The sequence below is a fragment of the Ruegeria sp. HKCCA0370 genome (assembly GCF_013033705.1).
GTDB lineage: Bacteria > Pseudomonadota > Alphaproteobacteria > Rhodobacterales > Rhodobacteraceae > Ruegeria.
In genome coordinates this window covers 1-57671 of sequence record NZ_WQEP01000012.1, presented here as the reverse complement: position 1 = coordinate 57671, position 57671 = coordinate 1, and the positions used below count along the sequence as shown (strand labels likewise).

Below are 57671 nucleotides of genomic sequence, written 5' to 3'. Positions count from 1 at the left end.
GATTTCCCGCCTTTCAGGGGGTTTAGGTGCCGTCATATAAGCCAGACCACTTCAAGTGCCCTGCCCTGCGAGACGAGCCACTCAATGAACTCGTATTCGCTGGGCTGAAAACAGCAGCAAGATCAATCAGGAGCTTGAGTGGATTGGCATGAGCAGAAGGTCAGTATGTGGAGATCCGGATTTGGATTCACTTTGCCGCAAATCGTCATACATCTGATCAAGCGCTTCAAGAGAACGATGAGCCAAGCGTCCCGGGCCGGAGGCACCAAGGTCGATGATCTGCACGTCGTCGCGTAACGCGAGCGCGTCCCGCAGCATTTTGTAGCCACCTGAACGCTCAAGACCATAGGGCCAAAACTCCAGCACAACCGGACAACGCATTCTGGTCAGGCTCTGTGCACAGCTCAGCACGTGACCTTCATGCCCCTGCGTGTCGACCCAGATCAGGTCTGGCCCGTTTTCGGGCAGCAGGCCGTCTTGTACCAGGCTGTCAAAGGTACGAACCGGCACATCCTGAAGGTTCCAGTCACCTTCGTCATGCAGGTTTGCGGCTGTGTCGTCGGAAACACGCAGACGGTGATCTCCGAAATTGGACGGAGAAAGTTCCATCTGCATCGTTCCGTTCCGGTTCGACACAGCCATCTGATGGCAGGTTACTTTATGCTCTACGTCATGCAGCAGCGCGTTCGCGCGCAAAAGGCGAAAATTTTGCGGATCAGGTTCGAAGGCAATAACCCGGTCAAAGCCGCGTCGCGCCGCATGCATCGAATGGGATCCGATATTCGCGCCGATATCCACGAAACATGATGTTGCAACATCATGTCCGTTTTCCCTGAGCATTTGAATCACATCGTCGATGGCCTGTTCCTGGAAACGGCCTTCCTGACGCATAGACCAGCCAATTACGGCATCACTGCGGTGCGTGATCCAATACCCTCCCGCCGCGCCACGGGATATGACAAGATCCGAGCTCTGCACGAAGGGCTCGAATGGTGCAGAGATGTCTGTGCCTTCCGAAAGAGAGGATGTCTCGTTGCTGGCCACTGTTGCCGGTTCAGGCGACGCGCCGGGATGTTGGCTCGCAGGCCAGGGCAACATCAGATAATCCGGGCTGTTCATCCACTGCCGGAACGGGTGCTTCGGGGATCCGTCGCTCTCAAGAATCCAGTTTCGAAACACCCCACGCGGTTTCCCATTGGTGTGAAACAGTACCCTCCGCAAAGCACGTATTGGACGTCCGTTTGAGGGTCGGAACAGCAGGCGTTCCAGAATGTTGCGCTCAGATTGCATTCACAGTGCCTTCAGTTCTTTTTTGCAGTTCATCGGTTTTGCCGCGCACCGCTGATACTTTCGCACTCAGCGGCACATCTTCATCCAGTCCTTTTGCCCACTGCAACGACAGCCTTGTCTTGGATGGCCAACGCCCGGTGAATATCCGCGCCCGGCCTCATTTGACTCAGGGTGGTATCACGGATCACGTATTCAGCATCCATTGCAGCGTCTCTTCCAGCTTGTGGCGAACGCCCACCGGGATCAGACTTTCCAGATGTGTTGGATCGCCCATCAGAATTTTTATTTCCTGAGCACGCGCAAAAGCAGGGTTGGACACCACTTCGATCTCATGGCCGGTGATGGTCCGGCACATATCCAAGATCTCTCCCAGCGCCGTTGCCTTGCCCGAGCAGACATTCACGGTTTCACCCCGAGGCGCGGTTTCAAGCAGCAACCTGTATATCCGCGCCACGTCGCGCACATCCGAAAAATCCCGCGCGACGTCCAGATTACCCAGCTCCAGCTGCGGCTTCTTTTGACGAAAATGTGAAACGATCTTCGGTACGAGGAATTTGGGGTCCTGCCCGTTGCCCGTATAATTGAATGGCCGCGCGATCACGATAGGAAGGCGGTCGTCAAACAGCCGGGCCATGTGCTCCATGGCAAGTTTTGAAACCGCGTAATCATTAACCGGCGCCGGACGAGTGATTTCCCGGATGGACGCCTCTGTGGCGTTGCCATAGATATTTGCGCTGCTGGCCAGAACAACGGCCTTGCTTCCGTGCCCGGTGTTGGCCAGCGTTTCAAGCAAGCACCGCGTCCCCATCAGGTTGACCTGATAGAAGCTCTCTGCTGTCCCATGCGCCACAAAAGCGACCCCCGCCAAATGCAGCACTGCGTCCGGCGCAACATTGGTGATAACCCGCTCAAGGCTGCGAGCATCGGTTAAATCCGCTTCCAGGTAATTGGGATCGGGTTCAGGGGCCGGATGAGCCCCAGTCCCCCAAACATCCCATCCCGCCCTTGCAAGCTCTTTCGCGGCGTAGCGTCCGGTAAACCCGTGGCGTCCGGTAATCAAAACTCGGAGCGCAGACATCAGAAGGACACGCCCTTCTCGTTACGCGCCAAATCTGCCTCAACCATCATCTGGCAAAGGTCCTCCAGGGACGTCGAGGCTTCCCAGCCAAGCTCTTGTTTTGCCTTGCTTGCGTCACCAATCAACAAATCCACTTCGGCAGGCCGGTAGAATTTGGGGCTGATCTGCACGAGAACACGGTTGCTTTCGGCGTCGACGGCCACTTCCTTCTCGCCCTCGCCTTCGAAACGCAGCTCGATTCCCGCACTCTTGAATGCCATGGAGACAAAATCCCGTACGGTCTCGGTACGACCGGTTGCCAGCACAAACGTGTCGGGTTCATCGGCTTGCAGCATACGCCACATGCCGTCCACGTAATCCCGGGCAAAACCCCAGTCGCGTTTCGCGTCGAGATTGCCCAGCTCAAGGCAGTCAAGCTGGCCCAATTTGATTTTGGCGACTGCGTCGGTGATCTTGCGGGTCACAAATTCCAACCCCCGCAGAGGGCTCTCGTGGTTGAAGAGAATGCCCGAGCTGCCAAAGATACCATAGCTTTCGCGGTAGTTTATCGTCATCCAGTGCGCATAAAGCTTGGCAACACCATACGGGCTGCGCGGCCAGAACGGGGTCGTCTCGCGCTGTGGCACTTCCTGAACCTTGCCGAACATTTCGGAAGTGGACGCCTGATAGAACCGGATCTTGGGGTTCACAATCCTGATGGCTTCGAGCAGATGCAGGGCACCGATGCCGGTAATCTGCGCCGTCGTGTGCGGTTGTTCGAACGAAACGCCCACAAAACTTTGAGCGGCCAAGTTATAGATTTCGTCCGGCTCTACCTGCTGAATAAGCCGGATCATCGTCCCCATGTCCGTCAGATCAAGCTCGGACAGAACCAAATTGGGGTGATTGCGAATTCCCAGATCTTCAATGCGCCAAAAATTCGTGGAAACAACCCGGCGAAAGGTGCCAACGACCTTGTATCCTTTGTCCAGCAACAGCTGTGCGAGATAAGCACCATCCTGCCCGGTGATACCTGTAACGATCGCAGTTTTTGTCACTCCTAATCCCTTTCTGTTTTGTCGATTGCCCATCGGATGAGACACCTCGACATGAGCAATACTCTTTTTTGTCAACTTCGCCATGTCTACATGGCCGCTGCGGTGTGATTTCGCTTAACTCCCGTTGCGGAACAAGCGACCTTCAAAATTTTGCATCGGAGGGGAACCGTTCTGAGCCGGACTTTGAACCGGGGGGCGAACTTTTCGATCAAGGGCTGACCGGCTCAAACGCCTGAAACTCTCCAATATGCGTTGAATTATCTGGGTGCGTACATAGCCTGCCCCATATCCTGAGCCACATCAGACCAGCTGCGCAGATCCGCGACTTTGATTTTGTCTTCCAGGGTTGCCCGGTGAGAGGGATCATTGAGCCTCAGGACAGCTTCGGCAATGCTTTTGACACTCATTGCATCACAATATTCAACCAGATCCATTCCAACTTCGACAAGCGAGCTGTTCTCGGCGACAACTGCGGACTTTCCGTAAGCCAACGCCTCGCCCACAGGCAGGCCCCAACCTTCGTAGACACTGGGCATCAATACAAACTGGCAATTCTTGTAGAGAACGTGAAGCTCTTCGTCCGTTGGGCCCTTAACTTCGCTGACATAACCGTACACATCGCCCGTCCCCTTCATCAGAAGATCAAACTCTGTCGTCACCCAGCCCCTGCGACCGGCAAATATCAGCTTTGGCAGGTCCGTATGACCCTGATCAACCAGATATTTCCATGCCATCGCCGTGCGCCAGATATTCTTGCGCAGTTCCACCGTGCCAACACAAAGGGCGTAGGGTTCACCAACAATTTTCCGCAAATGGGCATTGAGGTGGCGAGCATCTTCAAGCTGAGGGTATGCGTCAAACGAAATCCGGGAAGACACGGGGCCTTGCTGATGCACCTCGTTCTCTGCGGGTTCGGTTTTGGACAGTCCCGCCTGCGCCAAAGGAACAGTCGTTGCGGTGTGCTGAATGTCATGCGCCTGAAAAAAGCGTAAAAGATCGCGCCGGGTGGCTTCGGAAATCGTCATGTAGCGGCTCGTATATTCCCGAGAGGTCAAAAGCCAGTCATAGAATATGTAAGGCATGCTTCCAGCTGTAAGCTGTGGCGCTTCGATTGGGATCAGATCGTAGACAAGCGTGTGTACTTCCATCCCATGCTCTTTGGCCATTTTGAACCCCTGGCTCTGATGCGCCTGCCAGCTGCTGTCCAGAAGCACAAGATGATCACCCTTTGCTGCCACTTCGAATAGAGCCTGCTCTGTTCGGCGAGATCCCGACGTGCTTTTGGGGGCTTTCCCCCATCGGACTGCACGCCACATTTTCGATGTCATGTCCTTTTTGCGAAACGGCGCCTCGCTCCGCAGCAAGCTCATCACATCTAACCTGGTGCGGTGATAATAATACTTCACAGGGCTGCGCCGGTATCTGTCCAGAACCGGAAGATTGGACCGCGCCGCTTTCCTAGGATGGAAGAGTTGCCGCAATTTCGCCGGTGAAGCGAGTGTATCGCGCCCTATTTCTTCGAGAAGCACACAGCGCTGTGTCCCGGAACGCGGCTCGCACCAACTCAGGTAGATAAGTTTCGGGTCGCTGAGTTTGGTGAATTCCGTGATCAATTCCACCATGACACGTTGAATGCCAGAGTAGCGGTCAACTTTTTTGATGTAATTGATCAAGCCGGAAATATCGAAAAAAACCTTGTTGCCATCTGTGTTAAACGTAGGGGTATTCATTTTTACTCTCCATGCATTCACGCAGATGAATTGGTTTCTTCTTTTCGGATAGTTTTGCAGCTTTTCCAAGGTGTGCCGGGTGCAATAAACTAACGCGATCTTGTCCTGAGCTTCGGAATTCATATTGCCGAGGTGGTGGTTCGGGTCGCCGCATATGGGGGCCAGAGCATCCGCCCCGGGCGGTTTCAGTAACCCAGTTTTTGCAACACCCCGCGCAAGTCCACGGCAACGTCCGTCCAGGTGCGAAGCTGCGGTTTATGTGCGGTAATGCGCGTGCGCAGTTGTTCGGTGAAATCCGGGTCCGTCAGCAACCTTGTGATGTGATCTGCAAGCTGATCGGCCCGATCCGGGTCGAAATAAACGCCAAGGTCTCCGCACACTTCTTTCAGAGCGGCCGCGGTAGAGCAGAGCGCTGGCGTGCCGAACCACAACGCTTCGCCTGCGGGCAAACCCCAACCTTCCATTCGGCTGGGCATGATAAGCGCCAGTGCATTTTGATATAGATTTACCAAATCCGTCTGGTTGGGGTTTTCGCGAAAAACCACATGATCGCGGATTGTGCTGCATTCATCCGATTGCAGATAGGCCGTGGTCTTGTGGCGCAACGCCCCGGCCAGAACCAGCGTGGGAACGTCTTTTCCATCCCGTTTCAGAATGCGCATCGCCTCGAAGACCACATCCAGGTTCTTACGGCCCAGCATTGATCCAACGGTCAGAATATAGGGCTGCTCAGGGGCGTCCTGCTCAGCCTGTTCGGTTCCTTCCGGACATTCATGCACAAGAGGCACAGCAAAGGTTTCTGGCGCTTCAGGCAGGATATCTTTTTGGGAAAAATCCAGAATCTCCTGCCGCGTGAACTCGGAATTGGCCAACAAGGCTTTGGACCGCGAAACCAGCAGTTGGTTGTCCCCGATGAAGTTGCGCGGAAAGCTTGCCAGCCGGTGTTCAAAATCGTGCAAGGGGATCATGTCATGCAGCATGGGAATGATGTCGCAAGACACGCCCTTGCGATCCAGTGCGCACAGAATCTCGACGATCAGCTTGGGTCGCCCGCAGCTCACTAGGGTTTTGCCGGACATGTCTATGGGCGTCATGCCCGGTGCGATCGCTTCCCAGGCCTTGCGGTTTCTGCGCATGACCAGCGGCCGGACAGCTGCAAGCGCCAGATCCCGCAACACGGATTTGGTATAGTGGTGACTGCGCACACGCACTTGCCGGATTCCGCTGGGAACGTTCAGGTCCACCCCGCCATCTGCCCGCAGACTTGGGAAGATTTCAAACAGCTCATCATGACCTTGTGAGAAAACGGCGAACCTGACGGCGGTGCCCTGTTTTTTCAGTTCTGCGCCAATCTCGGCAACGACCCTGGCAATCCCGTAGTAGCGCAGCTTACCGGTTGAGGCCAAAAGAACCTCAGTCAGGTCATAGACAACCTGCTGCTTTTCGGCTGCATTAAGCTCTTTCACCATTCCCGTTTCCGTTCGATCATCCGTTCAGTTGAGGCTGTCTTCCCGGAGCGTTCTAGACCCGGGAATAAACGTCCTCATAGCGGATGATGTCATCTTCGCCCAGATAGCTTCCGGTTTGCACCTCGATCAGAACCATTGGCACTTTGCCGGGGTTTTCCATGCGGTGCACAGCGCCAAGCGGGATGTATACAGACTGATTTTCGGTGACCAGTTTGACGTCGCCGTCGACCGTGACCTTCGCAGTGCCCTCGACCACGATCCAGTGTTCGGAACGGTGGTGATGGCTTTGCAGGGACAGGGCCGCGCCGGGGTGGACATGGATGCGTTTGACCTGGAAGCGTCCACCAATAACCAGACTTTCATACCAGCCCCACGGACGGAAATCCTTGGGAAATATAGTGGCCTGGTTTGCGCCCTTGGCCTTAAGCGCTTCGACGGCTTTCTTCACGTCCTGCGCGCGGGATTTATCCGCCACCAGAACCGCGTCAGGCATTGCCACGGTGATGACGTCCTTCAGGCCGATACCCACCACTTCCAGATTGCCCGCCTCTGAACGCAAAAGCGTGTCGCTGCAGTCAATAGCCGTAACGCTGCCCGCCGCCACAACCCCGTTTTCATCGGGGCCCGCTTCACGCCAGACCGAGTCCCAATCACCCAAATCAGACCAGCCAGCGGAAAACGGCACGACGCTCAGGTTGTCGGCTTTCTCCATCACGGCATAGTCGATCGAGATATCTTCGACCTGCCCCCAGGCCTCAGGGTCCAGCCGCAGGAAACCAAGATCCGTCGTGGCTGCCTCGCAAGCTGCCTTGACCGGGGCCATCAGCGCCGGCGCGTGGGTTTCAAAGGCGGCGATGACATCATTGGCCCGGAACAGAAAGATACCGCCATTCCACAGATGTTTGCCATCGGCCAACATCGCCGTTGCCGTATCCACATCCGGTTTCTCGACAAAACTGTCGAGCTTGACGGGCGCGGTGCCGTCAGGCGCCCCCGCCAGCTTGAGATACCCATATCCGGTCTCAGGGCGGTCCGGCATGATTCCAAAGGTCACCAATTGCCCGGCCTGGGCCGCGGGCACGCCTGCGGCCACAGCGGCGCGGAACGCATCTGCATCAGGCACGACATGATCGGATGGTGCGACCAGCAACAGGGCCTCGGGGTCGGATGCCGCCACATGCAGGGCCGCAGCCAGAACCGCAGGCGCGGTATTGCGCCCTTCCGGTTCGATCAGAATCGCACCTGGATCAATACCCGCTGCCAGCAACTGTTCAGTCACGATGAACCGGAAATCAGACGCGGTCACCACCAAGGGCACGCCATACCCCTCTCCGGACAGGCGCCGGGCCGAGGCCTGAAACAGGGTCTCTTCCCCGGTAATGGCGGCGAACTGTTTTGGATAGGATTTCCGGGACAGCGGCCAAAGGCGGGTGCCGGAACCGCCGCAGAGAAGAACAGGAGTGATGGACACGATCAAACAACCTTTGCCAGTAAATTGAGGTTTCTACTCTCAACTTAACACCGGTTTTTCAAGACGCTTCTTTTGTTACGGGGCCGGTTTTCGGCAAAAAAATGATCACCGCGGGTTCCAAAGGTGCGGTCGCCACAAGCCGACCACCCCGGGAAGGCCTGATCAAATCGATTACAGACTCAGCACCGTTGATCTGATACTGTGCGAAGCTGAGCCATTTTGAAACATGGCCACCATATGGCAGGTGCGCAGTACGTCAAAGGCATCCCCGACAATAGATACGTCGAAAGGGTGAGTGAATGTACGAAGCGATTGGCCAGTCTGCTGGCGAAGATATTATTGAAAGAAATGCAACAGCCGTAACCGACAAGGTTCTTCTCGTCACAGGTGGGGCGACGGTTGGCGGCAGCATGGTGGATAGCAATAGCACCATCGTCGATGCGCTTGGCCGGCAATTGGGCATCATGCGCACATCATCGGCCATCTGGCAGGATGTGGCGCTGAAGGCGGTCAGCGCCGAAATGCTGCTGGCCCGTGCCCTGTTCAGACGGAAATCTAAATTCAAGAAGGCGCCTTACCGCGCCGCAGTCGAGCGGTATTTTTCATCTCAATCCTATGTCAGCGCGCCTGAACTGACCGAAGTCGTGCTTGCAGGCGATCTGCGCAAGGAAGGGATTGCTTTTGAAGCGACCACTTTTGCCGGGCTTGCTGATGCCGAAACACGCAACCGACTTCTGGGTGAATGCAAATGCGTCTTTGTTTCAAGCACATTGATGCGAGATATGAGCGAGCTCATACCGCTGGTTAAGATGCTGAAACAACCGCATAACAAGGTTGTTGTCGGGGGTGCCCTGGTTTCACTTTTGCATGATGACTGGACACATGTTCCGGGTGCCGATCTTGTCGCCATCGGCTATGGGGAAATGCTTGTTCCCGTATTGGCACGCTGGATCAAAAGCGGCTATCGCGACATTGAACCCCCTGAAAACGGTCGCGTTGTGGAACGTCTGGGCAATACGCTGGTCTACAGCGGCAGCCCATCCGGAAAAAGCCTCGACTGGCTGCCCACTCCGGACTGGAAACTGGCCGAGGCATATCACGGCCGCAGTTTCGAGATGATCAATTATGAATCCGTCCGCGGCTGCCCCTATCGGTGTTCTTTCTGCAATTTCCCCTTCCTGTTCGAAGACACCATGTTCCGGGTCAAATCCGCCCGCAAGATTTTCGACGACTGGATGATCTACGCCAAGGGAGGAGCAAAGATCATCAATTGCATGGACAGCCTGTTCACCATCCCGCCCAAGCGCCTCAAGGAACTGTGCGAGCTGTTGATCGAAGCAGGCAGCCCGGTCGGCTGGACCTGCTATGCGCGCGCGGGTGATCTTGCCAAACCGGGCACCGCAGCGCTGATGAAAGCGGCAGGCTGCCAGCTGGTGCATATCGGATACGAGACCGGCGATCAGGGCGTTTTGGACAACATGAACAAGAAATCCGATGTCGGGCACAATGTTCAGGCGCTGATCAATTGCCGCGAAGCGGGGCTGACAACGGCCATTACATTGATTGTCGGTTTCCCGGGCGAGACAAAAGCCAGCCTGCGCGAAACACTGAAACGTTTGAAAGAAGCGCCGCCGGACCTGTTCTTTGGCGGAGGCTTCAACACCCGCATGGTGTCCATGCCCGTACTGCAACCCGATCAACGGCGACGTTTCGGGCTTGTCACACAGCTCGATCATCTGTCCTCTGCGCCTTACTGGAAGCATGACACCATGTCCTGCCGAGACGTGCCCAGCGGGTTGCGCTGGCTCAACCGCAGCTTGATAGAAGAGAAAGTCGCGCTGGAAGGCAGCCTCTTTTATGAGGGGCTTTTGGGATATGATGCTTCTGACCGCGACGACCTGCTTGATTTTCAGGCCGATCTTGTGGCGACGCTGGGACCGTTGAAATACGGGTTCGATCTGGCCCAACAGGTTCTTCGCGGAATTCTGCATTTCGATGTCTGGCGCAAGCTCCGGCACATAACCCCGGAAACCGAGATGCGAACCCCTCAGATAGATCGTACTCCCGAGCAAATTGAGCAAGCTGGCTGAGTGGGCCAAACCACTTCGACGGTGTTGTCACATTAACTGGATGTGAAAGATAAGAAACAGTCCCCCTCATTCCCGCGCACTGTCTATTCGCAGTATTTCTCAGGGGACCTGCAAACCGCGCCAGAAAGGAAAAAGATCAGAAACCCAGACTCTTCCATATTTCTCCTTCGACGACCGAGGAGTTTCGTGTAGCCTTGGTGTGTTATTGTATCAAGTTCAGGCACATATTCTCAATCGGAAGTTGCTGTTTCGCCGTTTGTTCATAGTGCCTGCCTATTAGCGAGGAGACGTTGCGCATGGGTGTTGGCCAGAACATAGCCGCAGAGAATGCGAACTGGACCTTTGGGGGCAATGTTCCCGATACTTTTGTAGATCACATCAAATTATCCGTACCTCTTTACGAAATGGGTCATGGCCTGATCTGTCAGGTTTCGGATTTTTTCGTCCGCAATGACAGCCTGTGCTATGAAATCGGCACATCGACCGGGGAATTGATCCGCAAGCTTGCCGAACATAATGTCGGCAAGCCGGATGCGCGCTGGATCGGCATCGATGTCGAACCCGAAATGGTGAAGGTTGCCGAAGCGCATTGTGCGGATGTCCCGAACATTTCCATTCTGCATGACGACGCCCGTCATATGGAGATGGAAAAGGCGGACATGATCGTCAGTTATTATACAATGCAGTTCGTCCCACCGCGGTACCGGCAGGAACTGTTCACCAAGATCTACAACACCCTGAACTGGGGCGGTGCGTTTGTCATGTTCGAAAAAGTCCGGGGGCCGGATGCGCGGTTCCAGGATCTTGTGACTCAGCTCTACAACGAATTCAAAATTAGTAACGGATTCTCAAGCGAGGAAATCGTCGAAAAGGCGCGCAGCCTGAAAAGCGTGCTGGAGCCGTTTTCCACCCAGGGCAATCTGGATCTGCTGGGCCGGGCCGGTTTCAAGGATGTGATGAGTATTCAGAAGTATATTTGTTTTGAAGGTTTTCTTGCTATCAAATGATTGCTTAACGCCATGCCGGCAGAGACCGGAGTGGGGCGCCACTTTTTATGGCCGATTGACGGAGGCTGCTGGGAACGCTGATGAACGCGTCTGATTTTGATCTCAGTGAAATGGCGTTGGAGGACGGGCTGAAGGCGATAATTGCTTATTTTCAGCACACCGTACTTATGGCGAAACAGGCTGCAGAACGGATATGACTGTGTCGGTTCCTTCAGATAAACCATCTTGGAGGGTCAGGGCATTCCTCCTGCTGATTGCGGCGCTGCTGGTCTGTCTGTCCGTATTTCTGATCAATGGCGGGCCGCTTTATTACTTCGACACCGGCAGTTATATCCGGCAGGGAAATGTGGCCCTGAGCAGCTTCCTGCCACCGGCAGCTGAAAGTGCTGCAGTAGGTATAACCCACTCTGCCGATGACGATAATACCGCAACCGGATCGCGGTCGCTGATCTATGGCCTCATCATGGCCGCGTTTGTTCGGGTCGATGCCCTGTCCACCCTTCCGGTATTGCATCTGGCTGCTACGCTGCTGGCTGTCTGGATGCTGGCGCGAACGGCTGGCCGGTCTCTGGGCGGTATGCAGAACACAATCACGATGACTGCGGTGCCTTTGTTGTTGGCGGCCAGTACCTCTTTGCCGTTTTATATTGCCTACATGATGCCGGATATTTTTGCCCCGGTGTTGCTGATCGTGATTGCCTTGCTGACGGCTTTTGGGCGGATAATGCAGACCTGGGAACTTTTGTTGATATCCGCTCTGGCCCTGTTCAGCGCCCTTCTGCACCCGTCTCATCTGGCGGTTGCGGCGTTAATGATACCCTTTGTCGCTTTGGCCGCGCTCTGGGGGAAAAGACCACGGCGCTGGCGCGCGACAATCTTGATGATGATGGTTCTGGCGCTGGCACTGGCCGAGCGCAAGGCCTTTCAGGTCACCGTGGAAATCGCCACCAACAAAGAGGTCGTCTATACGCCGCATATCACTGCGCGGCTCATCGTTGACGGGCCGGGCATGGATTATCTGGACGAGGTCTGTCCGAATGCCGAAGTGCCCACCTGCGCACTACACGAAGCGCTGTCGTGGTCAGATGATCCCTACAGGCTGACACCCTCCCATATCATTTTCGAACGCTCCCCCAACCTGGGTTCATTCCGGCTCATGTCACCCGAAGATCAGAAACGGGTTGCCCTGTCCCAACGGGAATTCGCCAAGGCGGTTTTCCTGTCCCGGCCTCTTTCCACCTCGTTGGCACTGGCCCGGAACGGCTATCAGCAGGTATTGCGCTATAGCATTGCCATGACGATCCCAACGGATGTGGAGCTGGAAAACGCCCGCTGGTTGGCCAGAATGGAAGATATCCGGCCCGATATGTTCCAAGGCGGTTCATTGTCTCAGGACAGGGACTGGATAGAAACGGCCGATATCGTGCACGGCGTGATCTATGCCGTCTCTTTTGCCTTTATCGTTTTCATTCTGCTGCGGCCGGGTAGTGTGTCGCGTGACATGAAGCTGTTTGCGCTGTTCATCCTGATCGGAATAGCGGTCAACGCTCTGGTCTGCGGAGGAGTATCACAACCCGCGGATCGTTACGGCGCGCGCGTGATGTGGTTGTTGCCCTTTACAGCCGCCTTTCTTTTCCTTGTTCAGCGCTCAGGCGCTTCGCGTATCATTGCCGGAGATCCTTCGTGAGTTCAGATCACCCCCTTTCCATCAGCGTGGTCATGCCGGCCTACAATGCCGAACATCTGCTGCCGCGCGTTTTGCCGCCATTGATTGAAATGCTGAATACCGGTCAGGTGCAGCAGGTTCTGGTGGTGGATGACCAATCCCCCGACGGCACCGCGGCGCTGGCACGGGAAATGGGCGCAACCGTGTTGACCACGCCCGTCAATGGCGGCCCCGGAGCGGCCCGCAACCTGGCCGCCCAGCAGGCCACGGGCGATATCCTGTGGTTCGTGGATTCCGATGTCATCGCCTGGCCGGACGGCCCGGATCACATTCGCCGGGCGATGTCCGAAGACAATGTGGGCGCCGTGTTCGGATCCTATGATGACGCCCCGGACGGGCAGGCCTGGTTTTCACGCTACAAGAACCTTCTGCACCGCTATCACCATCAACGCGCCCGCCGCGAGGCGCGCACCTTCTGGGCCGGGTGTGGCGCCATCCGGCGCGACGTGTTTCTTGAAGTTGGTGGCTTTGATGTCAAAACCTATGAGGTGCCTTCGATCGAGGATATCGAACTGGGTTACCGGATCGCGGCCACCGGCAGACGTATCCTGGTCGAGCCGCTTTTGCAGGGCAAACATCTGAAGGTCTGGACCATCCGCAACAGCCTGAGCACGGATATCTTCTGCCGCGCCTTGCCCTGGGCCCGGCTGATGATCTCGCGCGAGGGGTTGACCGATGACTTGAACACCTCGATGGCCGAGCGGGCACGGGCCGCAATCGCCGGGCTGTTGCTGCTGTCGCTTCTGGCCCTGCCGTTCTGGCCGGGAAGCTGGCCTTTGCCTTTTGTGTTACTGGCCGCGGCCTTTGTCGCCAATCTGGATCTGGTGCGCGCCATGTCCGGGCATGGCGGGCCGTGGTTTGCGTTCAAATGTCTGCTCTACCACCAGGTCTATTACGTCTATTCGGCCACCATCTATGTCTGGTGCCTGTTCGAATATCACATGCTGGGGCAAAAGCAGAAACTGCGCGTCACGCGAAACTGACAGATCGCGTGACATGGTTGATTAATCGGGCCGGGATCAGAACTGCTTGGCAGGCAGCTGCTCGAACGGCAATTTCTCGATCTGATCGAAACGCGGATTGCTTTCGTGCACATAGAACGAGTCGTAAAGCGAATTGCGCACGAAATGATAGCCGTTGGCAAACAGCAGTTCGTTGAGCTCCGGCGTCGGGCGTTCGATTGTCATCGCCAGGAAGCGGTACTTGTCGAAAGGGAAGTTGCGCAAAATCCGTGTCTCTGACCCTTCGACATCCAGGCTGAAATAGTCGATGTCCTTGGGCGCGTTATAGCGGTCGAACACCTCATCCAGAGGCACAGCTTCTACCGTGACAACTTTGCCTTTCTCACGGAACCTAGCCAGCTTCGCGGCACGGCGCTCGGTCATGTTATCGGCTTCATCCACCAGCAGGCTGCTGCGCTGGCCGTCGATCATGAATTCCAGCTGGCCGGGCTCGGGGTCGACCGCCAGCGGGACTGGTGTGGCTGAACGATGATGCCAGTTGATGATCTTGTTGTAATTGACGGGGTTGGGCTCGATCAACAATCCGGTCCAGCCATAATGCTTTTCCAGAGCAAAGGTGTTGGAATCTGAAAACCCGTCCGCAGCACCCAGTTCGACAAAAAAACCATTGCGCTTGCCGTTATAGACTTCGTTGATCACCCACATATCCTGCCCGCGGTCCGAGACCTGTTTGGGCAGGTAACCAAGATTGTTCATGGCAAACCGACGGCTGAAATTCCGAGTGCTGACCACGCCGATATAAGCGAAATAGGCTGGCTTCTGGAGGAGCGGATAGGCTTCAACCAACTTGGTGAGATTCTGCTTCATAAAGTTCTCCACTTAACCGCCCGCTCTTGGCTTTTCGGGCAAAAACATTGTTGCATAGACATCGGCTATCTTAACCCTGCAATTTTCGCGATATCCCACACCGGGTACAGCGTTCCGCGCGTTCCACGTCCGAAAATTGTGTCAAATGGCACGTGATAGACACGCGCAATGCTGATCGGAACGTCGGTGTTTCCAAGGTCGCTTTCGTAAGCTGCCCGATCACGCGCCACCAGGATCCGATCTTCGACCACTTCGCCGATCATGATCTCTCCGTCTTGCAAAGGTTCGGATGCGGGGCGGACGAAATAATCCGCGACGGTGTTGTCCGGTGCCGGCATCCCAGCATGCACATAAACTGACAGCTCACCGGCCATATAGCGGTTTTCAAGCTCGGCCTGTGTCCAGATCGGCGGGAAGGCTTTCTCGAGCAGTGCCTGCACGACGCGCATCTCGTCCAGATCGGGGAACGGGGCGGCCTCGGTCTCAATGACAATGCGATGTCCCAAGTCCCGCGTCTGTGTAAAGGGGCGTAGTGTTTCCGGCCAGCTGATCCATGCGCTGACCGCCACCCCGGCCAAAGCACAGACCAACGCCGGTGCAGGTGCGGCCTGAACCGGGCGCAGGCGCCAGAAAATGATCAACGGAATGACTGCGGCGGGCGCAAAATGATGCGGCAGGATGCGATAGGCCTGAATATAGAAAAACAAAACATAGGCAATAACAGTCAGGGTCAGGGCTTTGGACAGTTTGTCCTGCCACCGCCACGCCAGCAGAGCCAGACCAGGCAATATTCCACAGGGCAGCAGCCAGAACAGGATTCGTCCGGTGTCAAAGATCGTGACGTACCGCAGGCGGCGCAGGATGCTGCCTGTGTTGAACTCACTGGACACATTTGTCAGTCCCGACGACCGCAGCCCCATTTCAAGCAGCGATGCCAGGGCCACGACGCCAACGGCGATCACCCCTCCTGTGATCACCTGCCGGAACGGCAAGGGCCGTGTCAGCAGGAAATAGGAGATCAGAAAGAAGCCAATCAGCAGAATACCGTTCGGCGCGGTCAGCAACGCCAGCGTGGACACAACCGCCATCCAGCCGAACTTCCGTTCGGTAAAGAACAGGATATAGCCCAGCACCCCCGACAGGATCATCGGCTCGCGCGTCATCGGCAGGGCGATATCGGCAAAATACGGATTGTAAGACGGATTGAATGCCATCACGAAGGAAAACAGCAGCAGGGCAGCCCCAAGCCCAAGAACAGAGCGCACATCAGTGCGCCCGTCCGGCGACGCGCGTACAAACCCCAGAATGACCCCAAACAGGATCGACAGGCCAGGCAGATAGGCCAGGCGAATGGAAACTTCATAGGGTCCAAAGAACCGCACAAACCCGGTTTGAAGAAAGGTCTCTGTCATCATTTTCGGGGTTGGATATCCTCCGATTGCACCGGAGTCCGGAGGCCAGAATGGCAGACCTCTGGTTATGAACAACATTGCGTTCAGAAAGCTGTGCGCGCCGTCATCGTTCAGCGCCTCCCAATAGAATTTCGGAGACATCAGCAACAGGACGGCCAGAGGCAGCAGGACCATGCCTGCTATATCCCAGCCTCTGCCCTGAAACACCTTGGGCTCGGAACGGGCCGGAAACAGGTAAAGGCCCATCAGGCAGAGCAGCAGGATCAGCACGATGAAGGCCGTCCCCGTTATCTGAACACCGCTGACAGCCTGAACCAATGCCGCCATGGCAGGGACACCAAACAGGGACAACGTAAATCCCTTGAGCAGCCAATGTTCAAACCGATCTCCGGACGTACGAATTCCCCATGCCAAAATCATGCCCGGGGCCAGAAAAAACGCCGAAGCCGACAAGGCGATCAAGGGAACCCAGATGTAAAGAAACAACGCATCATCCGCCACGAAGTAAGGGGATGCCCCGTCCGCCAACGCGGCTTTTGCAGATATTGTTGCCGCAATATCCTGCCCGGCCAGCAAAAGACCGGCCAACACAATCAGAAACAAAGAAAGGCGCAATATCATCACGTCTTGAATAAACTCGTTAAAACAAGGCAAGCGAAGGTTAACCGGCGAAAGATATCCTGTTTTCTCACCTAATGTCGCTTCATTTGACCAACCAATTCACTGATAACATGTAAGCCTTATCACCCTGCCAGTTTTTTGCCGATCGGGAGAATCGCGCGCATTATGCGACATCAATGCAGCAAATTTTCTCGTATTGATGATCCAACGTGAACAGAAAATGTTCAGGCTTCTATCTTCCCCGGAAGCATGACCGATACTCGGGCTCCTCCCAAAGGTGATGTCCCGATATTGACCGCGCCGCCATAAAGCTCGGCGATATCCTGTACAATCAAAAGCCCCAGACCATGCTCCTCGGTCTCTTCCTGATCACCTCTCTGAACGGGCGCTCCCTGTTTTGCCTTATCCGCTTCCATGCCGGGACCATCATCCTCAATACTCAGAGTGATCATGCCCGGTTCGGGTGCCGTCACGGATATGCGCACATGGCTCTTGGCCCAGAGACAGGCGTTTTCAAGCAGATTGCCCAGGATCTCCTGAATGTCGGCCTCCTCGCCCCAAAAGGTGGTTCCGGCGTCTATGGCGTTTTCGATATGCGGCATCCTGTTTCGGAGTGTGATGCCAAGTGCAAACGATACATCTTCGGCGCAGGCATGCACCGGAGAGGATTTTCCATAGGGGCGTTCGGTACGCGCGCGGCTGAGGTTGCGTTTGATGACACCGGTCATACGCCCCACAAAATCCGTTATCTGATCTCCTTTATCTCCCTCAAGCTCTTCGGCAACGCGCGCCAATGCCGCCAGCGGTGTTTTCAGGCCATGCGCCAGCTCTGCGTTTTTTCGACGGTGTTTTTCGATGATCGTGCCGTTGCGCCAGTGCAGCTCGCGCAGTTCCTCGACCACGGGAACCAGATCGGGCGGCCATTTCTGATCGTCTATGATGGTGTCGTTTTTACGCATGACCTTCACGGAATTGCTGAGCCGCTTGAGCGGCATCAGCCCCCTGTTCACAGTGATGTAGACCGAAACCGAAACCACTATGGCAAGACCAATGAAAATCAATGCAATCAGCTTTGCAGCCCGGTTGGTTTCTTCCGTGATATGCATCAGTGGGGCCGCAATCCGGAAGGTCAATGTCTCATCCGGTACCATCCCGGGAAACGCAGCCCGCCTTCCACGCAGAACATCTCCGCCCGGGATTACGAAATTCCCCCCGGCTTCCGGGACGTCCAGAACCCAGCTTTCTGCGGTGACAGGGCCAAGTGACGGGGATTGCAGCAGGATTTCGTCAGACCCGTCACGCGTCAATTGCCAGAACCATTGCTCATTGGTCAGGTCATAATAGCTCGGGCCAACGCTCTCGAGCAGTTCAGCCTGTGCCCCGTCATAGGCGACCCGCCGGGCTTCGATCAACAAATCCTGCCCAAGCAGCAAATCCATTTCGCCGATTTCATGAGCCCGGTAGACCTGAATGCAGATCATGGCCCCGATACCCAGTATGGCGCAGCAGATCGCTATCGTGGCAATCGAAACGCGACGGGGGATCGTAGCCCAATTATGCGTCATCTACCGGAATCCGATACCCATGCCCCCGCACGGTTTCCACCATTCCCGCCGCAGTTTTCCGACGCAAACGTGAGACAAGAACATCGATGACGTTCGATTGCAGATCCATATCCTCGGCATAGATATGTTCGATCAGATCTGCCCGGCTGACGACAGATCCCGCATGTCGGGCGAGATGCTCCAGCGCCCGGAACTCGAAAGCGGTCAGCGATACGCTGCGCCCTTTGAAAAAGGCAGCTTTTTCATCCGGCAGAACCGAAAGATCTCCGACATCGATCGAGGGCGTGCCACGCCCGCTTGCACGGCGCACCAAGGCCTCGAGCCGCGCCAGAAGTTCTTCTGAATGAAAAGGTTTTGACAGATAATCATCAGCCCCGCTGCGCAGCCCGGAAACGATATCGTTCCAGCTGTCACGCGCCGATAGGATCAGAACCGGTGCTGCAACCTTGCGGCTGCGCCATTCCCGCAGGATCGACAACCCGTCCAGCCCCGGCAGCCCCAGGTCCAGCACGATCGCGTCCCAATCCTCGGTCTCTCCCAGAAACAGCGCATCATTGCCGTTTCCTGACAGTCTTACGATATCACCCCGGGCGCGCAGCAAACATTCAAGATCACCGCGCAGCGTATCGTCATCTTCCGCAACCAGTACCTTCATAACCCCTCATACGGGACAAACGGCCCAAACGTGAACATAGCATGACAAGACCCGACATGCGGCGTTCACCCCACCTTTTATATATTTGACCTGATCGGTTGTCGAAAGCGATCCGTTTCAGAACCCAAAATTTAGTTTTAGCGATTTGAGGTGCCGGATGTGCGGTCTGTTTGGAATTTTCCCAGAGGATACAACCTCATCCCCTGATGTCACACGGCTTCGTCAAAGCGGTTTCGCCATTCGGCACCGCGGCCCCGATGCCGGCAATATTCTGAGCGAGCCCGGTCTTGGCCTGGCCCATCAACGCCTGTCTCTGGTTGATACCGACACCCGGTCGGATCAGCCATTTACGGACCCAAGCGGCCGCTACATCCTTGTCTACAATGGCGAAGTCTATAACTTCAGAACCCTGCGCGCTGAACTTGAGGCACTGGGCATCCCGTTCCGCACCACCTCGGATACCGAAGTGGTGCTGCACAGCCTGATCCAATGGGGCGAAGATGCGCTTGCCCGGTTCGATGGCATGTTCGGACTTGCCTTTATCGACCGGCAGACACACCGGGTTCTGCTGGCCCGGGACCGGTTTGGCATGAAACCTCTTTACTGGATGCAAGGCATGACCGAACAAGGCCCCGCCTTTCTGTTCGGTTCAGAGATCAAGGCCTTCGAACCCTGGATAACCCTGAAACCCGATGTCAACTCGATCGCGGCTTACCTGATGAAATTCGGAGGCCCGACCAGCGGCCCGACCTTCTATCAGGGGATCCGCAGCCTGACGCCCGGCACTTACCTGTGGCATGACGGATCGGGCAATATCGACATCGCCTCTTTCTTCCACCTGACCGACTTTCTCGACCTTGATGAGATGACCCGCCTCGATGGCCTGTCGGCTGCCGATATCGTCGATGAATATGCGGATCTCATGCATAAATCCGTGGCCTCGCATTTATTCGCGGATGCACCGGTTGGCGCGTTTTGCTCAGGCGGGGTGGATTCATCCCTGATCGTTGCCATCGCAGCGGCCCAGCACCAGAATATCGCCCTGTTCCACGCCAATGTGAAAGGCACCTGGAGCGAGGTGGACGCCGCCTCGGAACTGGCCAAAAGCCTGAAACTTGATCTGCATGTCATCGAGGCTGAAGAGCAGGATTTCGTCGACATGATCCCGCGCGTAATGTGTCACTACGAATACCCGTTTTCCTATCATCCCAATTGCGCGCCACTGATGATGATCGCCCAGCTCGCGGCGGATTCAGGGATCAAGGGACTATTGTCAGGCGAAGGATCGGATGAGCTGTTTCTGGGCTACCCCTGGCTTGGCCGCAAACGCCTGACAGACGGGTATGAAAGGATGATCAGCGGGTTGGGCTCGGCCATACGCGCAATACCGGGGGTTGGCCCGATCCTGGCACCTGACCGGATGGGAAACATGGAAAACGTCCGCGACATCCTGAATGGTCGCGAGATGGCGCAGGACAAGCGGGCCGTAGCCGACAGCCTGGCACAGCTGCCTCGCAAGTTTCAGGAAAGAGGCCGGCAATGGAGCTTGGATTACATGCACCACCATCTGCGAACGCTTTTGCATCGCAACGATACAATGGGCATGGCTGCCGGGATCGAGGCGCGGTTCCCGTTTCTGGACACACAGGTTGCCCGGTTCGGGATCAATCTGCCGGCACGCTACAAACTCAGGGGCTCTCCGTTCGTTTTCGAAAAGGCACACCCCTTCATCCGCGACAAATGGGTGGTCCGCGAGGTTGCCAACCGCTACATCCCCAACACCCTGAGCCAGCGCATCAAGATCGGGTTCTGGACGACGGTGTTTCAGCGGCTTGAGATCCGGCCGGAATACTTCAGGAACGCCCATTTGGGGGATCTTTTCAGCCTGACCCGGACACAGATGGCGAACACCATCGAAGAGGCCGGTCCGGATCTGCGGCTGCGGTTGCTGCTGACCGAGGTTTGGCTGCGATGCCGGCTGGATCATCAGGATGAAGATCGCGAAATCAACAGATTACGCGATCACGTCAGCATCCGGCCGGACAGATTCCGGCCCCGACCGTCCTCTGCCAACAAACCTGTGGGCGCTGCGGTCCACAGTTGAAGGGCTGCCCCTTCCTCAGAGAGCCGTGCTTTTGCGGACGGCGGATTGCGGGGCCGCCTTTTTCTTGGGCTTGGCTTCAAACTCTTCATGATAAGAGCGCTCAACATTGACATCCCAGACGTCATGATCCTCGCCCAGAATATTGCGCGCGGCGTACATCGCCGACAGCATGGAATGATCCTGGTTGTTGTAGCGGTGCAGACCATTGCGACCCACGGTCTGGAAGTTTTCCAGCGTCTTCAGCCAGTCGCTGACCGTGTCTAGGGCGTCCTTGTATTCACTGTCATAGACCGGATAGGCCTTGGGCTGCCGGATAACCGCGTGGTCAATGACATCGCTGGCCTTGGCCAGACCCAGCTTTTCAAGCTCTTCACTGGCGAGATGCCTGAGATCCTCGTCACTTGACGACCACAACCCGTCACCTTTCTGGCAGAAATACTCCATCCCGATCGATGCGGTGTTCTGATCGGGCAGCATTTCCGCGGACCAGGCGCGGAAATTCTGGATGCGACCCACCTTCACCTGCGGGCTGTGGATGTAGATCCAGTTGTCCGGGAACGGATCCGCGTGATCCAGGATCAGGGTCACGATCAGGAAATCACGATACCGCAGACGGTCTGCCGCCTCGACAACCTCGGGTGGTGGCGGCGGATCAAAAGCATGGATCAGATCACGAACGGCCATCGAATTGACGAACTCTTCACCCTCCACCCGCTCGGTGTGTTTTTCGCCATCTTCAGTCCAGTGGCGCACATCAATCGAAGTGACGCGATTGCCATCACGGTTCACCTGGATCACTTCGGAATGGGTTTCGACCGATCCGCCTTTTTCCCGGATCAAGTCACGGGTCTTTTCCCACATCATGCCGGGGCCCAGGCGGGGATACTGGAATTCCTCGATCAGGCTGGCGGTGTCATTGGCCCCGGAAATCGCGTTCCAGACCGCCTTGGGCAAAGACAGGTTCTTGATCCGCTGCGCGGCCCAGTCGGCCCGGATTTCCGACGGCGGAATACCCCAGACCTTCTTGGTGTAGCTGTGGAAGAAATGCATATAAAGCCGCCCGCCAAAGCGATTGACGACCCAGTCTTCGAACGTGTCTTCCTGCTGGCGTGGACGAATCTTCCATTTGATGAAGCTGCCGATGATCTTGTAGGTCTCGTAGGGGCCGATATTGCCAAGGGCGTTGAAGATACGCAGCGGGTAATCGTAGAATTTGTTGCGGTAGAAGATGCGGCTCAGGCGTTGCACGGTGATGAAATCATCCCCCATCACCTCGTGCCACATATCCTCGACTTCGCGCACCTTGGTGAAAAACCGATGCCCGCCAATGTCGAAGCGATACCCTTTGTGCGTTTCGGTTCGCGAGATGCCACCAACCATGTCCGAGGCCTCGAACACCCGGGGAACATGTGTGTCGCTCAGTTTCTGAAGTTCATAGGCTGCTGTCAGCCCTGCTGGACCACCACCAATGACGACAACGGGAACAATATCTTTTTTCAAATGACTAACACCCATACCAAAACACTGACCTAAAGCTACAAGAGGTTATCCGAGATTCACAACAAAATCCTGTCAGCGCCCGAAACGGACCCTCTGCGTTTTGAGGTCCCTTCCTTCTGCACGGAACGATCAGCCGCCAAGTTTGACGCGCGGCACCCACGCCCTTGTCGGTAAACCCGCGGCAGACCAAAACCGGATCACCTGTGTGAAACCTTTGCTCTTTCACACTGTCTGAAGCAGTATGTACTTTCCTCAACGGCCTGAATCCTAAAGATGTTTTCTGACTGACGCAGCACGGCCCCAACGCCCCTTCCGGATGTGAAGGCAACATGGGACACGCGCAACTCGGGTGCGGCGTATTCCACCGACAATATGACCGCTTTTAAGGACCACCTCTGTGATGTCCTTCACTGTATCGACAGGCCATAAGGGCGCATCAACAATGTCGCGGCTTCGACCGCATTGTGTATGGTTAAGCGCCACAGCAGCGGGAAATTCAGCACCTCACGACTCGTCGCTTTGTGAATCTTGACAGGGTGGCAACGCTGCCGTCCTAATGCGTGCGAATGTTTGCAGTAACTCAGATGTCACGGGTCTGGGTTAAAACGAGTGAATTGGTAGCCAGTCTCGTTGTTAACGAGGGAGCGATTTTATGAAGTGCGTTATTCTGGCCGGCGGCTTAGGTACCCGGCTCAGCGAAGAAACCGTCAGGATTCCAAAACCCATGGTCGAGATCGGAGGAAAACCGATCATCTGGCATATCATGAAAATTTATGCCGCCCATGGCATCACAGACTTCATCGTCTGCCTGGGCTACAAGGGATACGTCATCAAGGAATATTTCGCGAATTTCTTCCTGCACAGCTCGGACGTCACGATCGATCTGGCCAATGGCGGGCTTGAGATTGCAAACAGCAAATCGGAGCCCTGGCGGGTGACGCTGGTCGATACCGGCGAGGACAGCCAGACCGGGGGGCGGCTGCGCCGTGTCATGCATCTGCTCAAGGATGAAGAGGCCTTTTGCATGACCTATGGCGACGGGGTCGGGAATGTCGATATCAGTTCGCTGGTCGCGTTCCACAAAAGCCACGGCAAACGTGCCACGCTCACCGCAGTCGTGCCACCGGGGCGTTTCGGCGCGTTGGAGCTGGCCAGCGATCAGATCGAACGTTTTGCCGAAAAACCGGGCGGTGACGGTGGTTTTATCAATGGCGGGTTCTTCGTGCTGCATCCTTCGGTTGGTGATCTGTTGGACGGGGACGGCGCAATCTGGGAACGCGCTCCGCTTGAAACGCTGGCCGCAGACGGCGATCTGATGGCGTTTCGCCACAAGGGATTCTGGCAACCGATGGATACGCTGCGCGACCGCCGTCAACTCGAAGCCCGCTGGCAGGAAGGCAATGCTCCATGGAAGGTCTGGGAATGACGCTGGGTTCCGCTCCGAAAATCATCCTGCTTGGCAATCTGGGCTATATTGGTCCGGTCGTGGCAGCGGCCTTGCGGAAATCCTATCCCAACGCCAATCTGATCGGCCTTGATCCCGGGTTTTTCTCGGACCGGCTGACCACGCATGATGCGTGGCCCGAGCGGGTTCTGAACCAGCAGATCATCGCGGATATTCGCGATATCGATGCGTCACTGTTCCAGGGGGCGGATGCGATTGTTGCACTGGCGGCCATCTCGAACGACCCGATGGGTGCCCGGTTCGAAACAGTCACCACGGAAATCAATCAGGATGCCATCGTGCAGGCCGCTCATCTGGCCGCCGAAGCCGGGGTGTCGCGCTTTGTCTTCGCCTCCAGCTGTTCGGTCTATGGTTTCGCCGAAGGCGATGCCAGATCCGAGGACGCGCCCCTGAACCCGCTGACCGCCTATGCCCGCAGCAAAATCGGGACCGAGCGCGCGCTGGCGGCCATGGACACGCCGGGGATGCTGCGTACAGCGCTGCGTTTCGCCACCGCCTGCGGGCCGTCACCCCGGCTGCGGCTGGATCTGGTGCTGAACGATTTTGCCGCCTGTGCGGTCACCGCTGGCAAGATCACGGTGCTGAGCGACGGCAGCCCGTGGCGGCCGCTGATCGACGTGCGCGACATGGCGCGGGCCATCGACTGGGCCATCACCCGGACCGAGGATGCCGGAGGCCAATGGCTGGCGGTCAATGCCGGGTCGGATGTGTGGAATTATCAGATCCGCGATCTGGCGCAGACCGTGGCCGAGGCGGTCCCCGGGGCCAGTTTTTCGATCAATCCCGATGCCTCGCCCGACAACCGGTCTTACAAGGTCGACTTTTCGCTCTACAAACAACTGGCACCCGAACATCAGCCGGTGCAGACGCTTGAAGGCACCATCCGGGATTTGTTGCAATTGCTGAACGATATCAACTTTGGCGATGCCGATTTCAGGTCATCTCCGTTGATGCGGCTGAAAGCGCTTGAAGAGCATATCCGCACAGGCACGCTGAGCGAGGATCTGCGCTGGAGGATGCCGCAATGACACACCCCGTTTGCCGGAGCTGTGGCGCAGCCCTGACTCAGACGCTGGTCGATCTGGGGCTTTCGCCGCTGGCCAATTCCTATGTCCCGCCCGAGCGCGCGGGCACGGCCTGTCCGCGCTATCCGCTGCATGCCTGGGTCTGCAACGACTGCTATCTGGTACAGGTCGAAGACGCCGTACCGGCGGATGAGATCTTCAATGCCGATTACGCCTATTTCTCGAGCTATTCGGACAGCTGGCTGGCCCATGCCAGGGCCTATGTCGAACAGATGGTCGACCGGCTTGATCTGGGACCGGATGATCTGGTGATCGAGATCGCCTCGAATGACGGGTATCTGTTACAGTATTTCGTCGAGAAAGGCATCCCCGTTCTGGGGATCGAACCTTCGGGCAGCGTGGCGGCGGCAGCCGAAGAAAAAGGCGTGCGCACGCTGGTCGATTACTTCGGCGAGGCGCTGGCCCGCAAGGTGGCCGCGACCGAGAAACCTCCGGTGCTGATCGCATCGGCCAATGTGCTGGCGCATGTGCCTGACATCAACGATTTCGTCGCCGGGATCGCCACGCTTCTGACCGGCGATGCGGTCTATACGGTCGAATTCCCGCATCTTCTGAACCTGATCAGGGACGTGCAGTTCGACACGATCTATCACGAACATTACTCCTATCTGTCGCTGCTGGCGGTCGAGAAGATCTTTGCCAAGGCGGGCCTGCGCGTCTTTGACGTCGAAGAACTGCCCACCCATGGCGGTTCGCTGCGGGTGTTCGCCTGCCTTGAGGGTGCCAGCCATCCCGAAGGGCCCGGTCTGGCCAAGGTCCGCGCGGATGAGGCTGCGGCGCAGTTCGACCGGCCTGAGGGCTATATGAATTTCACCATTCAGGTCGAAGCGCTGCGCGACGGATTGCTCGCCTTTCTGCGCGAAGCAAATGCCAAGGGGGACACCATTGCCGCCTATGGTGCCGCCGCCAAGGGCAACACGCTGCTGAACTATGCCGGGATCGGCCCCGACCTGATCTCTTACTGCGTTGATCGCAACCCGGCCAAGCAGAACACGCTGCTGCCCGGCAGTCATATCCCCGTACATGGGGTCGAAGCCCTGCGCGAGACGCCGCCGGATTACGTGCTGATCCTGCCCTGGAACATCCGGGACGAGGTCATCGGGCAACTGTCCGACCTGAAGGCGCATGGCACCCGGTTCGTGACCGCCGTGCCGGAGGTCAGGATCAGCTGATGGCACGAGTTCTGCTGACCGGCGCAACCGGATTGATCGGACGCGCGACAGCCACGGCTCTGACAGAGGCGGGCCATGAGGTGGTGACGCTGGGCCGCAACCCGGCAAGCGACATCCCCTGCGATCTGCTGAACCCCAACGCCACCTCAACAGCCCTTGAAACAGCCCGCGCCAGTCATCTGGTGCATCTGGCCTGGCATGACGGGGCGCGCGACCGCTGGACCTCTGGGGCCAATCTGGACTGGATGGCCGCCACATTGCATCTGGTGCGGGAATTCGCGCGTACAGGCGGCCAGCGCGCGGTCTGCGCCGGAAGCTGCGCCGAATATGACTGGTCGGTACCGGAGCTGATCGAAACCAGCCCCCTGCGCCCCCGCACCCTTTATGGGGCGGCCAAGGCCGGGGCCGGTCTGGCATTGTGCGCGGGCCAGCAGACGCTTGGTCTGTCCCTGGCCTGGGCCCGCATCTTTTTTGTCTACGGGCCGGATGAACCGCCGGGGCGACTGTTCGGCGATCTGATGTCAAACCTCGGGGCGGGACGGCCGGTTGATTGCACCGATGGACGGCAGGAGCGGGATTTCCTGCATGTCGATGATCTTGCCCGCGCCTTGTTGCGCGTGCTGGAAAGCGATCTGACCGGCCCGGTCAATGTCGCCAGCGGCACTGCAATCCCGGTCCGGGATCTGATTGAAGAGGTTGCGAAACAAATGTCCCACCCTGATCTGATCCGGCTGGGTGCGATCGCCCGAGCAGCAGATGACCCGGCCCGGCTGGCAGCAGATGTGGGTCGGTTGCGGCATGAAGCCGGCTTTGTACCGCAACATGACATCACTTCAGGCGTGGCCGACATTCTTAGATCCGAAGGGGCGCAAACATGAAGAAACTGCTTGTACCCCGAAAAAAGTCTTTCATGCGCTTCGCTATGGTGGGCGTGCTGAACACGGCGTTCGGCTATGCGCTCTTCACCATTCTCAGCTTGTCTGGCTTACCCCCACAAGTCGCGCTCGTTATCTCGTTTTCCGGTGGGGTTCTGTGGAATTTCATGACCCATGCGCGGCTTGTGTTCGACACCAGAGGTTTGGGTCGGTTGCCCTTTTATATCCTGTCCTATCTGGTGGTTTATGCATTCAATGCCCTATCGCTGGAGGGCCTGTTGTCCATGGGGGTTCAACCAATCACTGCGCAGGGGATAATCGTCCTACCGGCCGCAGTCTTGGCCTTCATCCTGATTTCCCGGGTGCTGACAGATCGCTTTCCCTGGCAACAGGAGGTGTGAAAAATGCTCAAATATAATATTCTGGCTCAATAGCCACTGACGACCGAACTGACCATGGAGTCTGAAATTTGACATAAGTACTGTACCGCGAGGATAGTTAACTAATGCGTCTTTACCTTGCCGATCTCGGCCATAACCTCGTTACTGCAACATCGGACACCTACCCCTTGGGTGTCGGAAATCTTGCGACTTTCGCCCAGGCCTATGCGAAAAGCCCGACACCGATCGAGGTCGCGATCTTTCGTGATCCGAAAGAGCTCAAGACGGCCATCGACACGGCCGCCCCGGATGTGATCGGTTTTTCCAGCTATTCCTGGAACCACCATCTGGCCCTGTCCTTTGCCGACTATGCCAAGGCAGTGAACCCCGACAGCCTGACCCTGATGGGTGGCCCCAACTTTCCGTTGACCGAAGACGAGCAGGAAAGCTGGATCCGGACCATGCCGCAGATCGACATGCATGTGCGTGGCCCCACGTATGAGGGCGAGCGCGCGTTCCTGAGCACGCTGCAACGGTTCATCGATGTCGGTGCCCGCCGCGAAGGCATGTGGGAGGAAGCCGTCGATGGCGCGCTTTATGTGCACCCTGAAACCGGAGAGATTTTGCGCGGGGACGAACCGCCCCGCATCCGCGATCTGGATGAAATCCCCTCGCCCTATCTGGCCGGGCTGATGGACAAGTTCTTCGACACCGGCCTGTTTGCACTGATGCAACTGGCACGGGGCTGCCCGTTCACCTGCGCATTCTGCAATTCGGCGGTCAAATCGAATTCGAAGGTCTTCCGCCATTCGTTTGAACGCACCAAGGCCGATCTGGATTACATCGTCGCCCGCATCAACCATGCCAGCCCGCTCTGTTTCGCGGACGACAATTTCGGCATGTACGTGCAGGACGAAGAGGTGGCCGATTACCTGGGCCATCTGATGGAACGGTACGACTGGCCGAAATACATCCGGACAACCACGGGCAAGAACCGCGGCGACCGGATCATCAAGGTAATGCGCAAAGCCAAGGGCCGGTTGCCGATGACCTCGTCGGTTCAGTCTCTGAATCCGGAAGTTCTGAAGAACATCAAACGCGACAATATCAGCCTGGACACCTATGCCGAGGTACAGCAGGAGCTGCATTCAAAAGGCATGCAATCCTATGGCGAGCTGATCCTGTGCATGCCCGGTGAAACCCGGGAATCCTTCATGGATGCCGTCGATCAGCTGATCGAAACCGGCGTCAGCCGGGTCGCGGCGCACCAGTTGATGCTGCTGCACGGCGCACCGCTGGCCAACCCCGACAGTCGCGAGAAATTCGGCTTCAAAACCCTCCATCGCGTGGTTGCCCGATGCCTGGGCAAATATACCGGCCCAACCGTGGTCGAGACCGAGGAAATGGTGGTCCAGTCCGAGAATTTCTCGTTCCAGGATTATCTGGACACCCGTGTTTTCCATCTGCTGCTGACAATCTTCTATTACGAAGACAATTTCGAAGAAGCCTTCCGGCTGGCGCGCTCCCGCGGCATCCGACCCTTCCTGATCGTCAAGCATATGCAGGACATTCTCGATCAGGCCCCCAAACCCTTCCGGGATGCGGTGGCCGGTTATCTGGAGGAAAACCAGCAGGAGCTGTTTGAAACCCGCGCCGATTGTGTCGCCTGGGCGCAGGAAAATTATGATGATCTGATCAGCGGCGAATTGGGGGGCAATCTGCTCAGCAAATATTCGATGATTGGCCGGTTCATCGTGCTGGACGAAGCACTTGATTTCCTGAAACGGGCCATCAGCGACCTTCTGGACAAGGATGACCACGAAGCGCACGAAATGCTCGGCACGATCATCAATTACTACAGCGCCGTGATGCTGCATGTGCCTTTCTCGGAAACCCTTGAACACGAACCGGTCTGGAGCTCGTCCTTCGATCTCGAGGCCTGGCGGAATTCGGGATATGAGGGCGTGCTGCAGGACTATCAGTTCGATGCGCCCCGCGAATTCCAGACCCAGGTTGATCAAAGGGTGAAAGCCACCCTGCTGACCCGCATCGAGACCTTTGGCGAACATGCTTCGGGGCTGGGCCGGTTCACCCGGACGATGTTTGCCAAGGATTTCCGGCGCAACTTCGTACCGAGTGAAAATCAGCACGCGGCCGAATAGGCCCGTGGGCCTATTCGCTGTCTCCCAGATAGACAACCTTACGCCCGGGAAAGGCTGCGATGATGGCTGCGTTCTGCTCAGGTCCCATATCGCGCAGGAAAATTGGCTTGCCTTCGGGCAGGAACGGGTCGTTGAGATAAAGCGCTGATCCGATATTGGCATTTGTCGCAACAAAGACCAGAGCATTGCTCAGCTCTGCGGCCTGTGCCTGACGCCTGATGTCGCCGGTAAAGCCACCGTACCCATCGTATTTCGAAACCCCACGCCATGAGGTAAAACTGACGACCGAGACTGCACAAAGCAGCAGGATGATACAGTGCAGACGACCGTGATACTGGTCCGGCAGCCGGTCTTTGACCGCCTCGATCCCAGCCGCTGAAAGAACCAGAAACGGTAGAAGTGCCGTATGCCAGTAACGTGGTCCCAGATAAAAAGTGCCTGTGAACCAATAGAAGAACAGCACACCCACAAGGGCCACTAGGATCACCAGCATGGCCCGGTCGAATCCGGTCAGGCGCTTGCGCCAGATGAAGACAATCCAGATCGGGACCAGCGATCCAAAGGTCCAGCCCAGAAGTTCAAGATTGAGCGAGGCAATCCCGTTGATCAGGTTCAGCAGACCCTCAGCCGGGCTGTGGCCAACCCAGATATCCAACGCGCCCCAGCTTGTGGCGGGTGGTCCCACATTGGGGCCAAAGCCGAACGCATTTTTTGTATCGGGCCAGAGCCGGCTCAGGTAATCGGATTGCGGGGTCAGCAGTATATCGCCGGTGGTCCCATAATTGAGCAGCAAAAAGACGGACCCTGACAGGACACCGCCCACGGCGCAGGCCAGCACCTGCCCGATCCCTCCGGGCAGGCGGCGCAGCAGCCACAAACCAGTCAACCCTCCGACAATCAGTGCGTCCAGTGGTCGGGTTACAAAGCTCCATCCCAGCGCAAGCCCGGCAATAAATGCCAGCAGGATCGCCCGCCGCGCCACGCCTTCTCCGGCCCGGATCAGACACCACCAGGCCAGAAGCACCGCGACCAGCATCACGGAATGCGTCATCAGCGTGGCCCCCACGGCCAGCACCCAGGGCGAGGTTGCCATCAGCAACGCGACCATATCCGCACGTTCACGACTGATGGTCCGACGGACAATGTCATGGGCCAGCCAGACCGATATCCCAGTCAGGATCGGATTGATCACCCAAGGCACCCCGATCAGAACCCCAAGGCTTAGTACAATGGCCCAGCCTTGCGCCGGGACACTGATCCATTTGCCGTCATGCACCTCGAGAAGATAGTATTCCAACGCGGGTTGCGCCGCTTCGGGCGGGACCGGAGCCCAGAGCGTACCAGCCGCAAAGGTGCGTGCCTGAAAGAGATAGGCCAGTTCATCCTCGACATGGGGAACGCGGTCGAACGCCGTCCAGGCAAGGACAGCACTGACCACCGTCGCAAAAACGGCCAGAGCGGCCACCGGGATACGCGGGATGCGATCAGGACCTGCCACGGCAAACATGGCGACCAATGTGGCCATCTGAACAAGAGATAATGCACCGCCGACACCGATCTGCAGTCCGAAGGCCGTGTAATAGCCATAGGCCACATAAGGTGTTGCGGACAGACAGAAAACCGCAACCAGACCCATCAGAAGAAACAGGCGGATGATCCCCGCCCCGGCGAAAAGGCCCCTGACAGCCTCCCGGCCTGCAGGACGCATCAGAACAACGCCCGTAAGAACCGCCTGTGCAGCCAATATCAAAAGCATGATCAGGTTTTCAGGCGGGTCGGCGACAATCTCAAGCCGCGGAAACCAGAGCGGTTGAGTCAACCATAACCGGGCGGAACTGCCCAGCAGAACCAAAGCGGCCAGTGCCCCGAACAGAGGTAGTCCGCGCGACCAGAAGACCCCGATCAGAACCACTGCAGCCGCAGCCATAACCATAAACCACAAGCGTAGCTCGGCGAGTGTAGCGTTGGTGACAGGCGCATCCGCGGCCCAGGCAGGGCCTGCACACGCGCAGACCGCAAGAGCAAGCCAGTGCCCTTGCCACCCGTTTTTCTGTGCGATCATGCCAGATGCTCTTCTCTGGCCAGAGCCGGATCCCGAGCGGGACCTTCGATATTGATACGTTCCTGCTCGGTCACGATGGGCCCGCCACGCACCTGATTATGGATCGAGGTGATGTATTCCCCCAGCATCCCAATGAACAGCATCTGAATGCCCGACAGGAAAAACAGGGATACGATGATGGTCGTCGTCCCGCGCGGTGCCTGATCGGGATTGACGAAAAACAGGATCACGGAAATGAGCGAGAACAGGATACAGGCAATCGCGATCACCAACCCGCTGATTGTACAGAACCGCATCGGGGCCCGCGTGAAAGAGAAGATCGCATTCAACGCCTGATCGATCAGCGCCATCAGGCTATGTTTGGACAGCCCCTTTGCACGGGCCTTCCAGACATAGGGTTTGATGATCCGGCGAAAGCCACAGCTTGCGATGATGCCACGGATGTAAGGATAGTGATCCTTATGCGCCAGCACCGCCTTCAGAACCTTGCGGTCGATCAGCTGAAACTCTCCGACCGATGGCTCCAGCCAGACATCCGACAGGCCATTGACGATCCGATAGAAAAGGCCGCGTGCGTTGCGCATCACGAACCCTTCTTCGCGGGTGCTGCGGGCGCCGGCCACCACGTCATAACCGCTTTCCCACAGCTCGACGAATTCGGGGATCAGTTCGGGCGGGTCCTGCAAGTCGACCGGCAGCATGACGACGATCCCGTCGCCGGTCGCATAACGCAGCCCGTTGAAGGTTGAGCGGAACACCCCGAAATTGCGGGCATTGACCACCACCTTCACGTCCTGATCCTGTGCGGCGATCTCGCGCAGGATATCCACGGTCCGGTCAGAAGACGCATTGTCGATGAAGATATGCTCGCGCCTGTAACCCGGCAGCTCCTTGTCGAAAATGGCCTTTACGGTCTCATAGCAATTCGCCACGTTGTCTTCTTCGTTGAAACATGGCGATACAATGGAAATTGTTTTCATATCTTCATTTAACATCAATCGGCACCGCTTACCCCACCAATACTCGGGTATACTCATACCATCCCGCAAAGACCGGGATTCGCACAATACTTAACCCATAGGAATGGTGTGAAATAATGCGCGCGCGGCGCCACAGAGACAGACGAAATCATTTTTTCATGGAAACAATATCCTAAAGCCATTGTTTCCGTTAACTCTACTTCAGCCAACATTTCGTTCAATTGTAAGCAAGTAAGGCGCAGATGAACCGTAAGCTACGAAACTCACTTTTCAAACTTCACATCTGGCTGGGACTGCATCTTTCGCTCTTTTTCGCGTTCATGTTCCTGACGGGCACATTACTTGTTGCGGGGTTTGAACTTGAATCAATCGGCCGTCCGGCCATCTGGACCACGATCGACAAGGAAGAGCGCACCGCGAGTTTTGGCACGATCTACGATGGCATCAAAGAGACCCACCCCGAAAGTAGTATCTATCTGATGTTCAAACGCCCGACCCCTTGGTTTGCGGATCGCACCTTCAGCCGCACCGGATGGGGGGAAAGTGTCAGTTTCTGGACAAATCCAGTAACCGGTGATGTCGTCGGGGCGACACGACCCAATGGGTTTCGCGACATTCTGCGAGACCTGCACGATACCTTTCTGACCGAGAAACGGGTCGTGTTCATGCTGGTCAGCGCTACATCCGTGATCCTGCTGTTTCAGATCGTCAGCGGACTCATCACCTACCGGCGTTTCTGGAAAGGGTTTTTTCGCTGGCCCAGCCGCGCGGGCGGGTTGCGCGCATGGGCGGGCAGCACACACCGGCTGACGGCTCTCTGGTCAATGCCGCTTCTGATTTTGACTGCGGTTACCAGTTTCTATTTCCTACTGGGCAGCCTGGGGTTTGAGGGCACCTATCCGCAGCCCAAACCGCCTGTTCCGCGTGAAACCGTTCTGCCTGTCAATTTCGGTTCAGATCTAATCGACCAGGCCGAGGCCCGCGCCCGTGACGCCCTGCCCGGGTTCGACCCCTTCATCATGACCCTGCCCGACAAAAAAGCTGGCGCTTTCGACTTCAGCGGGCATGTCGCAGGACATTCGGGCTTTTTCGGGCCGGGCAACGTGTCAATTGATCCGGTAACACTCGAAGTTCTGGGCGCTTATACACCCAATGAGGTCGGCGGACTCGCCTATTGGAAGCCTTTAATGGATATGCTGCATTTCGGCCTCTGGGCTGGAGCATTTTCAATGGTGCTGTGGATCATCCTTGGCCTGTTTACGACTGGCCTTGCCCTCACCGGTGCTTTGATTTTTGCGGGCCGGCTTGCCCCCGAAGCCGCGCATCTCGGCCCGGTCAAACGGATCTGGCGCGGCATGGGGTGGACCCGGTGGGCGTATTTGCTCCTCGTGATGGGCATCATAGCAGTCGCTGTTCTCCGCTTCGGCCCCGGATCTAATACCAAAACCAGTGCGTTTGCAGTCGATGCCCCACCTTCGGTGGTCTGGATGCTTATGCACGCCCCCCTCAGACGTGACACACCCCTTGATGTCGAATTGCGGATCAGCGAACCCGATATCGAAACCGTATCCATCGAAATCAATGGGAAAGAGGTACAATCCCTTGAGGTCGTGCAAACAGGCGAGACCGCCATAGCGCCTTTTCAGCTACTACCCTCGGACACGGAAAACACCATCGTTGCCCATCTGCAAAAACCGGATGCAGACACAAGAACCGTCACATTCCGACTGGGGCAACCGATATGGTAAACGAAACAACACTTCCTCTGACGAATGAGAAGGCTTTTCAGGAACGGCTCAGCATCCTGCAAATGTGCTCGTTTTTCACATTCGGAGGCGGCATTCAGCGCCACATTACCGATCTGGGCGGGTCCCTGATGGCGCATGGGCACAAGGTGATCAAGGCTGGCGCCCCCGGCGAACTTGGCGAGACCGCGGATGGCAGTGTCTTTGTACCCTTGCAACTTGACCGGGTCAGCGACCACAGTGCGAATGGCAAACTCAACCCGGCCCTCAGAATGTACTGGCTGGCGCGCTCGGCCCTGACCCTGCGGCGGGCGCTCAAGGACCATAAGGTCGATATCATCCATGCGCATGAGACCGCCCCGCTTCTGACGGCTCGTCTGGCCAGTCTGGGAATGGGAATTCCCATTGTGATGACCTATCACGGCTCGTCACCCGACCGTCTCAACGCGGTGGCCCGCGCCTGTCGGCAGCAAGCCGATCTGGCGATCTGCCCCAGCGAAACCGTCATGCAATCCCTGCTGGAACGCCAGGTCGACCCCGACAAGGCGCGGGTGATGCTTTTGGGGGTACGTCCCAACCCGCCCGCCGATCCGGCCGCCGCGGATGCCCTGCGGCGTGAACTGTTGGGCGAAGATGGCACACATCTGGTTCTGTCCTTGTCCCGTCTGGATCACCAGAAGGGCCTCGACGCGATGATCGAAGTGGCCCGGCGTGTGCGGCAGGACCTGCCCGGTCTGCGGATCGTCGTCGGGGGCGAAGGCGTGCTGCGCGGCCAGGTCGAAGCCTGGGCCGAACAGGCCGGGGTTTCAGACATCATCCGTTTCCCCGGGGTGATCTCGGATGTCGCCACCTATCTTGCGGCCTCTGATCTTTATATGCTGACCTCCCGGTGGGAGGCCCTGCCGATTTCAATTGTCGAGGCGTTCCGCGCCGGGCTGCCGGTGATCGCCACCGATTGCGGCGGTGTGCGTGAATTGGTGGATGGCGATGTCGGGCGCCTGTGTGCGGTCGATGATCTTGATGCCCTGTCTCAGGCGCTGCGCGATCTTTGCACCGACCGCGCCGAATATGACCGGCTAAGCGCCAATGCCACGGCGCGCGGTGCAGAAGACAGGTTCTCGCCAGCCCATGTGCATAGCGGGTTTGAAAAGCTGTATCGGCAACTGGCCGGGCGGGGATAACCCCCGGTCAGTCCGCCGCGCCGTTCTCGAAAGCACCAGCTTCCAAGGCATGGGCCAGATCGGCCCGCCCTGCACGATGCGCGGCCTGCGCAAAAGCCGCGCCGAACCGGCCCAATACCTGATCTTCACGCCAGAGCGTCTCAAACCCGTGCCGCGCCGCTGCGGCCATCTGATCCCGCGCGGCACCTCCGTTCTGAAAACGGCGCATGGCTGCGATCAGATCATCTTCGGTTTCGAACAGTTCCCCGCCCCCTGCCCGCTCGACGATCTCGGGGAACGGACCCAGCCGCCGGGCGATCACCGGCGTGCCCAGCCGGAAGCTTTCGATCAGGATGATGCCGAAGGTTTCATAACAGACCGAGGGCACGATCAGCCCCAGTGCGCCACGATAGTAAGCGTTCAACTCGTCCGGCGTCTTGCGGCCCAGGAATTTGATCCGGTCATTGCCTGCGGCCTGTGCCTTCAGCTCATCCGCATAATCGCCATCACCCAGGATCAGCAGATCCGCGTCGGGATAGCGGTCAAAGGCCGGGAACACATCCTGCAACCCCTTGATCTTTTCCAACCGCCCGACAAACAGGAAATAGGGGCGGTCATGCGCCGCCGGTTCCGGCAAGGCGCTCTGATCCAGGTCGGGCAGGAAATAGGGCAGCACCTGCATGTCCTGCCGCAGGCCGAATTCACGATGTTTGGCGCAGCTGAATTCGCTTTTGGCAATGATCAGATCCATGTGATCCAGCGCCCGGTCCAGCGCACCGGTATACCGCCACAGCTGCGGTGGCCGCTTGTGGTGCAACACGCAGCGCAGGCACTGGCGGTCATCGCACAGCTCGCGCCCATGCCGCCACAGAACATGGGTGGGGCAGACCAGCCAGTGTTCATGCGCTTCATAGATTTTCAACCCCTCGCCCATCGGCAACAGGCCGGGGCCGCCGATCAGGGATGTGTTGTTGTGCCAGATGATATCCGGCTTCCGCTCGGCCAGTAACTCGCGGATGCGGGCGGTGTGCACAACCGGGCGGCCCAGTTGCTGGGTCAGCAGGTTCGACATCATGCCGTTGCGGCTGCGCAGGCCGATCCGCCGCACCCCGTCGGGGTCGCCCTCGGGCTGGGGCTTGCCGCCCAGGATCAGATAGCTGTCTTCGTCATGCACCACCGTCACGTCATGCCCGCGCGCCACAAGCGCCCGCGCCATGCGCTGAATGCCGATGGCGTCACCGCCAAAGGAATAGGGGGGATAAAATGTGGTGAACATCAAAATGCGTAACGATTTCATCTATCTCTCAATTCCTTGAGTGTCAGCCGCAGGCAGGTGCCCGCCTAGCGGCCCAAGCATCGAAACCAGCAGGCGCAGCCTGTCCCGCTGGAGCAGAAAAGCCAGCAAACCATAGGCCAGAACACCCGTCACCGTGCCGGAAAGTAAAAGCAAAGCCGGGGACAGGCCGCCCAGTTGCCACACGACCCCCTGCACTGCCGCCGCCATCCCCCCTGACAGCAGAAGCGGCGCAAGATGCTGCCGCATCAAAGCCGGGCCGGACAGCCTGGCAATATGCCCCAGATTGGCAAATTTGAGCGGCCAGACCAGCAGAAAGACAGCCACAAAACCGGCTGTGACGGCCGGCAACCCATACGGGGCCAGCACCACAATCACCCCCGCCGCCAGCGCCACCTCGACCCAGGACAGAACCGCCAGACGACCGGGCTGACCAGCCGCCAGACAAAAGGTCTGCTGCACCTTTTCGGCACACAGATACATGCCAAACACCGACATCAGGCTCAGGACCGGAGCCGCCGGAGCCCATTTCTGACCGAACAGCAGCACCAGCGCCGGTTCCGACAGAACCGCCAGCCCGGCAAAGGCCGGAAAGGCCAGAAACCCGGTCAGGCGCATGACGTCGATCAGCAAATCCGTCGCCGGACCACCATCGCGCGCCGCCGCACCAAAGGCAGGCTGCGCCACGGTGCGCAGCGGTGTGATAATCAGGAACGAGGCGGTCTCGATCACGCGCCAGGCGATTGCGTAATACCCCGCCGGAACCGGCCCCAGCATCGCGCCGATGATCACCGCAGGCGATTGCACCGCAGCCAGTTCGGCCGCGCGCAGGCCCAGAATCCGGTGACTGAAATGCAAGACCCTGCGCATGTGATCCCGTGACGCATGGAATGCCGGGCGCCAGGAGACCGCCCCCCAGGCCATCACGATATTGGTGGCCGTCATCGCCAGCCGCTGGCCGACCAGGCTCCAGACCCCGTATCCCGCCAGCGCCATGCCAATGCCCACGACCCCTCCGACCGCCGCACCAAGCGCTGCACGGATGGCCAGAACACGGAACCGCATTTCCCGGCGCAGGATCGCAACCGGCACCGCCGTCAGGGAAATCATCAGCACCGTTGGGGACAATCCGATCAACAATTCACGCGCAACCGGCTCATTGTAGAAATATGAGACCGGCCCCGCCCCCAGATACAGCGCAACCGTCAACATACCCCCCAGCAGCGCCAACAACCAGAAAACCGAGTTCAACCGCTCTGGTGACAGCGCCTCATGGGTCAGCAGAATGTCGGAAATCGTTTCGCGCACCAGGAATTCGGAAAACAGCACAAAGGCTGCAACCATCGCCAGAAGACCAAAGGCCTCGACCCCTAAAATACGGGCAAGAATGGCAAAAATGATGAAATTAAACGCCTGCTCGACCCAGATACCGGCCGACATCCAGGCAACTCCGCTGCTGAAACTCTGCCGCCCTGACACCCGTTTCCTTCCTGTTGCCCGAACCCCGCCAAGTGCCGATGGACACATGGCTCAAACACTCACACCTGTTGCGCACAGTATGCGCAATTGCAAACTTGACGCCTTAACGGTCGAATTTGGTCAAATTTATTGTCTATGTTCAGTCTGTACGTGTTCGAATACTATACGCAATACAGGGAATTATGCCCGTCATGTTCCAGGCGCCACGCAATTCTTGCAGCGGGGGCTGGGGCAGGGAATATTGAGTGAATAAAAGGTTTTCATTTTCATGAACAAAGTCGCAGAGCCGATGGAGACGAACAGCACCACACCCGAAGAGCTGATCGCATCGGAAACCGCCGGCATGAGCCTGAGCGTGGTCATCCCCGCCTATAACGAGGAAAACGCCGTCCGCCACACGGTCGAGGATGTACGCACCCATCTCGAACCGCTGGGCATTCCCTACGAAATCATCGTGGTGGACGATGCCAGCCAGGACAACACCCGCGCCGAGGCCGAGGCCAGCGGTGCCACCGTCACCTTCAACGATGTCAATTCCGGCTATGGCGCCAGCCTCAAGCGCGGGGTGCGGATGGCGCAACATGAATATGTGGCCATTCTGGACGCCGACAGCACCTATCCCGCGCGCTACCTGCCCGGAATGCTGGCCATGTGCCGCGATCAGGACATGGTCGTGGGCGACCGGGGCGCGGCGATGAAGAACGTGCCGCTGCTGCGCCGTCCGGCCAAGAAATTCCTGTTCGCCTTTGCCTCGTTCCTGGCCGAGCGCAAGATCAACGATCTGAATTCCGGCCTGCGGGTGTTTCGCAAATCCGAGCTGATCCCGTTCCTGCCGCTCTTGCCACAGAATTTCTCGTTCACCACCACGATCACGCTGTGCATGACCTCGAACGGCAAGCGGATGATCTATACGCCGATTGAATACGGCAAGCGGGTGGGCAAATCGAAAATCCGGCCGATCGACTTTCTGAACTTCATCATCCTGATCCTGCGCATCAGCACGCTGTTCAATCCGCTGCGGGTGTTCATTCCGCTGGGGCTGGCGTTTTTCACGCTGGGCACGGTGAAGTTCATTATCGATATGTTCTACTGGAACCTCAGCGAAACGGCGGTGTTCTCGTTCCTGGCCGCGATCATGATCTGGTCGCTGGGGCTGATCGCCGACATGATCTCGCGGCTGCATCTCAGACCGTGACATGAGCGGCGGTATGCTTTCCGATCCAAATCAACGGCGCTGGCTGATCCGGGTGGCCGGGTCGGCTCTGGTGCTGGCAATCCTGTTCTGGATTCTGCCGGCCGATGCAATTGTAACAGCGCTGAGGGCGATCCCGATCTGGGTTTTCCTGTCCGTGTTCGTTCTGTTCCTGTTGGCCCATGTTGGCGCGGCCCTGAAATGGTGGCTGCTGCTGAACCGGGGGCTTTCGCCCCTGCTGGCCATCCGGGCGCATTTTGCCGGGCTGGCTGCCAACCTGTGCCTGCCCGGTGCAATTGGCGGCGATACGGTGCGGGCCGGTCTGGCGCAGGCGGCGATGAAGGACGGCGCGCAGGTCGTCGCGGGCGCAACCGTTGACCGGCTGATCGACATGGTGGCGCTGCTGACCCTGTCCTGTCTGGGCCTGGTCCTGACATGGGAAAGCGCGGCGGGCGGGCATATGATCTGGCCAGTGGCGCTGATCCTGCTGGCCGCGCTGGCGGGTATGGTCGCCTTGCCGCGCCTGCTGCCCCTGCCCTGGCGCTATGTTCCGTCCCTGCCCGGCAAGGGGTTTGCCCATCGTCTGGCCGATGCACTGGCCGGGATGGGCCGCAAACCCGGCACGCTGGCAGTCGCTTTCATCGCATCTGTGCTGATCCAGTTGCTGCTGGTCCTGCTGGCCTGGTGGCTGGCCCTGGCGGCGGGTGTTGATGTGGCCGCCGGGCCATGGATCTTCGCCTGGCCGCTGGCCAAGATCATCGCCGTGCTGCCCGTGTCTTTGAACGGGCTGGGCCTGCGCGAGGCCACATTGGCCGGTTTCCTGGCCCCCTTCGGCGCCAGCGCCCCGGCTGTCGTGGCCGCCGGGCTGGTCTGGCAGGTTGTGTTGTTTACAGCGGGCGGGTTTGGCGCGCTGGTTCTGACCATGTCCGGAATGCGGTTCAGCGCCCCGGCAAATTCCCAAAAGGAAGAGTGCAAGTGACGGATGTTTCCCGACCCAATGGCGGCGACACGCCTGAAATCATCATTCTGGGCGCCGGGCCGGCCGGTCTGGCCGCAGCCCATGCCCTGACCGGGCAGGCGAAAGTGACCGTGATCGAACGCGCGCCCAGTGCCGGGGGCAATTCGGCCTCATTCCCGATTGAGGGCGTGATCTGTGATTACGGCTCGCACAGGTTTCATCCGGCGGCAGAGCCCGAGGTTCTGGCCGATGTGAAAGCGCTGCTGGGCGACGATCTGCTGCTGCGCCCGCGCCACGGGCGCATCCGGCTGGGCGGCAAATGGATTCACTTTCCGCTGAAACTGACCGACGCGCTGATGCGCCTGCCCAAACCCTTTGCCGCGTCGCTGATCGGCGACATGGTGCTGAAACCCTTCCGCAAGAAAAGCGAAGGCCCCGAGACGTTCTCGACCGTGCTGTATGACGGGCTGGGGCCGACGATTTCGGACAATTTCTATTTCCCATACGTGCGCAAGCTGTGGGGGCTGGATCCGGACAAGCTGGCGGTGAAACTGGCGGAACGACGGGTGGGCAGCGGCTCGGTCGGCAAGATCCTGATGAAGATGCTGCGCCTGCTGCCGGGGCTGCGCAGCGAAACGGCGGGTCGGTTCTTTTATCCGCGCAAGGGGTTTGGGCAGATCTCGGACGCGATGCGCAACAGTGCCGAGGCCAATGGCGCCACCTTCCTGTTCAATACCGAAATCACCGCCATCGAACGGGACGGCAATCGCATCACCGGGTTGACGATCCGCGACGAAGAGGGCGAGCGGCACTTGACCGGCGATCTGATCCTGTCGACCATCCCGCTGACCGGGCTGACGCGCCTGATCGGCGACCCTCCGGCAGAGGTGGTCGAGGCGGCCCGCGCCATCCGCTTCCGCGGCATGATCCTGCTGTATCTGGTGCTGGAGACCGACCAGTTCACCGAGTTCGATGCCCATTATTTCCCGGAACTGTCGATCCCGATCAGCCGCATGTCGGAGCCCAAGAACTATAACGCCAGTGGCGCGCCAAAGGGCGTCACCGTTCTGTGCGCCGAGTTGCCCTGCGACCCGGATGAAAAATGGTGGTCCATGTCCGACGAGGAACTGGGGCAGGAATTCACCAAATGGCTGGGTCAGTTGGGCCTGCCCGTCACCGTGCCGGTGCGCCGCTGCGAAACCCGGCGGCTGAGCCATGCCTATCCGGTCTACGATGTGGGCTATGAAGAGCGGTTCGATACGGTTGATCAGTGGCTCTCAGATATGGACGGATTGCTCGTATTTGGACGGCAGGGCCTGTTCGCCCACGACAACACGCACCACGCCTTTGCCATGGCCTATGGCGCGGCGGATTGCATCGACGACAAGGGCAATGTCGACCGCGCGAAATGGAACAGCTATCGTGAGGTCTTTGCCACCCATGTGGTGGAAGACTGACCCATGCCCGCCTGGCAGGCCGATATCCTGATGTATCATTCGATCTCGGACGCGCCGGGACCAACCTCGATCGCGCCCGACATCTTTGCGGCACAGATGCGGGCGCTGGCGGCGTCCGACCTGCCGGTGGTGACGCCGGACGCGCTGGCCAACCCGCCTGCCCCCCGTGTGGTCATCATCAGCTTCGATGACGGGTTCCAGGATTTCGCCGATACCGCCTGGCCGATCCTGCGCGAACATGGCTTCTGCCCGATCGTCTATCTGCCCTCGGGCCTGATGGGTGGCACCGACATCTGGGCCGGGGGCAATATCCCGCCCCGCCCGCTGATGGATTGGGACAGGGTCAAGGCGCTGGCAGCGGAAGGGGTCAGCTTTGGCGCACATAGTGTCAGCCATCCCGATCTGTCGACGCTGGATGCAGAGACCTTGGAGGAAGAAGTCACCGGATCCGGTCAAGATATTGCCGCCCGGCTTGGTCAACCCGTCCGGCATTTCGCCCCGCCCTATGGCGCGTCGAACCCGAGTGTACGCGCACAGATTGCCCGGCACTACGATACCTCGGTCGGCACCCGTCTGGGCGTAGCCGGGCCAGGGGATGACATCCACGACCTGCCGCGGCTCGAGATGTTCTATTTCACCGACATCGCCCGCTGGCAGGCGCATCTGGCCGGGCGGGGCGGCCCCTATTTGGCGGCCCGCAAACTGATGCGCGGCGTGCGAAGCGGGCTGAGCAGGGTGCTGCCCATCAACTGAATGTCAGGCTTCGGGTGCAAGCGTTCCGATCCGGTGGGCATTCGCCATCACACTGAATGTAATTGTCGTCGCCGGGATGGTCGGCAGGACAGAGGCATCAACGACGTGAATGCGCGTCGCACCATACGGGCGCCCCAGCACATCGCTTTCACCCGGGCCCGGGTCATCCGACATCGGCAGATCACCTCCGACATGAAAACTGGCCCCCGGCGCCCCGAACCGCGCTGCAAAAGACAAGCTGGTCAGACCAAGCCCCCGCAAGGCCCGGCCATAGCGCGCAAGCGCTGCCCGCATTGTCTCGGCGGTTGCGGGATTTTCGTTCAGTTCCGGGCGTAGCCGCCCATCCTCTGCCAGACGCAAGGCTATTTCATGCGAATGATCGGAATGCAGGAAAACCTGCGCCACGATCAGACGTCGGGCCAGCGCCTCAAGCAGCGGCCCGCTGCCGGGTATCCGGCGGCCATAGTTCTGTTTCAGATCGCGGGCATAGTATTCATTCCAGGTATAGATCTGCGCGTGAACCAGTTGCCGCGACACGGTCGGGTCATCCAGTTCGGCAAAAAGCTGCGGCAGCGTCTGATAGGGCAAAACATCGGGCCGCCTGGGTGCCCGCCAACGGTGCAGCATCGGCAGAAAGGCCTGCTGGCTGTCTTTCAACACCAGCTCCTTGCCCCGCAAGCCGGGTGACGCCAACAGGATACGCGCGCTTTCCAGCACCCCGGCGGCCAGAAACACCCGGTTTCCGCGGACATCGCTGCCATCTGCCAAAGTGACGGCAACCTCGTCGCCTTCCTCGCGGACCTGCCGCACCACGTGATCCGCGCGGTAGGCAAAGCCTGGCTCTGCCTGCAACGCCATGCGGGTTTGTCTTGCAGACCAGATCAGCGACCACGGGCACCCGTGCAGACACAGCCCGCAGGTCTGACAGCCCGGCCCAACCGCCTGCCGCGCCAGACCGACATGCATCCCAGCCCCCTGCAATGCCTTCGCCTTCTGCCTGGAACGGGCCAGCAGCATCTTGGCCTGCGCGGTTGGTGGAACGGGTGTTCGGCCTGTCATATCGCAGGCGGGAAAGAGGTCTTGCAGCCCGTCCTGTTGCCCGGACACGGGCATTATATCCGCCACCGCCCTGTAATGTGGGGCAAGATCGTCGGTCGTTATGGGCCAGTCGTCGATATCCGCTTGCCGATACGGCAAGACCGCAGCGCCCCAGACATTGGACAGCCCGCCCGCCGCCCGCGACGCGCGCAAAGCAAACCAATCCGCCCCTTCCGCCAGTGTGCGCGCAGATGAGGCCAGCGCATAACCTGTTCCATAGCGCCACACCTCGCCTTCCGGGGCCTGAAACTGAGGCTCCATCCAGGCTGTACGCGCCTCGGCGCTCCAGTCTTCGGCGCGGGTTCGGGACATCTGCTGCACCCGGTCCGTGACCCCGGGCCCCGGTTCCACCCCGGCATCCAGCATCGTGACGTTTCGCCCCCGCGCCAGTAAGGCCCGGGCGACGGAAACCCCGGCAGGCCCGGACCCTATGACAAGATCGCTCACTGCGCCTTTACTGCCCGGACCAGAACCAGCATTTCATAGTTGGGATCATGGGTGGACAGTTCTTCGGGCGCAATTTCACTGGCCCCAAGGCCGTGCAGGTTGCAGATGCAGGTAAAGACATTGCCAACGGTCGACACCTCGACATTCTCTGCCGGGAAGACCGCCCGGAACAGGCGGCGCTTGGACTGGCTGGTGAAATGCCAGTATTCGCCCCAGTCATCCACGCCTTCGCGCCGCGCCACACGGGTCATCCCATGCGAGGTGCACAGCACCACGCCACCGGGTTTCAGAATGCGTTCCAGCGTTGCGATCGCCTTGTCGACCTCAAAGATCATCTGAAGGGTTTGGGTGATGATGATGCAGTCGAAACTGTTGTCGGGAATATGCGGCGCATCGGTGATATCCGCCACGATGGTCGCTTGTGGATTGCCCTCGACATAGCTCAGCACATCCGCCTGCGTGACCCGGTCACCGCCGAATTTCTTCGTATAGGCCGGATCGCCGAATTCCAGAACCCGGCCACGGATGTCGTCGCTGTGGTTTTGCAGGAACTCTTCCATGTAATAGCGCTCGATGGTCAGCAGATCGCGGTCCTGGCCGAACACGGCACTGATCGGCGACAGCCGCCGCAGCCCGCCGAAATCCACCGACCCCACGGGGGTCGATTGCAGGTTGTGCAGCCGCTGCTGTTTGCGGATCCATTTCCGCAGCCTTTCGGGCAGCAGCACGGTTGCGGTGTCGCGCACCAGCTTTTCAACTCTTTGTCCCGGTGTCATCGTGATCAGCCCTTCATGCGTAGGCTTTGGCGCGTTTCTCGGCCATGATATCGGCGATGATATCATCCAGCGTGCGCGCCGGGCTGAACCCGGTATAGCGCCGCAGCTTGGACACATCCGGCAGACGGCGGGCCATGTCTTCGAACCCTTCGGGATAGACCTCTTCGTAAGGCACCAGCCGGATTTCCGAGGTTGAGCCCGTTGCGGCAATCACCTTTTCGGCCAGCCCCCGGATCGTCACTTCCTGTTCACCACCGATATTGAAGACCTGCCCCCGGGCTTCGGGGACATCGAGCAGACGCACAAGCGCCTCGATCACATCGGCCACATGGCTGAAACAGCGCGATTGCTCGCCGGTGCCATGAACCTGAATCGGCTGACCGGCCAGGGCCGCTTCGATGAAGTTCGGCACCACCATGCCATAGCGCCCGGTCTGGCGCGGGCCAGTCGTGTTGAAAAAGCGCAGCACGACCACCGGCAGATCCACCTCGCGCGCATAGGCCAGTGCCATGAACTCATCCAGCGTTTTGGCGCAGGCATAGGACCAGCGCAGCACGCTGGTTGCGCCGATCGTCAGGTCGTCATCTTCGTTGAACGGGAATTTCGAGGCCTTGCCGTAAACCTCGGAACTGGAGGCGATGAAGACCAGCGGCTTGTGGCGCAGGGCCGCGCGCAACACGTTCTGCGTGCCGTCGACATTGGTCGCAATCGACTGGCTGGGCTGATCCATGATCAGCTTGACCCCGACCGCGGCGGCCAGGTGAAACACCGCGTCAGCAGCCCCGACCAGTTCCTCGACCAATGTGGCATCCAGAACGCTGCCTTCGACAAAACGAAAGGCGGAATGATCCTGAACGGAAGACAGGTTTTGCAGCGATCCGGTGGACAGGTCATCCAGCACCGTCACCTCATGCCCATTGCCAATCAGACGCTCGGCCAGATGCGATCCGATAAAACCGGCCCCGCCCGTGATCAAAATTTGCATGAATAACCCTCGTACCAACAGAATCCACTCTAATGCCACAGGCTTAGCATAGGGATCGGTGGCCACCAAATGGTAGATACCGCTATGGTGCGCTGACAGGCCGGGCCTGCACAGTTTTGGAAAAAGGGCTGAATTGTTGCACAACGCATTAAGAATGTTGAACCTGCGGACATGACCGAAAAACACGTGGACCCCCGCCCCGGCGACGGCCTTGCAGGCCAGCGCGTGGTCGTGACCGGCGCCACCGGTTTCATCGGCCGGCGCCTGATCGATGCGCTGCTGAAACTGGGATGTGACGTGACCGCCTTGCTGCGCACGCGCCACGGGGCTGCCGCATTGGAACAGGCCGGAGCAAAGGCACTGGTTTGCCGGCTGCACCCCGGCCCGGCTCTGACGCAGGCGCTGGACGGTGCGGCGGCTCTGTTTCATCTGGCTTACGATTTCCGGGCCCCCGGCGCGGACAACCTTGCAGCCTTCGACGCGCTTGCCAAAGCCGCCGAAGACGGGTCTTGCAACCGTATCGTGCATCTGAGTTCCGCCGTGGTCTATGACAGCTGGCCCAACGGGCCGATCACCGAACGCAACCCGATCACGCCGGAAGATGTGCAAAGCTATCGCGGTGCCAAAATTGCGATGGAACAGAGACTGTTACAGGGGAAATGCGATGCCGCCATCTTGCAGCCGACCATCGTCTATGGGCCCGGCAGTGCGCTTTGGACCAACGGGCCATTGGCGATGATGCGCAGGGGCGGCATCATCCTGCCCGACCCGCCCGGACAATGCCCGGCCGTGCATGTCGATGACGTGGTGCAGGCCGCCCTGCGCGCGGCCTCATCACCCCGGACCGGGGTCGAGCGATACCTGATCAGCGGGCCGGACATGTTGGGATGGAAGACGTTTTTCGAAGGCTATGCCCACCTTGCCGGATGCGGAGAGGTTCGGATTGATCCGGCTGCGAACCCGACCCCGCCGCCGTCGCCCAATGGCAATGCGCCCTCAGGCCCCTCTCTGGCGGGGCAGCTCAGCGCGCATCTGCGCCGCCTTGTCGGGCGCCGCCGGGTCGAGGCCGCCGCAAACTGGGCACGGTCCGTTCAGGCCCGGCTGGCAAAACCCCGGCCCGTGATGCCTGACATGGCGGGACGCAGGCTTTTTGCCGGTCAGCCAGAGGTTTCAACCCGATATGCACAGGATCAGATCGGGTATGTGCCTCGTGTTTCCTTCGACGAATGGATCGAGCATATGCGAAAACAATCGGCACGCTGATTCAAGACTGCCTTGTTTTTGGAAACACCCATTCCGGGTCTTTGCCGGGAACGACAAATTAGTTGGCTTCGTTCCCGATCTGTCCTATCCGATGAAGAGAGAAGGTTTCCAATCTGCTAAGCTAATTTTAATTCAGTGTGACTTTGTACGATCAGGATAGATTATGAACTACGAAACCTCGCACCATCAGTCCCTCAAGCAGCTTATCGCGGCGCGCGATGCGCGGGTTGCCGTGGTCGGGCTGGGCTATGTCGGCCTGCCGCTGGCGCTGACGGCTTATGATGAAGGGTTTGATACCACCGGCGTTGATCTCAACCCCGACCGGGTGGCGCGGATCAATCAGGGGGGTCAGGTCATCTCGTATCTGGCACCGGATCGGATCGCACACGCGGTGGAGAGTGGGCGCTTTCGCGCAACGCAGGACGCCGCAGCACTGGCCGAGGCCGATATCATCCTGATCTGTGTGCCGACCCCGCTGACCGACGCACAAGATCCCGACATGCGTTTTGTCGCCGCCGCCGCGCAGACCATCGCACAGCATCTGCGCCCCGGTCAGATGGTGGTGCTGGAAAGCAGCGTCTGGCCCGGAGCCACGACCACGCTGGTTCAGCCGATCCTCGAAGCGGGCGGTCTGCGGGCAGGTTCCGATTTCTTCCTGGCCTTCTCGCCCGAGCGCGAAGACCCCGGCAATGACAAGTTCGACACGCACAGCATCCCGAAAGTGGTCGGTGCCGACGATCCGCAATCGCGGCAACTGGTCGAAGATTTCTATCGCGCCATCGTCACCAGCGCCGTGCCGGTCAGCTCGGCCGCCACTGCCGAAGCGGTGAAGCTGGTCGAAAACAGCTTTCGCACCGTCAATATCGCGCTGGTCAACGAGTTGAAGACCGCGCTTGAAGCAATGGACGTGGATGTCTGGGAAGTGATCGAGGCGGCGGCGACCAAGCCGTTTGGCTTCATGCCCTTCTATCCCGGTCCTGGAATTGGTGGGGCCTGCATCCCGGTGTCTCCGGCCTATCTGGCCTGGCGCGCCGCGGATGCAGGATCTGATACGCCGCTGATCAATCTGGCCCGCTCCAGCAATGACGCGGTCCCTTCGATGCTGGCGGCACGGATGGCGGCGGAACTGGCCGCGCGCAACGGCTCGGCGCTGGCGGAAACCGGACAGCCCCTGACCGGGCAGCGCATCCTGCTGATGGGCATCGCCTATAAGCGTGATGTCGAGGACACCCGCCGCAGCCCGGCGCTGGTGCTGCTGGACGAATTGGAGAAGCTGGGGGCCGAGGTTGACTATCACGATCCGTATTTCCCCCGCCTGCCCGAAGGCGGCGAATACCCGCAGCTGGCGGGCCGGACCTCGCAGCCGCTGACGGCAGACACCCTGAAACGCTATGCGGCAGTGGCCGTAATCACCGATCACAGCGCCCCGGATTATGGTCTTGTCGCGCGCGAGGCCGCGCTGGTCTTCGATACGCGCAACGTCTTTGAAAAGCAGGGGATCAGGGTGGCAGACGGACGGCTGGTCAAGATGTGACCCCCCAAAACCTCTGATCATTCAATGGCCAAAGCGCGCGAGTCTGCCATTCCATCCAAATGATCGCGGATTGACAAAACTGTGTCATAGGCGGGCCTTTGCACATTTTCTGGGGTCGTCGGCATTCTATATTGCTGTCACAAAAGTTTTAAGGAACTATCTGTTCAGACATATTCATGTCTCAATAAATTATAAGCAGTGTCGCACGAGTAGTGGAGCAATGCTCCTCCCGGTAAAAATAACCAAATTTTAACCTCTGGTGGTTCAAAGTTTTGCCATGATTTCATCGCGGAATCATTTTGGGCATCTGCTCAATGGCATGACGGCGCCCACCTGGGTTTGACCAGACCAAGACCATAGCCGGAGGACTTGGAGAAGATGATTGGAATTATCGGGATAGCCATTCTAGTTGGCCTGTGCGCCGGCGGGTTTGCTTTGATTTCCGGTGCATCCATCCTGATGGCTCTGGGCAGCTACATCCTCTTCGGCTGGCTGTTCATCATTGCAGCCCTCATTGTTATAGGCGCCGTCAAAATCGTGAAGACACGCGTGCAGAAACAAAATCCCGCCTATTCCAGCTAAGCGCCTAGCCCCGTCCGGCGACCCTTTTGGCCACATAGCCCAGAAACGCGCGCTGCGGGTTTCTGATCTGTGGGCGGCCTGACGCGGCCCAATAAGCCAGCCAATCCGCTTCCAGCGCATAGACATCGTGGCCAGGCGCCATCGCCCTGGCCTCCTCCAGCGCCTGCGGCGGCAGGATCGGCTTGTCCGGCCCCTCGACCACCTGACCCCGGCGCGAGAACCGGATCAGGTCGCCCGGCTCTTCGGTCATCTCATAATCGGGCAGGTGGTCGGCTGCGATCATGTCACGGATCATCTTGCGGAACACCCGCCGGGGTGAGGCCGAGCCGGACTTTTTCAACAGCACCTCGACCGAAATCCGCCACTCGGGCTGACGCCCGCAATGTTTGCGCGCCAGCTCATAGATCCGCCGCTCCAGCGGTTTGCGCAGGCGGAAGTAATCGCGGCTGAGGGTCAGCACCGATTTCGCCAGCACCGCACGGAACAGCCAGTCCGACAGCTTCACGCTGACGCTGGCCATCCGCCCCGCCCTTGTGTGACGCACGATTTCCCAGCTCTCGATCAGGCCGAACCCCGTAGTGGTTTCCGTTTCACCCGTCACAATGTTGGTGGTGATCCTTGTGCCGGCCAGCCGCTCGAACGCTTCGCGCAGACGCTTGTAACCGTCACCGCTGGTTTCGCGGTTGGTGGCCACCAGCAGATCATGCGCCTTCAGATGCAACACCCGGCTGACAGTCCGGCCCGCATTGATCGCCGCCATCAGCTGGCTGATGCAAAAGATCAGGATGTCCTTGTCGTGGATCGTCGCCAGACCGCGCACCGAAGGCGTCACCGTGATCTCGACCCCGTTATGTTCGTAATTGAGGATGCGCCGGTCCGGCCGGGTCGAGAGCGAAAACATAGGATGCTCCATCGAACCCATATCTGTCTTGGGCAGCGCATCGAAGATATCGCATACAAAAAAATCGCCCGTTGGGTGCCGGTCAGGCAACAACGCCCCTGACCCGCTCATACTGCCCTGCCCATATGTCCTGCCCGAATCTTTGTTCGTGGTTTTATTGACGCTCACCGTAGAGTTATCCACAGGATGCGTAAAGCCGCCGGAACGTGGGTTCAGAGTCACTGCAACGTGGGATCAGAATCACCCTATCGTGGGATCAGATTCAGTATGATCTGCGAGAAATACAAAAACCTCTTTTTTTTCTTATACTTAATAGAACTCAAATTCAGCCGTAACTGATAAGATAACAGGATTCTAACTGAACATTTTTTTGCTATACGCCCAAAAGCAGCGTCTCGAAGGTTTTCTACCCTTTAATTTTGCTTAGAAAATCCGGTTTTGTGCTCATAATACTTTCACATACTTCCTTTTGTGGTATATTGGCAAAAACATAGCACATGGGCAGTATTTCAATGCGAGCAGCAACGTCCGAGGGGCTTCCCCCGTATTTCAATATCGACCCGGATCTGGCCTATGCTGAACTGGGCGACCCAACCGGAACACATGAGTTCTCGCAAATCGCGGATGCCTGTGCGCGGGGGCGTAGCGACTTGGCGAACCGGGGCCTGGAAGAAAACGGTCAGAAAAAGCTGCGCCTGTTTTCGACCTGGGAAATCACCAAATATCTGATCCCTGTCGCGCCCGCTCATTTTCGCCGGGTCCTGAAAGGCAATCCGGATTTGCCCCAGGGACAGTCCGAAACCGAAGGCGGTGCCAAGTGGTTTACGCTGGATGAGGTTCTGCGGCTGCGGGCACATTTCGCCTCGGAAGGATCCAAGGCAAAAGAATACCGCCCCTACCGCCCCGAGGGTCTGCCCGCCAAGATCGTGTCCGTGGCCAATTTCAAGGGCGGTGTTGGCAAAACTTCGACCTGCGCGCATCTGGCCATGTCGGCGGCTCTGGACGGTTACAAGGTACTGGTCATCGACCTGGACAGCCAGGGTTCGATGACGTCGATCTTTGGCGGCAAAGTCAGCGATGAATGGCAGACGGTGTTCCCCTTGCTCGCCCGCCACTACGCCACCCATCTGCGCCGCGACAATCAGGGGCGTCTTGACCGGGGTGAGGCCCCGCATCCGATCGATGATACCCTGTCCGAGGCGCTGAAGACCCGCAGCCGCGATCTGATCCAAACCACTCACTGGCCGAATATCGATCTGATCGGAGCGCAGCTGAACCTCTATTGGGCGGAATTCCAGATCCCGGTCTGGCGGATGCAGGGCCGCAGCTGGAAGCTGTGGGATGCGCTGACGGATACGCTGGACGAGGATGGGGTGCTGGACGATTATGATATCATTTTCATCGATACCCCCCCTGCCCTTGGCTATCTGACGATCAACGGGCTGGCGGCTTCGGATATCCTTCTGGTGCCCATGGGGGCCTCGTTCCTGGAGTTCGACTCCACGGGGCGCTTCTTTGACATGCTGCATTCCACCTTCCAGTCCATCGAGGATGGCGAGAACATGGCCGCCCGCGCCTTGGGGCGGCCCGAGATGGCGTTTCAGTGGGATGCGGTGCGCACGATCATCACCCGCTATGATGGCAGCCAGCAGGCGGAGCTGGCCGGGCTGATGCAGGCCTATCTGGGCCGGACCCTGTCGCCACACTGGCAGGGCTACACGGCGCTGATCGGTCAGGCGGGGGAACAGGTCAACGGTATCTACGAGGCCGATTACCGCGATTTCAACCGCGAGACCTATGTGCGCGGGCGGGAAACCTTTGATGCCACCTATGCCTCGTTCAAGAAGCTGCTGATCGGCGTCTGGCGGGGCGAAGAACGGGCCCGGCAGGCCGAAGAGGCGGGAACACCGGAATTGTCGCTCTGAGCGCGATGTTTCGCGCGCGAAACACGCCTGCCACGTCCCGAAACAGAGTCTGATCCGCGCAGGAAAAGGAGAAACCAATGGCAAAACGCAAACGACTGACCCCTGCCCGGCCGGATTATCTGGAAGACAACCGCCCTGCCCCCGGGCTGAACCCGATGTTCCCCACAGACACCCCCCGGACCACGCCGCCGGTTGCGCAGGTGGCCGGGGCCACGGCGGCGCAGGCGGCGCTGGAAGAGCTGTCCGGAGAATTGCGTGCCGCGCGGGCCGAAGGGCGCTTGGTGCAGGATCTGCCATTGGACGCCATCGAGGAAACCTATTTGGTGCGTGATCGCATGGCGGCAGATGACGCGGATATGGAGGCGCTGAAGGAAAGCCTGAAGACCCGCGGGCAGCAAACCCCGATCGAGGTCGTGGAACTGGAGGGCGGGCGTTACGGGTTGATCTCGGGCTGGCGGCGTCTGACAGCGCTGCGGGCTTTGGCGCAGCAGACGGGCGAGGCCCGCTTTGAGACCGTGCGTGCGTTCCTCAGGCAGCCGCAGAGCGCATCTGATGCCTATGTGGCCATGGTCGAGGAAAATGAAATCCGCGTCGGGCTGAGCTATTACGAGCGCGCCCGGATCGTGGCGCGCGCGGCAGAGCAGGGCGTTTACCCGGATGAGACTGCGGCCCTGCGTGGGCTGTTTGCCTCGGCCAGCCGGGCGAAGCGATCCAAGATCGGCTCGTTCATCGCGATCTATCACGCCCTGGATGACCATCTGCGCTTTGCGTCAGCTATTCCTGAACGGTTGGGGCTGTCGATTGCAAAGGTCCTGAAAGAGGAGGCAAAAGCAGCTTCCTTGATCACCACCGCTCTGCGGAAGGCCGCGCCTCAGAGCGGGGAAGCCGAGATTTCCGCTCTGACCCGTGCAGTGAGCGGCCTGGGGTCGAATGGGGAAAACCCACCTGCTGCCAAGACCCCCTTGAAAGAGACATTCGGCGGCATTCAGTTGAAACAGAGTCGAAACGGTGCACAGGTCACCCTGTCCGGCGAGGGAATGTCCGAGACATTTCTTGCGGAGCTGAAAGCCTGGCTGCACGCGCGCGGCACATGATGTTTCGCGCGCGAAACAGCGTGAACGGCTTGCAAGCTTTGCGCCGGGCCGACTTGAAATCTGGAGCATGCAAGCCGACGGAGTTGTGCCCGCCTCAGGCAGTTCCGTGCCACGCCTGTCATTCAAGATACCAAACTGAGTAACGCTGGCCGGCATGCAGAAGCTCAGCGCCGCGGCTGTCCATCCAAGACAGCAATGCAGGCTGATGAACATTGTCCGACAAAACCGTAAACGGTTCGCCCAGCTCGCTACGGATCAGACTGTAAGCCTGTTCCCGGTCCTGTGATACTTCGCTGTTGAAAAATGCGTCCAGACGGTTTTGCCTGGACGTCAGCAAAGCCGGATCAAATCCTTTGACATCTTGCAGCAGATAGCCAGTCTTCATTCCCAGGCCTGTCAAGTAGGTGTCGTCATCGTATAGGATGTAAACCGGACGGCGCGTGAACGGCGTGATGTGCAGGGGTGTGGCAGCGACCAATGTAGGTATGCCCGGTTCGGTTCGGTCACGTATGACGGCCAAAGCATCCCCCAGGCCCTCTGCATCTGTCAGCCTTTGATCTTCACCGGAAAAGGTTACCTGAAACGGCGGTTCATACATTTTGGTTCTGGGATAGGCGGTCGCAAAACCCCCGGCCACTATCAGAAGAAGAAGTGCGCCTAGCGCCCAGGGTCGTTTCGATTTCCGCCAAAGATACTCTGACCACAAGGCGACAAAAGGCAGGCCGCATAGGGAGGCGACCATCACATATTTGTATTCGTTGCGAAAGTTGGGAACATGCAGAAGCACCGCCATGGAACCTGCTGCGAATGCCGCGAGAGTCAGGAAAGTAAGCTGTTCACGCGGCATGATGCCCCGGTTCATCAGTGCGAACACCCATGCAGCAACAGGAATCAAAAGCCCGGTTGCCGCGGCCACGCCATGGCGCCAGATCTGACCGGGAACATGAAGCTCAATCCCGGCTCCTGCCACGCGATCGCTTGTCTGGGCCGTCACCAGGAAATAGGTGCAGGCCGTTCCCAGCAAGACGGAAGCGTATAAGAGCGAGACGTTTTTCAGGCGCGATTTCATAGTCTGTGTTTGATCCAGAACCCACATAATGCCAGCGGCCCCAAGAAATGTCGCTGCTGCCGGAAGATAAAGGGGGTAAACCAACCCGATACCCACCAGGAACAAAATCCAAAGCGGAATAGCCGTCTTGGGGCTGGAATTGGTTGCCGAGCGCAGGATAGTCAGCAGCATTGCCAGCATCAGGATCAACCCAAGCTGGTTTGTGTTCAGAAACAGGAATTTCAGGCCTGTAGCATCGTAGCGCGCGTCGCCGATGAAATGATGGTAACGCTCGGCCCCGTTCCAGAGAGACGAAGAAATTGCTCTGCCAAGCACGCCGATCGGGTTTGTGGATAAGGCTGCGAGGATTGGGGCGAGCAGCATTGCCACAGGGCCACCGCCGACAGACCTAACGACGAGAATGGACAAAACGCCAAAGCCAAATGCCATTGCCGGGTTTATCCACAAATATGCATTTATCGGCGATTGATCGAGAACCTGCCCAAGCAAGACCCTTTGCAGATGGCCAAACCATGGATATCCCGTGCCCAGCCCGGCCAATTGCCATTCTTCTGGTGCTGTTGGATTTTCTATCAGGGCATAGATTAAATCTGCGTGTAAAAATGTATGTGACCACTGATAAACGTAGGGCGCATTTGCATGTACGACGAGTACAATAAGCGGCAACACCAATGTCGATGGAATAATCAGGCGATAGTTCTGGAGCGGTACCCACTGCCAGGATCGCATGATGAACCAAATGGATCCCAAGTTTATTGTCAGGATGGCCCAGGGGATCGTGCCCGTTCCCATACCTGCATAGGCCAGCGCCAGGTATTGGGCGCAAGACATTGGGATCGAAAGAGCAAACGAAACACCAAAACGATCCCAGATGTCCACATTTCGAAGCAATCGGGAGAACGCAATCCAGGCACCTGGCAGAAAGAGCAGCAAGACAACTGAAATACCGCGCAACAAAATCTCAAACATAAACAGAACACCTGTACTTACCTGTGATCAGGGTTCCATTTGGCAGGGGTGTGATGCAATAAAAAAAATCTTGCAGAATCTCACGGTGCCAGCAGGGGATTGTGATAATCCGGGCTTGAAGCGGGCTCACCCCAACAGATCGGTTGCCGGGTTCTCAGAGATATCGACGTCGTCATAGTATTTCTGTGCCTGCGCCATGGAGCGGTGCAGGGACAGGCGCATTGCGGCCTGGATCGGTGCGCCGTCCAAGGCGGCTTGTGTCAGAAACCCTGATCGCAACCCGTGAGGCGAGGCGAAATCTTCGGGCAGCCCGGCCATTTTCAGCCGGTGTTTGACGATCTGCGCAATCGCATCTGGCGACAGGCGGCGGTTCAGCACCCGGTCCGCCTTGGAGATGGGGCGGAACAATGGCCCGTCCGATATCTCTCCTACCTCGATCCAGTGGATCAGCGCCTGCGCGGCCCGTCCCTTCAGGACCAGCCGGGGTGTCTCGCCCTTTGCCGTTGTTTTGGTTTCCAGCAATGAGATCCAGATCAGCCCTTTGTCTTCGAACTCTTTGCAGGACACATCCTCGCGTCGCAGGGCGGTGATCTCGGACCGGCGCCGACCGCCGCTGGCCCAGCCCAGCATCAGGATGGCGCGGTCGCGGCAGTCCCGACGGGTGCCGCGGCAGGTGGCGAGCAGCTGTTCCAGCACGCCCCGGGTGATGGGGTGGGCGGATTTTGGAGCCGGGGGGCGTGCCGCCGCGCGCCGCGCCTTGGACCGGGCCTGTTTCACCTGCGGCGCCTCAAACGGGCTGGCGAGGTTCTTCATCCGGTGAAACGCCAGCCAGGAGGCGATGCGCCGATCCAGCGTGGACGGGGCAGGGCAGGCCAGCGACTTGCGCACCCCTTGCGCAATGAGCGCCTCAGCTGTTTGACGCGCCGGATCGTCGGTGGGTGCATCCCCCAGGCTACGGGCATGATCGAGAATGAAGGCCAGCGCGGTGGCCTCGGATTCCGGCCAGTCCAGTGCAGTGCCAAAGCGGGCGGTTTTCCAGGCGGTCACATAGAGCAGGTCGCGCTCATAGGCGCGCAGGGTATTGGCGGGTGTGCCGCGCACATAAAGGTCTGTCAACGCGTCCTGATCCGCCTGCGACAGGGCAGGGGAGGTGGCCGGGAGATAGGGGGCAGGGGTGGTCATGGCCTCTAATCTGGGCCGGTTTTGCGCGGAAATCAAGTATACATGATAAGGGATACTTATCGAGTTTAATAATGAAAAACCAAAATAGGCAATATAGAATGCATAACACCAGAAAAATGAGTATTGTCCAAAACTCAGCTTGAAATCACTCCCTTAAAAATGACCTCGATCAGTGTTCTCTTGGGGCTCAGACCCCACTGTTTCCCGCTTCAAGAACGCGCGGTCGCATGTCTGTGCTTTGCGGTGAACGGATGCGCAAGAAGATGCCACCCGATACAATCTGCGTCGCGCCAAGCCAGCCCACCGTGCAGCGTGGCAGAACAAGTTTTCTGTCCCTGTTCGAAAGTATCCAAACCATGTAAAGGATTCGAAACGGAAAACGTCCTCAAAACACTAGCAACAGACAGGCGGACTCAGTGACATGACAGAGATCATATCGTCCCATTCGCACGGCGCGGAAGACATCCTTTTGCATCGTACCCTGCAAGGAGTGGAGGCGGGATTCTACATCGACATTGGTGCCTTTGACCCCGTCGAAGAGTCCATAACGAAGATCTTCTATGATGCGGGTTGGAACGGTATCAACCTGGAACCCAACCCCGATGCTTTTGCGCGCCTGCAGGAACTGCGCCCCCGCGACATAAATCTCGATATCGCCGTGAGTGATACAGAAGGCACGCTGACGCTCAACCTGCTCCGCGATACGGGGCTGACGACGCTTGTCAAAGACATTGCCGAGACCCATGCCGACAAGGGTTGGGATGTCGAAGCGCTGGAGGTTCAGACCCGGCGACTGGCGGATATCTGGGATGCACATGTTCCCGCAGGGCAAGAGGTGCACTTCCTGAAGATCGATGTCGAAGGCGCTGAAGAGGCCGTGATCCGGAGTGCGGACTGGACTCGCCACCGCCCCTGGATCGTTGTGGCAGAGGCCGTTGTGCCGTTGAGCACGGAGCAGAACCACCATGCATGGGATCCTCTGCTTTTGGAGGCGGGATACCAATTCGCCTATTTCGACGGATTGAACCGCTACTATGTCGCGG

45 protein-coding genes (1 of these 45 running past the window's edge) are annotated in these 57671 nt (G+C 58.4%); 23 read left to right on the top strand and 22 right to left on the bottom strand.

Going from position 1 to position 57671, the window contains the following annotated elements; translation table 11 throughout:
- From GOW31_RS19530 to GOW31_RS19500, 7 genes are all read right to left on the bottom strand, one after another.
- Positions 1-36, bottom strand: partial view of a hypothetical protein gene (locus GOW31_RS19530; RefSeq protein ID WP_171172408.1) — the start only. Its footprint begins 156 nt before the window's first position; 36 of the gene's 192 nt are visible here — the first part of the coding sequence; it begins with the start codon at positions 34-36; the stop codon falls past the left edge of the window.
- Positions 37-126: 90 nt separating this feature from the next.
- Positions 127-1290 carry an FkbM family methyltransferase gene (locus GOW31_RS19525; RefSeq protein ID WP_171120437.1) on the bottom strand — a complete coding sequence of 388 codons (1164 nt, stop codon included), beginning with the start codon at positions 1288-1290 and terminating at the stop codon, positions 127-129.
- A gap of 184 nt (positions 1291-1474) precedes the next feature.
- Complete coding sequence (locus GOW31_RS19520) at positions 1475-2368, bottom strand: NAD-dependent epimerase/dehydratase family protein (protein ID WP_171120436.1); 894 nt, start codon at positions 2366-2368, stop codon at positions 1475-1477.
- On the bottom strand, positions 2368-3405 hold the full coding sequence (gene gmd, locus GOW31_RS19515; RefSeq protein ID WP_367397138.1) for a GDP-mannose 4,6-dehydratase: 1038 nt from the start codon (positions 3403-3405) through the stop codon (positions 2368-2370). Before gmd ends, GOW31_RS19520 begins: the two co-directional genes overlap by 1 nt.
- 257 nt (positions 3406-3662) lie before the next feature.
- Positions 3663-5204: a glycosyltransferase gene (locus tag GOW31_RS19510; RefSeq protein WP_171172406.1), complete on the bottom strand. Its 1542-nt coding sequence runs from the start codon at positions 5202-5204 to the stop codon at positions 3663-3665.
- Between the two features lie 116 nt (positions 5205-5320).
- The gene (locus tag GOW31_RS19505; protein WP_171172404.1) at positions 5321-6604 is read right to left on the bottom strand and encodes a glycosyltransferase family 1 protein; all 1284 of its coding nucleotides are present in this window, start codon (positions 6602-6604) and stop codon (positions 5321-5323) included.
- Positions 6605-6656: 52 nt separating this feature from the next.
- Positions 6657-8075 carry a mannose-1-phosphate guanylyltransferase/mannose-6-phosphate isomerase gene (locus tag GOW31_RS19500; protein ID WP_371807921.1) on the bottom strand — a complete coding sequence of 473 codons (1419 nt, stop codon included), beginning with the start codon at positions 8073-8075 and terminating at the stop codon, positions 6657-6659.
- A 299-nt stretch (positions 8076-8374) separates the two neighbouring features.
- On the opposite strand from GOW31_RS19500, the gene GOW31_RS19495 reads away from it, so the two are divergent.
- The 4 genes from GOW31_RS19495 (at position 8375) to GOW31_RS19480 (ending at position 13881) form a co-directional block, all read left to right on the top strand.
- Positions 8375-10165 (top strand): radical SAM protein, encoded by a 1791-nt coding sequence (locus GOW31_RS19495; protein ID WP_171120430.1) that lies wholly within the window; start codon positions 8375-8377, stop codon positions 10163-10165.
- A 296-nt stretch (positions 10166-10461) separates the two neighbouring features.
- Positions 10462-11172, top strand: coding sequence for a methyltransferase domain-containing protein (locus GOW31_RS19490; protein ID WP_171120427.1), 711 nt, complete (start codon positions 10462-10464; stop codon positions 11170-11172).
- Positions 11173-11365: 193 nt separating this feature from the next.
- Positions 11366-12859: a hypothetical protein gene (locus tag GOW31_RS19485; protein ID WP_171172402.1), complete on the top strand. Its 1494-nt coding sequence runs from the start codon at positions 11366-11368 to the stop codon at positions 12857-12859.
- Entirely contained in the window at positions 12856-13881 is a 1026-nt protein-coding gene (locus GOW31_RS19480; RefSeq protein ID WP_171172400.1) for a glycosyltransferase, read from the top strand. The genes GOW31_RS19485 and GOW31_RS19480 overlap by 4 nt, the downstream gene beginning before the upstream one ends.
- Before the next feature lie 36 nt (positions 13882-13917).
- Here GOW31_RS19480 and GOW31_RS19475 read toward each other — a convergent pair whose 3' ends face one another.
- The 4 genes from GOW31_RS19475 to GOW31_RS19460 form a co-directional block, all read right to left on the bottom strand.
- On the bottom strand, positions 13918-14727 hold the full coding sequence (locus tag GOW31_RS19475) for an FkbM family methyltransferase (RefSeq protein WP_171120421.1): 810 nt from the start codon (positions 14725-14727) through the stop codon (positions 13918-13920).
- Between the two features lie 65 nt (positions 14728-14792).
- A complete protein-coding gene (locus tag GOW31_RS19470; RefSeq protein WP_171172398.1) occupies positions 14793-16760 on the bottom strand; it encodes a hypothetical protein in 1968 nt (655 codons plus the stop codon).
- Between the two features lie 224 nt (positions 16761-16984).
- Positions 16985-18325: a sensor histidine kinase gene (locus GOW31_RS19465; RefSeq protein WP_171172396.1), complete on the bottom strand. Its 1341-nt coding sequence runs from the start codon at positions 18323-18325 to the stop codon at positions 16985-16987.
- Entirely contained in the window at positions 18315-18980 is a 666-nt protein-coding gene (locus GOW31_RS19460; RefSeq protein WP_171120414.1) for a response regulator transcription factor, read from the bottom strand. The genes GOW31_RS19465 and GOW31_RS19460 overlap by 11 nt, the downstream gene beginning before the upstream one ends.
- A 157-nt stretch (positions 18981-19137) precedes the next feature.
- Between GOW31_RS19460 and asnB the strand changes: the two genes are divergently transcribed.
- On the top strand, positions 19138-21084 hold the full coding sequence (gene asnB, locus GOW31_RS19455; protein ID WP_171172394.1) for an asparagine synthase (glutamine-hydrolyzing): 1947 nt from the start codon (positions 19138-19140) through the stop codon (positions 21082-21084).
- Between the two features lie 15 nt (positions 21085-21099).
- On the opposite strand, the gene GOW31_RS19450 is transcribed toward asnB, so the two are convergent.
- Positions 21100-22584 carry an NAD(P)/FAD-dependent oxidoreductase gene (locus tag GOW31_RS19450; RefSeq protein ID WP_224859183.1) on the bottom strand — a complete coding sequence of 495 codons (1485 nt, stop codon included), beginning with the start codon at positions 22582-22584 and terminating at the stop codon, positions 21100-21102.
- Between the two features lie 652 nt (positions 22585-23236).
- Between GOW31_RS19450 and rfbF the strand changes: the two genes are divergently transcribed.
- From rfbF to GOW31_RS19420, 6 genes are all read left to right on the top strand, one after another.
- Positions 23237-24010, top strand: a complete 774-nt coding sequence (gene rfbF, locus GOW31_RS19445) for a glucose-1-phosphate cytidylyltransferase (protein ID WP_171120408.1) — start codon at positions 23237-23239, stop codon at positions 24008-24010.
- The gene (locus tag GOW31_RS19440; protein WP_171172392.1) at positions 24007-25077 is read left to right on the top strand and encodes an NAD(P)-dependent oxidoreductase; all 1071 of its coding nucleotides are present in this window, start codon (positions 24007-24009) and stop codon (positions 25075-25077) included. The genes rfbF and GOW31_RS19440 overlap by 4 nt, the downstream gene beginning before the upstream one ends.
- Entirely contained in the window at positions 25074-26306 is a 1233-nt protein-coding gene (locus GOW31_RS19435) for a class I SAM-dependent methyltransferase (RefSeq protein WP_171172390.1), read from the top strand. Before GOW31_RS19440 ends, GOW31_RS19435 begins: the two co-directional genes overlap by 4 nt.
- A complete protein-coding gene (locus GOW31_RS19430) occupies positions 26306-27184 on the top strand; it encodes an NAD(P)-dependent oxidoreductase (protein ID WP_171172389.1) in 879 nt (292 codons plus the stop codon). The genes GOW31_RS19435 and GOW31_RS19430 overlap by 1 nt, the downstream gene beginning before the upstream one ends.
- A complete protein-coding gene (locus tag GOW31_RS19425; RefSeq protein WP_171120402.1) occupies positions 27181-27582 on the top strand; it encodes a GtrA family protein in 402 nt (133 codons plus the stop codon). The genes GOW31_RS19430 and GOW31_RS19425 overlap by 4 nt, the downstream gene beginning before the upstream one ends.
- 104 nt (positions 27583-27686) lie before the next feature.
- The gene (locus GOW31_RS19420; RefSeq protein ID WP_171172384.1) at positions 27687-29723 is read left to right on the top strand and encodes a B12-binding domain-containing radical SAM protein; all 2037 of its coding nucleotides are present in this window, start codon (positions 27687-27689) and stop codon (positions 29721-29723) included.
- Positions 29724-29733: 10 nt separating this feature from the next.
- Here the strand turns inward: GOW31_RS19420 and GOW31_RS19415 are convergent, their stop codons facing one another.
- Complete coding sequence (locus GOW31_RS19415; RefSeq protein WP_171120398.1) at positions 29734-31785, bottom strand: glycosyltransferase family 39 protein; 2052 nt, start codon at positions 31783-31785, stop codon at positions 29734-29736.
- Entirely contained in the window at positions 31782-32765 is a 984-nt protein-coding gene (locus tag GOW31_RS19410; RefSeq protein ID WP_171120574.1) for a glycosyltransferase, read from the bottom strand. Before GOW31_RS19410 ends, GOW31_RS19415 begins: the two co-directional genes overlap by 4 nt.
- A gap of 242 nt (positions 32766-33007) precedes the next feature.
- Here GOW31_RS19410 and GOW31_RS19405 point away from each other — a divergent pair, with 242 nt between their 5' ends.
- Positions 33008-34513: a PepSY domain-containing protein gene (locus tag GOW31_RS19405; protein WP_171120396.1), complete on the top strand. Its 1506-nt coding sequence runs from the start codon at positions 33008-33010 to the stop codon at positions 34511-34513.
- Positions 34507-35691 carry a glycosyltransferase family 4 protein gene (locus tag GOW31_RS19400; RefSeq protein WP_171172383.1) on the top strand — a complete coding sequence of 395 codons (1185 nt, stop codon included), beginning with the start codon at positions 34507-34509 and terminating at the stop codon, positions 35689-35691. Before GOW31_RS19405 ends, GOW31_RS19400 begins: the two co-directional genes overlap by 7 nt.
- 7 nt (positions 35692-35698) lie before the next feature.
- Here the strand turns inward: GOW31_RS19400 and GOW31_RS19395 are convergent, their stop codons facing one another.
- Positions 35699-36946 (bottom strand): glycosyltransferase, encoded by a 1248-nt coding sequence (locus tag GOW31_RS19395; protein WP_171172380.1) that lies wholly within the window; start codon positions 36944-36946, stop codon positions 35699-35701.
- A 21-nt stretch (positions 36947-36967) separates the two neighbouring features.
- Positions 36968-38404, bottom strand: coding sequence for a lipopolysaccharide biosynthesis protein (locus tag GOW31_RS19390; RefSeq protein ID WP_171172378.1), 1437 nt, complete (start codon positions 38402-38404; stop codon positions 36968-36970).
- A gap of 307 nt (positions 38405-38711) precedes the next feature.
- Between GOW31_RS19390 and GOW31_RS19385 the strand changes: the two genes are divergently transcribed.
- From GOW31_RS19385 to GOW31_RS19370, 4 genes are read left to right on the top strand one after another with little or no spacing between them, the layout of a single operon-like run.
- Positions 38712-39638: a glycosyltransferase family 2 protein gene (locus GOW31_RS19385; protein WP_171120566.1), complete on the top strand. Its 927-nt coding sequence runs from the start codon at positions 38712-38714 to the stop codon at positions 39636-39638.
- Positions 39639-39651: 13 nt separating this feature from the next.
- Entirely contained in the window at positions 39652-40614 is a 963-nt protein-coding gene (locus GOW31_RS19380) for a lysylphosphatidylglycerol synthase transmembrane domain-containing protein (protein ID WP_171233812.1), read from the top strand.
- Positions 40611-42050: an FAD-dependent oxidoreductase gene (locus GOW31_RS19375; RefSeq protein WP_171172374.1), complete on the top strand. Its 1440-nt coding sequence runs from the start codon at positions 40611-40613 to the stop codon at positions 42048-42050. Before GOW31_RS19380 ends, GOW31_RS19375 begins: the two co-directional genes overlap by 4 nt.
- A 3-nt stretch (positions 42051-42053) precedes the next feature.
- Positions 42054-42803 carry a polysaccharide deacetylase family protein gene (locus GOW31_RS19370; protein WP_171172373.1) on the top strand — a complete coding sequence of 250 codons (750 nt, stop codon included), beginning with the start codon at positions 42054-42056 and terminating at the stop codon, positions 42801-42803.
- A gap of 3 nt (positions 42804-42806) precedes the next feature.
- On the opposite strand, the gene GOW31_RS22310 is transcribed toward GOW31_RS19370, so the two are convergent.
- Genes GOW31_RS22310 through GOW31_RS19355 form a run of 3 tightly spaced genes read right to left on the bottom strand, consistent with a single transcriptional unit; the run spans position 42807 to position 46109 of the window.
- Positions 42807-44348 carry a GMC oxidoreductase gene (locus GOW31_RS22310; protein ID WP_171172371.1) on the bottom strand — a complete coding sequence of 514 codons (1542 nt, stop codon included), beginning with the start codon at positions 44346-44348 and terminating at the stop codon, positions 42807-42809.
- Positions 44345-45124 (bottom strand): methyltransferase domain-containing protein, encoded by a 780-nt coding sequence (locus GOW31_RS19360; RefSeq protein WP_171120556.1) that lies wholly within the window; start codon positions 45122-45124, stop codon positions 44345-44347. Before GOW31_RS19360 ends, GOW31_RS22310 begins: the two co-directional genes overlap by 4 nt.
- 13 nt (positions 45125-45137) lie before the next feature.
- Complete coding sequence (locus tag GOW31_RS19355; protein WP_171120554.1) at positions 45138-46109, bottom strand: NAD(P)-dependent oxidoreductase; 972 nt, start codon at positions 46107-46109, stop codon at positions 45138-45140.
- A gap of 171 nt (positions 46110-46280) precedes the next feature.
- Between GOW31_RS19355 and GOW31_RS19350 the strand changes: the two genes are divergently transcribed.
- The 3 genes from GOW31_RS19350 (at position 46281) to GOW31_RS19340 (ending at position 49488) form a co-directional block, all read left to right on the top strand.
- Positions 46281-47372, top strand: a complete 1092-nt coding sequence (locus GOW31_RS19350) for an NAD(P)-dependent oxidoreductase (RefSeq protein WP_171172368.1) — start codon at positions 46281-46283, stop codon at positions 47370-47372.
- A 163-nt stretch (positions 47373-47535) separates the two neighbouring features.
- Positions 47536-48906, top strand: a complete 1371-nt coding sequence (locus GOW31_RS19345) for a nucleotide sugar dehydrogenase (protein WP_171172366.1) — start codon at positions 47536-47538, stop codon at positions 48904-48906.
- Positions 48907-49275: 369 nt separating this feature from the next.
- Positions 49276-49488 carry a hypothetical protein gene (locus GOW31_RS19340; protein WP_171172364.1) on the top strand — a complete coding sequence of 71 codons (213 nt, stop codon included), beginning with the start codon at positions 49276-49278 and terminating at the stop codon, positions 49486-49488.
- A 4-nt stretch (positions 49489-49492) separates the two neighbouring features.
- Here the strand turns inward: GOW31_RS19340 and GOW31_RS19335 are convergent, their stop codons facing one another.
- On the bottom strand, positions 49493-50500 hold the full coding sequence (locus tag GOW31_RS19335; RefSeq protein WP_171120535.1) for a replication initiator protein A: 1008 nt from the start codon (positions 50498-50500) through the stop codon (positions 49493-49495).
- A gap of 386 nt (positions 50501-50886) precedes the next feature.
- On the opposite strand from GOW31_RS19335, the gene GOW31_RS19330 reads away from it, so the two are divergent.
- Positions 50887-52314 carry an AAA family ATPase gene (locus GOW31_RS19330; RefSeq protein WP_171120533.1) on the top strand — a complete coding sequence of 476 codons (1428 nt, stop codon included), beginning with the start codon at positions 50887-50889 and terminating at the stop codon, positions 52312-52314.
- Between the two features lie 77 nt (positions 52315-52391).
- Complete coding sequence (locus GOW31_RS19325; RefSeq protein WP_171172362.1) at positions 52392-53408, top strand: ParB N-terminal domain-containing protein; 1017 nt, start codon at positions 52392-52394, stop codon at positions 53406-53408.
- Positions 53409-53526: 118 nt separating this feature from the next.
- On the opposite strand, the gene GOW31_RS19320 is transcribed toward GOW31_RS19325, so the two are convergent.
- A complete protein-coding gene (locus GOW31_RS19320) occupies positions 53527-55446 on the bottom strand; it encodes a hypothetical protein (RefSeq protein ID WP_171120527.1) in 1920 nt (639 codons plus the stop codon).
- A 126-nt stretch (positions 55447-55572) separates the two neighbouring features.
- Positions 55573-56628, bottom strand: a complete 1056-nt coding sequence (locus GOW31_RS19315) for a tyrosine-type recombinase/integrase (RefSeq protein ID WP_171120525.1) — start codon at positions 56626-56628, stop codon at positions 55573-55575.
- 421 nt (positions 56629-57049) lie between these two features.
- Between GOW31_RS19315 and GOW31_RS19310 the strand changes: the two genes are divergently transcribed.
- The coding region (locus GOW31_RS19310; RefSeq protein WP_171172361.1) for an FkbM family methyltransferase at positions 57050-57671 on the top strand (622 nt) is incomplete at its 3' end.

What these genes read in the sequence shown, in the direction of transcription:
- GOW31_RS19525 (WP_171120437.1), bottom strand. Translation starts at nt 1,290, where the DNA reads ATGCAATCTGAGCGCAACATTCTGGAACGCCTGCTGTTCCGACCCTCA.
- GOW31_RS19520 (WP_171120436.1), bottom strand. Translation starts at nt 2,368, where the DNA reads ATGTCTGCGCTCCGAGTTTTGATTACCGGACGCCACGGGTTTACCGGA.
- GOW31_RS19505 (WP_171172404.1), bottom strand. Translation starts at nt 6,604, where the DNA reads ATGGTGAAAGAGCTTAATGCAGCCGAAAAGCAGCAGGTTGTCTATGAC.
- GOW31_RS19495 (WP_171120430.1), top strand. Translation starts at nt 8,375, where the DNA reads ATGTACGAAGCGATTGGCCAGTCTGCTGGCGAAGATATTATTGAAAGA.
- GOW31_RS19490 (WP_171120427.1), top strand. Translation starts at nt 10,462, where the DNA reads ATGGGTGTTGGCCAGAACATAGCCGCAGAGAATGCGAACTGGACCTTT.
- GOW31_RS19485 (WP_171172402.1), top strand. Translation starts at nt 11,366, where the DNA reads ATGACTGTGTCGGTTCCTTCAGATAAACCATCTTGGAGGGTCAGGGCA.
- GOW31_RS19475 (WP_171120421.1), bottom strand. Translation starts at nt 14,727, where the DNA reads ATGAAGCAGAATCTCACCAAGTTGGTTGAAGCCTATCCGCTCCTCCAG.
- GOW31_RS19470 (WP_171172398.1), bottom strand. Translation starts at nt 16,760, where the DNA reads ATGATATTGCGCCTTTCTTTGTTTCTGATTGTGTTGGCCGGTCTTTTG.
- GOW31_RS19465 (WP_171172396.1), bottom strand. Translation starts at nt 18,325, where the DNA reads ATGACGCATAATTGGGCTACGATCCCCCGTCGCGTTTCGATTGCCACG.
- GOW31_RS19460 (WP_171120414.1), bottom strand. Translation starts at nt 18,980, where the DNA reads ATGAAGGTACTGGTTGCGGAAGATGACGATACGCTGCGCGGTGATCTT.
- asnB (WP_171172394.1), top strand. Translation starts at nt 19,138, where the DNA reads ATGTGCGGTCTGTTTGGAATTTTCCCAGAGGATACAACCTCATCCCCT.
- rfbF (WP_171120408.1), top strand. Translation starts at nt 23,237, where the DNA reads ATGAAGTGCGTTATTCTGGCCGGCGGCTTAGGTACCCGGCTCAGCGAA.
- GOW31_RS19440 (WP_171172392.1), top strand. Translation starts at nt 24,007, where the DNA reads ATGACGCTGGGTTCCGCTCCGAAAATCATCCTGCTTGGCAATCTGGGC.
- GOW31_RS19435 (WP_171172390.1), top strand. Translation starts at nt 25,074, where the DNA reads ATGACACACCCCGTTTGCCGGAGCTGTGGCGCAGCCCTGACTCAGACG.
- GOW31_RS19430 (WP_171172389.1), top strand. Translation starts at nt 26,306, where the DNA reads ATGGCACGAGTTCTGCTGACCGGCGCAACCGGATTGATCGGACGCGCG.
- GOW31_RS19425 (WP_171120402.1), top strand. Translation starts at nt 27,181, where the DNA reads ATGAAGAAACTGCTTGTACCCCGAAAAAAGTCTTTCATGCGCTTCGCT.
- GOW31_RS19420 (WP_171172384.1), top strand. Translation starts at nt 27,687, where the DNA reads ATGCGTCTTTACCTTGCCGATCTCGGCCATAACCTCGTTACTGCAACA.
- GOW31_RS19415 (WP_171120398.1), bottom strand. Translation starts at nt 31,785, where the DNA reads ATGATCGCACAGAAAAACGGGTGGCAAGGGCACTGGCTTGCTCTTGCG.
- GOW31_RS19410 (WP_171120574.1), bottom strand. Translation starts at nt 32,765, where the DNA reads ATGAAAACAATTTCCATTGTATCGCCATGTTTCAACGAAGAAGACAAC.
- GOW31_RS19405 (WP_171120396.1), top strand. Translation starts at nt 33,008, where the DNA reads ATGAACCGTAAGCTACGAAACTCACTTTTCAAACTTCACATCTGGCTG.
- GOW31_RS19400 (WP_171172383.1), top strand. Translation starts at nt 34,507, where the DNA reads ATGGTAAACGAAACAACACTTCCTCTGACGAATGAGAAGGCTTTTCAG.
- GOW31_RS19395 (WP_171172380.1), bottom strand. Translation starts at nt 36,946, where the DNA reads ATGTTCACCACATTTTATCCCCCCTATTCCTTTGGCGGTGACGCCATC.
- GOW31_RS19390 (WP_171172378.1), bottom strand. Translation starts at nt 38,404, where the DNA reads ATGTCGGCCGGTATCTGGGTCGAGCAGGCGTTTAATTTCATCATTTTT.
- GOW31_RS19385 (WP_171120566.1), top strand. Translation starts at nt 38,712, where the DNA reads ATGAACAAAGTCGCAGAGCCGATGGAGACGAACAGCACCACACCCGAA.
- GOW31_RS19380 (WP_171233812.1), top strand. Translation starts at nt 39,652, where the DNA reads ATGCTTTCCGATCCAAATCAACGGCGCTGGCTGATCCGGGTGGCCGGG.
- GOW31_RS19370 (WP_171172373.1), top strand. Translation starts at nt 42,054, where the DNA reads ATGCCCGCCTGGCAGGCCGATATCCTGATGTATCATTCGATCTCGGAC.
- GOW31_RS19360 (WP_171120556.1), bottom strand. Translation starts at nt 45,124, where the DNA reads ATGACACCGGGACAAAGAGTTGAAAAGCTGGTGCGCGACACCGCAACC.
- GOW31_RS19355 (WP_171120554.1), bottom strand. Translation starts at nt 46,109, where the DNA reads ATGCAAATTTTGATCACGGGCGGGGCCGGTTTTATCGGATCGCATCTG.
- GOW31_RS19350 (WP_171172368.1), top strand. Translation starts at nt 46,281, where the DNA reads ATGACCGAAAAACACGTGGACCCCCGCCCCGGCGACGGCCTTGCAGGC.
- GOW31_RS19345 (WP_171172366.1), top strand. Translation starts at nt 47,536, where the DNA reads ATGAACTACGAAACCTCGCACCATCAGTCCCTCAAGCAGCTTATCGCG.
- GOW31_RS19335 (WP_171120535.1), bottom strand. Translation starts at nt 50,500, where the DNA reads ATGAGCGGGTCAGGGGCGTTGTTGCCTGACCGGCACCCAACGGGCGAT.
- GOW31_RS19330 (WP_171120533.1), top strand. Translation starts at nt 50,887, where the DNA reads ATGGGCAGTATTTCAATGCGAGCAGCAACGTCCGAGGGGCTTCCCCCG.
- GOW31_RS19325 (WP_171172362.1), top strand. Translation starts at nt 52,392, where the DNA reads ATGGCAAAACGCAAACGACTGACCCCTGCCCGGCCGGATTATCTGGAA.
- GOW31_RS19320 (WP_171120527.1), bottom strand. Translation starts at nt 55,446, where the DNA reads ATGTTTGAGATTTTGTTGCGCGGTATTTCAGTTGTCTTGCTGCTCTTT.
- GOW31_RS19315 (WP_171120525.1), bottom strand. Translation starts at nt 56,628, where the DNA reads ATGACCACCCCTGCCCCCTATCTCCCGGCCACCTCCCCTGCCCTGTCG.